At 58.8% G+C, this 56,485-nt stretch carries 54 protein-coding genes and 1 riboswitch (2 of these 55 cut by a window edge); of the genes, 34 read left to right on the top strand and 20 right to left on the bottom strand.

From position 1 onward, the window contains the following. The 5 genes from LB453_RS20645 to pgi all read right to left on the bottom strand — a co-directional run. Positions 1 to 1,393 carry the 5' portion of a YjbH domain-containing protein gene (locus LB453_RS20645; protein ID WP_103793639.1) on the bottom strand. It extends 698 nt beyond the left edge of the window, so 1,393 of the gene's 2,091 nt are visible here — the first part of the coding sequence; the start codon lies at positions 1,391 to 1,393; the stop codon falls past the left edge of the window. Continuing rightward, complete coding sequence (locus tag LB453_RS20640) at positions 1,393 to 2,130, bottom strand: capsule biosynthesis GfcC family protein (protein ID WP_103793640.1); 738 nt, start codon at positions 2,128 to 2,130, stop codon at positions 1,393 to 1,395. The genes LB453_RS20645 and LB453_RS20640 overlap by 1 nt, the downstream gene beginning before the upstream one ends. After that, a complete protein-coding gene (locus LB453_RS20635) occupies positions 2,127 to 2,774 on the bottom strand; it encodes a YjbF family lipoprotein (protein WP_103793641.1) in 648 nt (215 codons plus the stop codon). Before LB453_RS20635 ends, LB453_RS20640 begins: the two co-directional genes overlap by 4 nt. A gap of 73 nt (positions 2,775 to 2,847) precedes the next feature. Further along, entirely contained in the window at positions 2,848 to 3,096 is a 249-nt protein-coding gene (gene yjbE / locus LB453_RS20630; protein WP_033749135.1) for an exopolysaccharide production protein YjbE, read from the bottom strand. A 513-nt stretch (positions 3,097 to 3,609) separates the two neighbouring features. Next, complete coding sequence (gene pgi / locus LB453_RS20625) at positions 3,610 to 5,256, bottom strand: glucose-6-phosphate isomerase (protein WP_103793642.1); 1,647 nt, start codon at positions 5,254 to 5,256, stop codon at positions 3,610 to 3,612. Positions 5,257 to 5,334: 78 nt separating this feature from the next. Between pgi and LB453_RS20620 the strand changes: the two genes are divergently transcribed. The 3 genes from LB453_RS20620 to panS all read left to right on the top strand — a co-directional run bounded on the left by LB453_RS20620 (position 5,335) and on the right by panS (position 8,423). Next, a complete protein-coding gene (locus LB453_RS20620) occupies positions 5,335 to 5,499 on the top strand; it encodes a hypothetical protein (RefSeq protein WP_224481565.1) in 165 nt (54 codons plus the stop codon). Positions 5,500 to 5,609: 110 nt separating this feature from the next. After that, a riboswitch (Lysine riboswitch) is annotated at positions 5,610 to 5,802 on the top strand. A gap of 110 nt (positions 5,803 to 5,912) precedes the next feature. Further along, positions 5,913 to 7,265, top strand: coding sequence for a lysine-sensitive aspartokinase 3 (lysC, locus tag LB453_RS20615; protein ID WP_103793643.1), 1,353 nt, complete (start codon positions 5,913 to 5,915; stop codon positions 7,263 to 7,265). 240 nt (positions 7,266 to 7,505) lie between these two features. Further along, the gene (panS, locus tag LB453_RS20610; protein WP_103793644.1) at positions 7,506 to 8,423 is read left to right on the top strand and encodes a ketopantoate/pantoate/pantothenate transporter PanS; all 918 of its coding nucleotides are present in this window, start codon (positions 7,506 to 7,508) and stop codon (positions 8,421 to 8,423) included. Between the two features lie 26 nt (positions 8,424 to 8,449). Here panS and LB453_RS20605 read toward each other — a convergent pair whose 3' ends face one another. Continuing rightward, positions 8,450 to 10,075, bottom strand: a complete 1,626-nt coding sequence (locus LB453_RS20605) for a Na/Pi cotransporter family protein (RefSeq protein WP_103794021.1) — start codon at positions 10,073 to 10,075, stop codon at positions 8,450 to 8,452. 296 nt (positions 10,076 to 10,371) lie between these two features. Between LB453_RS20605 and psiE the strand changes: the two genes are divergently transcribed. The 3 genes from psiE (at position 10,372) to ubiA (ending at position 12,261) form a co-directional block, all read left to right on the top strand. Continuing rightward, the gene (psiE, locus tag LB453_RS20600; RefSeq protein WP_033749140.1) at positions 10,372 to 10,782 is read left to right on the top strand and encodes a phosphate-starvation-inducible protein PsiE; all 411 of its coding nucleotides are present in this window, start codon (positions 10,372 to 10,374) and stop codon (positions 10,780 to 10,782) included. Between the two features lie 69 nt (positions 10,783 to 10,851). Beyond that, complete coding sequence (gene ubiC / locus LB453_RS20595) at positions 10,852 to 11,364, top strand: chorismate lyase (RefSeq protein WP_103793645.1); 513 nt, start codon at positions 10,852 to 10,854, stop codon at positions 11,362 to 11,364. Between the two features lie 30 nt (positions 11,365 to 11,394). Then, positions 11,395 to 12,261, top strand: a complete 867-nt coding sequence (gene ubiA, locus LB453_RS20590) for a 4-hydroxybenzoate octaprenyltransferase (RefSeq protein ID WP_199187276.1) — start codon at positions 11,395 to 11,397, stop codon at positions 12,259 to 12,261. Between the two features lie 141 nt (positions 12,262 to 12,402). Here the strand turns inward: ubiA and plsB are convergent, their stop codons facing one another. Continuing rightward, positions 12,403 to 14,826 (bottom strand): glycerol-3-phosphate 1-O-acyltransferase PlsB, encoded by a 2,424-nt coding sequence (gene plsB, locus LB453_RS20585; RefSeq protein WP_103793647.1) that lies wholly within the window; start codon positions 14,824 to 14,826, stop codon positions 12,403 to 12,405. A 128-nt stretch (positions 14,827 to 14,954) separates the two neighbouring features. Here plsB and LB453_RS20580 point away from each other — a divergent pair, with 128 nt between their 5' ends. The 4 genes from LB453_RS20580 (at position 14,955) to LB453_RS20565 (ending at position 17,893) form a co-directional block, all read left to right on the top strand. Further along, positions 14,955 to 15,323: a diacylglycerol kinase gene (locus LB453_RS20580; protein WP_103793648.1), complete on the top strand. Its 369-nt coding sequence runs from the start codon at positions 14,955 to 14,957 to the stop codon at positions 15,321 to 15,323. A gap of 106 nt (positions 15,324 to 15,429) precedes the next feature. Continuing rightward, positions 15,430 to 16,044, top strand: coding sequence for a transcriptional repressor LexA (gene lexA, locus LB453_RS20575; protein WP_033749144.1), 615 nt, complete (start codon positions 15,430 to 15,432; stop codon positions 16,042 to 16,044). Between the two features lie 133 nt (positions 16,045 to 16,177). Continuing rightward, positions 16,178 to 17,500 (top strand): MATE family efflux transporter DinF, encoded by a 1,323-nt coding sequence (gene dinF / locus LB453_RS20570; RefSeq protein WP_103793649.1) that lies wholly within the window; start codon positions 16,178 to 16,180, stop codon positions 17,498 to 17,500. A 180-nt stretch (positions 17,501 to 17,680) separates the two neighbouring features. Next, entirely contained in the window at positions 17,681 to 17,893 is a 213-nt protein-coding gene (locus tag LB453_RS20565) for a CsbD family protein (RefSeq protein ID WP_103793650.1), read from the top strand. 48 nt (positions 17,894 to 17,941) lie between these two features. On the opposite strand, the gene zur is transcribed toward LB453_RS20565, so the two are convergent. Next, on the bottom strand, positions 17,942 to 18,463 hold the full coding sequence (zur, locus tag LB453_RS20560) for a zinc uptake transcriptional repressor Zur (protein WP_103793651.1): 522 nt from the start codon (positions 18,461 to 18,463) through the stop codon (positions 17,942 to 17,944). A gap of 445 nt (positions 18,464 to 18,908) precedes the next feature. Between zur and LB453_RS20555 the strand changes: the two genes are divergently transcribed. The 3 genes from LB453_RS20555 (at position 18,909) to pspG (ending at position 21,709) form a co-directional block, all read left to right on the top strand. Beyond that, positions 18,909 to 20,159, top strand: coding sequence for a conjugal transfer protein TraF (locus LB453_RS20555; RefSeq protein WP_103793652.1), 1,251 nt, complete (start codon positions 18,909 to 18,911; stop codon positions 20,157 to 20,159). 111 nt (positions 20,160 to 20,270) lie between these two features. Next, positions 20,271 to 21,266 carry a tRNA dihydrouridine(20/20a) synthase DusA gene (gene dusA, locus LB453_RS20550; RefSeq protein ID WP_103793653.1) on the top strand — a complete coding sequence of 332 codons (996 nt, stop codon included), beginning with the start codon at positions 20,271 to 20,273 and terminating at the stop codon, positions 21,264 to 21,266. A gap of 176 nt (positions 21,267 to 21,442) precedes the next feature. Further along, entirely contained in the window at positions 21,443 to 21,709 is a 267-nt protein-coding gene (pspG, locus tag LB453_RS20545) for an envelope stress response protein PspG (RefSeq protein WP_103793654.1), read from the top strand. A 189-nt stretch (positions 21,710 to 21,898) separates the two neighbouring features. On the opposite strand, the gene LB453_RS20540 is transcribed toward pspG, so the two are convergent. Beyond that, positions 21,899 to 22,882, bottom strand: coding sequence for a quinone oxidoreductase (locus LB453_RS20540; RefSeq protein WP_103793655.1), 984 nt, complete (start codon positions 22,880 to 22,882; stop codon positions 21,899 to 21,901). A gap of 95 nt (positions 22,883 to 22,977) precedes the next feature. On the opposite strand from LB453_RS20540, the gene dnaB reads away from it, so the two are divergent. From dnaB to LB453_RS20510, 6 genes are all read left to right on the top strand, one after another. After that, a complete protein-coding gene (dnaB, locus tag LB453_RS20535) occupies positions 22,978 to 24,384 on the top strand; it encodes a replicative DNA helicase (protein WP_103793656.1) in 1,407 nt (468 codons plus the stop codon). A 124-nt stretch (positions 24,385 to 24,508) separates the two neighbouring features. Continuing rightward, positions 24,509 to 25,000: an Lrp/AsnC family transcriptional regulator gene (locus tag LB453_RS20530; RefSeq protein WP_103793657.1), complete on the top strand. Its 492-nt coding sequence runs from the start codon at positions 24,509 to 24,511 to the stop codon at positions 24,998 to 25,000. Between the two features lie 240 nt (positions 25,001 to 25,240). Continuing rightward, the gene (locus tag LB453_RS20525; protein ID WP_103793658.1) at positions 25,241 to 25,855 is read left to right on the top strand and encodes a YitT family protein; all 615 of its coding nucleotides are present in this window, start codon (positions 25,241 to 25,243) and stop codon (positions 25,853 to 25,855) included. A gap of 48 nt (positions 25,856 to 25,903) precedes the next feature. After that, complete coding sequence (locus LB453_RS20520; protein ID WP_103794022.1) at positions 25,904 to 27,097, top strand: aromatic amino acid transaminase; 1,194 nt, start codon at positions 25,904 to 25,906, stop codon at positions 27,095 to 27,097. Between the two features lie 247 nt (positions 27,098 to 27,344). After that, entirely contained in the window at positions 27,345 to 27,767 is a 423-nt protein-coding gene (locus LB453_RS20515; RefSeq protein ID WP_103793659.1) for a secondary thiamine-phosphate synthase enzyme YjbQ, read from the top strand. After that, complete coding sequence (locus LB453_RS20510) at positions 27,764 to 28,099, top strand: MmcQ/YjbR family DNA-binding protein (protein WP_103793660.1); 336 nt, start codon at positions 27,764 to 27,766, stop codon at positions 28,097 to 28,099. Before LB453_RS20515 ends, LB453_RS20510 begins: the two co-directional genes overlap by 4 nt. A 38-nt stretch (positions 28,100 to 28,137) precedes the next feature. Here the strand turns inward: LB453_RS20510 and LB453_RS20505 are convergent, their stop codons facing one another. Both LB453_RS20505 and uvrA read right to left on the bottom strand, forming a co-directional pair. After that, complete coding sequence (locus LB453_RS20505) at positions 28,138 to 29,202, bottom strand: NAD(P)-dependent alcohol dehydrogenase (RefSeq protein ID WP_033793196.1); 1,065 nt, start codon at positions 29,200 to 29,202, stop codon at positions 28,138 to 28,140. Positions 29,203 to 29,546: 344 nt separating this feature from the next. After that, the gene (uvrA, locus tag LB453_RS20500) at positions 29,547 to 32,384 is read right to left on the bottom strand and encodes an excinuclease ABC subunit UvrA (protein WP_103793661.1); all 2,838 of its coding nucleotides are present in this window, start codon (positions 32,382 to 32,384) and stop codon (positions 29,547 to 29,549) included. Positions 32,385 to 32,609: 225 nt separating this feature from the next. Between uvrA and ssb1 the strand changes: the two genes are divergently transcribed. After that, positions 32,610 to 33,161 (top strand): single-stranded DNA-binding protein SSB1, encoded by a 552-nt coding sequence (ssb1, locus tag LB453_RS20495; protein WP_103793662.1) that lies wholly within the window; start codon positions 32,610 to 32,612, stop codon positions 33,159 to 33,161. A 64-nt stretch (positions 33,162 to 33,225) separates the two neighbouring features. Here ssb1 and LB453_RS20490 read toward each other — a convergent pair whose 3' ends face one another. Beyond that, the gene (locus tag LB453_RS20490) at positions 33,226 to 33,759 is read right to left on the bottom strand and encodes an isochorismatase family protein (RefSeq protein ID WP_103794023.1); all 534 of its coding nucleotides are present in this window, start codon (positions 33,757 to 33,759) and stop codon (positions 33,226 to 33,228) included. Between the two features lie 127 nt (positions 33,760 to 33,886). Between LB453_RS20490 and LB453_RS20485 the strand changes: the two genes are divergently transcribed. Further along, a complete protein-coding gene (locus LB453_RS20485; protein WP_103793663.1) occupies positions 33,887 to 34,720 on the top strand; it encodes an AraC family transcriptional regulator in 834 nt (277 codons plus the stop codon). A gap of 74 nt (positions 34,721 to 34,794) precedes the next feature. Further along, the gene (locus LB453_RS20480; RefSeq protein WP_103793664.1) at positions 34,795 to 35,754 is read left to right on the top strand and encodes a DMT family transporter; all 960 of its coding nucleotides are present in this window, start codon (positions 34,795 to 34,797) and stop codon (positions 35,752 to 35,754) included. A 924-nt stretch (positions 35,755 to 36,678) separates the two neighbouring features. Here the strand turns inward: LB453_RS20480 and LB453_RS20475 are convergent. Continuing rightward, positions 36,679 to 37,074 (bottom strand): transposase, encoded by a 396-nt coding sequence (locus LB453_RS20475; RefSeq protein ID WP_103793665.1) that lies wholly within the window; start codon positions 37,072 to 37,074, stop codon positions 36,679 to 36,681. Positions 37,075 to 37,599: 525 nt separating this feature from the next. On the opposite strand from LB453_RS20475, the gene LB453_RS20470 reads away from it, so the two are divergent. Both LB453_RS20470 and LB453_RS20465 read left to right on the top strand, forming a co-directional pair. Next, a complete protein-coding gene (locus tag LB453_RS20470; protein ID WP_103793666.1) occupies positions 37,600 to 38,856 on the top strand; it encodes a polysaccharide biosynthesis C-terminal domain-containing protein in 1,257 nt (418 codons plus the stop codon). Between the two features lie 8 nt (positions 38,857 to 38,864). Next, positions 38,865 to 39,815: an ATP-grasp fold amidoligase family protein gene (locus tag LB453_RS20465; protein ID WP_103793667.1), complete on the top strand. Its 951-nt coding sequence runs from the start codon at positions 38,865 to 38,867 to the stop codon at positions 39,813 to 39,815. A 234-nt stretch (positions 39,816 to 40,049) separates the two neighbouring features. Here LB453_RS20465 and LB453_RS20460 read toward each other — a convergent pair whose 3' ends face one another. Next, the gene (locus LB453_RS20460; RefSeq protein WP_103793668.1) at positions 40,050 to 40,331 is read right to left on the bottom strand and encodes a YjcB family protein; all 282 of its coding nucleotides are present in this window, start codon (positions 40,329 to 40,331) and stop codon (positions 40,050 to 40,052) included. A 263-nt stretch (positions 40,332 to 40,594) separates the two neighbouring features. Then, entirely contained in the window at positions 40,595 to 41,020 is a 426-nt protein-coding gene (soxS, locus tag LB453_RS20455; RefSeq protein ID WP_103793669.1) for a superoxide response transcriptional regulator SoxS, read from the bottom strand. A gap of 83 nt (positions 41,021 to 41,103) precedes the next feature. Here soxS and soxR point away from each other — a divergent pair, with 83 nt between their 5' ends. The 4 genes from soxR (at position 41,104) to LB453_RS20435 (ending at position 45,761) form a co-directional block, all read left to right on the top strand. Continuing rightward, positions 41,104 to 41,589: a redox-sensitive transcriptional activator SoxR gene (gene soxR, locus LB453_RS20450; RefSeq protein WP_103793670.1), complete on the top strand. Its 486-nt coding sequence runs from the start codon at positions 41,104 to 41,106 to the stop codon at positions 41,587 to 41,589. Between the two features lie 47 nt (positions 41,590 to 41,636). Beyond that, positions 41,637 to 42,302 carry a glutathione S-transferase family protein gene (locus LB453_RS20445; RefSeq protein ID WP_103793671.1) on the top strand — a complete coding sequence of 222 codons (666 nt, stop codon included), beginning with the start codon at positions 41,637 to 41,639 and terminating at the stop codon, positions 42,300 to 42,302. 310 nt (positions 42,303 to 42,612) lie between these two features. After that, positions 42,613 to 43,962, top strand: coding sequence for an NCS2 family permease (locus LB453_RS20440; protein ID WP_103793672.1), 1,350 nt, complete (start codon positions 42,613 to 42,615; stop codon positions 43,960 to 43,962). Positions 43,963 to 44,111: 149 nt separating this feature from the next. Beyond that, positions 44,112 to 45,761, top strand: coding sequence for a Na+/H+ antiporter (locus LB453_RS20435; RefSeq protein ID WP_103793673.1), 1,650 nt, complete (start codon positions 44,112 to 44,114; stop codon positions 45,759 to 45,761). Positions 45,762 to 45,775: 14 nt separating this feature from the next. Here the strand turns inward: LB453_RS20435 and LB453_RS20430 are convergent, their stop codons facing one another. Continuing rightward, positions 45,776 to 46,678: a LysR family transcriptional regulator gene (locus LB453_RS20430; protein ID WP_103793674.1), complete on the bottom strand. Its 903-nt coding sequence runs from the start codon at positions 46,676 to 46,678 to the stop codon at positions 45,776 to 45,778. A gap of 103 nt (positions 46,679 to 46,781) precedes the next feature. Here LB453_RS20430 and LB453_RS20425 point away from each other — a divergent pair, with 103 nt between their 5' ends. The 3 genes from LB453_RS20425 to LB453_RS20415 all read left to right on the top strand — a co-directional run bounded on the left by LB453_RS20425 (position 46,782) and on the right by LB453_RS20415 (position 48,559). Beyond that, positions 46,782 to 47,207: a CidA/LrgA family protein gene (locus tag LB453_RS20425; RefSeq protein WP_103793675.1), complete on the top strand. Its 426-nt coding sequence runs from the start codon at positions 46,782 to 46,784 to the stop codon at positions 47,205 to 47,207. Continuing rightward, positions 47,200 to 47,895 carry an LrgB family protein gene (locus tag LB453_RS20420; RefSeq protein WP_103794024.1) on the top strand — a complete coding sequence of 232 codons (696 nt, stop codon included), beginning with the start codon at positions 47,200 to 47,202 and terminating at the stop codon, positions 47,893 to 47,895. The genes LB453_RS20425 and LB453_RS20420 overlap by 8 nt, the downstream gene beginning before the upstream one ends. 118 nt (positions 47,896 to 48,013) lie before the next feature. Then, on the top strand, positions 48,014 to 48,559 hold the full coding sequence (locus tag LB453_RS20415) for a YfaZ family outer membrane protein (RefSeq protein ID WP_103793676.1): 546 nt from the start codon (positions 48,014 to 48,016) through the stop codon (positions 48,557 to 48,559). Between the two features lie 190 nt (positions 48,560 to 48,749). On the opposite strand, the gene LB453_RS23465 is transcribed toward LB453_RS20415, so the two are convergent. The 4 genes from LB453_RS23465 to acs all read right to left on the bottom strand — a co-directional run bounded on the left by LB453_RS23465 (position 48,750) and on the right by acs (position 53,055). Next, on the bottom strand, positions 48,750 to 48,878 hold the full coding sequence (locus LB453_RS23465; protein ID WP_158253377.1) for a type II toxin-antitoxin system prevent-host-death family antitoxin: 129 nt from the start codon (positions 48,876 to 48,878) through the stop codon (positions 48,750 to 48,752). A gap of 102 nt (positions 48,879 to 48,980) precedes the next feature. After that, positions 48,981 to 50,630, bottom strand: a complete 1,650-nt coding sequence (locus LB453_RS20405; RefSeq protein ID WP_103793678.1) for a cation acetate symporter — start codon at positions 50,628 to 50,630, stop codon at positions 48,981 to 48,983. Further along, entirely contained in the window at positions 50,627 to 50,956 is a 330-nt protein-coding gene (locus LB453_RS20400; protein WP_103793679.1) for a DUF485 domain-containing protein, read from the bottom strand. Before LB453_RS20400 ends, LB453_RS20405 begins: the two co-directional genes overlap by 4 nt. Positions 50,957 to 51,099: 143 nt before the next feature. After that, positions 51,100 to 53,055, bottom strand: a complete 1,956-nt coding sequence (gene acs, locus LB453_RS20395) for an acetate--CoA ligase (RefSeq protein WP_103793680.1) — start codon at positions 53,053 to 53,055, stop codon at positions 51,100 to 51,102. A 550-nt stretch (positions 53,056 to 53,605) separates the two neighbouring features. Between acs and gltP the strand changes: the two genes are divergently transcribed. The 3 genes from gltP to LB453_RS20380 all read left to right on the top strand — a co-directional run. After that, positions 53,606 to 54,907 (top strand): glutamate/aspartate:proton symporter GltP, encoded by a 1,302-nt coding sequence (gene gltP / locus LB453_RS20390; RefSeq protein ID WP_103793681.1) that lies wholly within the window; start codon positions 53,606 to 53,608, stop codon positions 54,905 to 54,907. Between the two features lie 131 nt (positions 54,908 to 55,038). Further along, the gene (gene murQ, locus LB453_RS20385) at positions 55,039 to 55,938 is read left to right on the top strand and encodes an N-acetylmuramic acid 6-phosphate etherase (RefSeq protein WP_103793682.1); all 900 of its coding nucleotides are present in this window, start codon (positions 55,039 to 55,041) and stop codon (positions 55,936 to 55,938) included. Positions 55,939 to 56,126: 188 nt separating this feature from the next. Further along, a protein-coding gene (locus LB453_RS20380; RefSeq protein ID WP_103793683.1) for a PAS domain-containing methyl-accepting chemotaxis protein crosses the window boundary here: on the top strand, positions 56,127 to 56,485 show its 5' end (the start). Its footprint extends 1,186 nt past the window's final position; only the first 359 of its 1,545 coding nucleotides appear in the window; it begins with the start codon at positions 56,127 to 56,129; the stop codon falls past the right edge of the window.

Raw genomic sequence — 56,485 nt, 5'->3', positions numbered from 1 at the left:
CGCCCACCAGCAGATGATCGGTAAACCAGTAGTCCAGGTTACCCATCACGCCGACCTGGTACATATAGAAACTTTCCGGGCCGCCGACCGACTGGTTCAGCACTGGCGACAGGCTGTAGTTCAGGCGCTCTTTACGAATAAAGAAACCTTGCTCGGTCTCTCCTGGATCCACCGGATTCTCGCGCGTCTGGCGCAGCGGCTGCTCCTGGCCGAGGGGATAGCCTGCCAGCGCATTGCGCAGGCTGTTGACGTCGGTGCGCGTCGTGACCTGCGGCATGTTGAAGCGCGACTCGGTCACCTCGATAGTTTCGATGCCCGCCGGCAGGTTATTCATAATGATGCGGTTGGCGCGATCGACCCCTTCGCGCGTGTCGCGATATTTGGTCTGCTCGCCAGAGACGAACAGCGTGCTGCCACGAGTCTGGATGCGCGGCCCGTTCAGTCCGGCGTTGTACTTCAGATCGCTCAGCTGGCTGGCGACCACGGTCGGCTCCAGCATGCTCTCCTGCGGCTGAGGATGGTATTCGGGCTTCGCGCTGTCGATATGCGCCTGGCGCAGATCGTTAAAGTTGGTGCGCACCGTGACGCCGAACATAAAGGTGTTGCCGCGCTCGTAGCTGGCGTTGATATCGGCCCAGTCAGTGACGCGGTAGATCGCGCCAACGTTGACCTTGCTGCGCTGATCGAGCCGGCCGGCGAAATCATCCTGATAGTTATTGCCTTCATACTCCAGCTTAAGACGCAGCGGCTGCCACGGCGTTTGATACTCCACGCCGCCGAACAGCGCCGACGGGCCGTGGAACATCTGCGAGCCATTAATTGAGCCCGCTTCGCCGACGCCGGGACGCTGGCAGTAGCTGTCGCTGTAGGAGCAGAAGGGGTTTTTAACCGTGCCGCTGTTGCCGAGGTAGCCCCAGCCCAGCCCCAGGGTAAAGTCGAACGGCCCCCAGGCCTTGCTCGCCACCAGATATTCGCTGTCGAACAGGCCGGTGCCGCCCAGATCGCGCGAGCCGAAAGCGACCTCTGGCAGCCAGTAGCTCTCTTTCAGCAGGCGCAGCTTAAGGTCGAACGCCTTGTCTTTGTAGCTCTGGTTGCCGCTAAAGCTCTCTACGGCGCTGTAGCGCCTGGTGCGCACGTCGGTATAGCGCACCGTTGTCTCCAGCCAGGGCAGCAGCTGCAGCGAGGCGGAGTAGTAGCGGTACTGATCGTTATCGCGGAAGTTGAGGCTGAATTCGCCCTCGCGCGCCATGCGCGCGGTCGGCACCTGCAGCAGGCCGACGCCGCCGAAGTCAGACTGCGACGGACCCACCGGATCGGGAAAGGTCTCGGCCTGCGCCTGGCACGCGGCGGCCACGGAAACAGCCAGCAGGCTGAAAAAAAGTCGTTTATTCATCACTCTGGCACCCGGTGAGTCAGAACAGAAATCATGCGCTGGTTTAAATCGCTATAGGCGTCAGGCAGGCTCCAGGAGGAGAAGCCCAGCCAGATAATGCTGCCGGGTGCGACCTCGCGATGACGCTGATTCCAGTACGCGACCGGCACGCGCTGCGTCTCGCCGGAGGGCGCGATTACCGTGGCGTAGCTCTTCTCCGCGCCGGAAAGGCGATCGTGTTGCGCCAGATAGCCGCGCACCGTCTGGCCCGGCTGCCAGCTCACTTTGCCTGCGCCGCGCAGCGCGCCCATCAGCCATACGCTGTCGGACGGCGGCGTCAGCCAGAGGTCGTAGCGGCCTTCCAGGCGACGGTTGGCTTCAGGATGGAGCCGGATCTCGTCGGGATCGAGCGAGACGAACTGGCGGCCAGTGACCCTGATGGCGCTGAGCTGGCGCAGCACTTCGCCAATAGCGGCGGCGCGATCGCCGCTGCTCTCTGCCTGCCAGGCGCGCAGATCGGCCAGCGTCTGCTGCTGCTGGCGCTGCGCTACCGAGCTGGCGTTTCGCTCTGCGATGACTGCGCCGCGCCACCAGGCGGCGTCAATAAGCGCCGGCTGCGTTGTCAGCTGCGCCAGATTCTGTACGTTTTCGAGCGTAGCGCTGCCCTGTGCGGCGTGCACCGTGACCTGACCCGCCGCCCACGCGGCGCTGCTGCCGGCCAGCATCAGCCCGACCAGCAAAGAGAGTGTTGTTTTCATGATTTCGCCGGCTTCAGAAGGGTAGTGGCAACAGGGAAGTCGTCCGCAGCCAGCATCTGGCGCGCCTGCACCACATCGCCGCTGCTGTTATCGACCCAGAAGGTGTTCTCCCACGCGCGGCCGGTGGCCTCGATGCGCGCCTGCTCGATCCAGACGCGGCAGGCGACGCGGCGACCCGGCAGCGTCAGCACCTCGTCAGCGCCGCGCGTAAAGCGCGAGCTTACCGTCGCGGCGCGCGTCTCGCCGCGCTCGGTCCACTGCGCGATGCGCGTCCAGCTGGCGCCGTCGCGCAGATGCAGCGCATCCGCCAGCGGATCCTGCGGCAGATTGCTCACCGCCTGCAGGTTGTCCGGCAGGCCGAGGGTTTTCACCAGACGGCCGTGCTGGGTCACCAGCATGGCGTTATCCTGGGTGATCCACTTCTGCTGGCCATTTTCGTTATAGCCCAGCACCACGAAAATCTGTGGGCCTTCATTGATTCGCGCATAGAGGCTGGCGTAGGGCAGGTCGGCGATCTGCTGATCGGTTTTAATCACGTCATCGGGCCCGGACACCGCCATCATGACGGTCTGTTCCAGCCCTTTTTGCGTCTGCGTGCAGGCCTGCAGCAGCAGGCAAGCCAGCAACAAAGGAAGTTGGCGCACTGTGTGTCCCTGTAAAAGAAGCCAAAGCAAAAAATAACCACACGGCTGTGTGGTTATGTTTAAAGGTGCTACGTCAACGAGTGGTGCTCGTTGTGGTCGTGGTTGTTGTACCGGTATTCGCGCCATCACCACCGCCAGAAGCGGCGATGCCGACACCGACTAACGCGCCGAGCGCACCGATACCGACAGCGGTCGAGGTGCCGGCGGAGATTGCTCCCGCCTGCGCGCCCGCTGCGGCACCCGCTTCTTCCGGAGCGGCAAAAGCCACGGAATGCGCTGCGACGTATAGTACGGCTGCTCCGGCAACCATGATTTTTTTCATACAGCTTGTCCTGCATTGAGTGAATGAAGGATGTACCCGTTACGGGCGCGTTCAGTATAGGGCAACAAATTACCAGAGTTCAGCGCGGGAAAAAGGATGTGAAAGGCGCGGTTTATTGTGACTAAAAAGGGGGCTAAACAGCGATAACCCCTTTTTTATTGGCTGGATTTAGCGCAACGCCGGATTTATTACTGGCCGAAAATTAAATGCAAAGCGTTTTGCGCTTTTTTATTAATAACTGGCCCGAAAACGCGATTATCAGATTTTGCCGGGATAGCTGGAAATAAATTTTCCTTATAAAACAAGCGAGAGAGGAGAGCAGCAGGGAAAATAAGGGCCATTTAAAACGCGAGGCAGAGAGGGCGTCAGGCTACAGCTTCAGAACAATCTTAGCTTAATTTAAGAATTATCCCGTCTGCATTGCGCCTGTTTCGGGGGCCAGCGCGGTTATTTTGTTCGCTATGACACAAAAAAGGCGGCCGTGCGGGCCGCCCTTGCAGAACAGCGACCTTATTAGCGCCAGGATTTATAGCGGTTAATTAAGCCATTAGTGGAACTGTCGTGGCTGGTAATATCCTCGCTGTTTTCCAGCTCAGGCAAAATACGGTTAGCCAGCTGTTTGCCAAGCTCTACGCCCCACTGATCGAAGGTGAAGATATTGAGGATAGCGCCCTGGGTGAAGATCTTGTGCTCGTAAAGCGCAATCAGCGCGCCCAGGCTGTAAGGGGTGATCTCGCGCAGCAGAATCGAGTTGGTCGGACGATTGCCTTCAAACACCTTGAACGGCACGATGTGTGCGACAGACTCGGCTGATTTGCCCGCATCGGTGAACTCTTTCTCCACCACCTCGCGTGACTTACCAAACGCCAGCGCTTCGGTCTGGGCGAAGAAGTTGGAAAGCAGCTTCTGGTGATGATCCGCCAGCGCGTTGTGGGTAATGGCCGGCGCGATAAAGTCGCACGGTACCAGCTTGGTGCCCTGATGGATCAGCTGGTAAAAGGCGTGCTGGCCGTTAGTACCCGGCTCGCCCCAGATAATCGGGCCGGTCTGGTAATCCACCGGGTTGCCGTCGCGATCGACGTACTTGCCGTTAGACTCCATATTGCCCTGCTGGAAGTAGGCCGCGAAGCGGTGCATGTACTGATCGTAAGGCAGAATCGCTTCGGTTTCGGCACCGAAGAAGTTGTTGTACCAGATGCCGATCAGCGCCAGCAGTACCGGCAGGTTCTGCTCGGCCGGCGTGGTGGAGAAGTGCTTATCCATCGCGTGCGCGCCGCTCAGCAGCTGCTCGAAGTTGTCGAAGCCGATAGAGAGGATAATCGACAGGCCGATAGCGGACCAGAGCGAGTAGCGGCCGCCGACCCAGTCCCAGAACTCAAACATATTGGCGGTATCGATGCCGAATTCGCCCACCGCTTTCGCGTTGGTCGACAGCGCGGCGAAGTGTTTCGCTACGTGCTGCTGGTCGCCAGCGGTTTTCAGGAACCAGTCGCGCGCGCTGTGGGCGTTGGTCATGGTTTCCTGCGTGGTGAAGGTTTTTGACGCCACCAGGAACAGCGTGGTTTCCGGGCTGAGATCTTTCAGGGTTTCCGCAATATGCGTGCCGTCCACGTTGGAGACGAAGTGCATATTCAGGTGGTTCTTATAGGGGCGCAGCGCTTCCGTCACCATAAACGGACCCAGATCTGAACCGCCGATGCCGATATTCACCACGTCGGTGATCGCTTTGCCGGTATAGCCTTTCCACTCGCCGCCGATAATGCGCTCAGAGAAGTGCTTCATCTTTTCCAGCACCGCGTTCACTTCCGGCATCACATCTTTGCCGTCTACCAGGATCGGCGTATTGCTGCGGTTGCGCAGCGCAACGTGCAGCACGGCGCGATCTTCGGTGCGGTTGATCTTCTCGCCGGAGAACATCGATTTAATTGCGCCGCTCAGGTCGGTCTCTTTGGCCAGCGCCTGCAGCTTGTCAAGCGTCTCCTGGGTGATGCGGTTTTTCGAAAAATCCACCAGCATCTGGTCGTCAAAGGTGGCAGAGAATTTAGCAAAACGATCGGCATCCTGGGCGAACAGCTCGGCGATAGTCACCGATTTCATCTGTTCAAAATGCTGTTGCAGCGCTTTCCAGGCTGCGGTTTGGGTCGGATTGATATTTTTCATGGCAACACTCTTGTTGATTTAAGAACCGTCATTCCATCGTGGGCAACCACACCCGTGTAGCGTTTCAGTATGACAATAGTGTCCGCTGAAAGGAAAAATTTTGTCGGCGTCGTCACCTTTGCGGTGGGCAGCGCGGCGGAAACCGCGCGCCGTTTTCGCCTGTCGCCGCAGGCGATGTCCAGACCAGGCGGTGCCTATTGTGCCGTTAACGCCGCCGCTGAACCTTGTGCCGAATCAGAATAAACCGGTCTGAAAGGGGGCATTTAGCTCTGCGGGCGCAGCAAATCGCCAACAGACGTAGACAGCAACCTTATGACCCGCTATTTTTATGCGGCTACTTGCGCACCCGTGCGCAAGCCAGAAGAGGCGCGTCGCCCAGGCAGTGTGTTGGAGGAACCGTATCCGGGGATAACACATCAGGGGGAGCGACGCCGAGGTGGTCAACACACGGAGTGTTGCCTGTCGGCTGCAGGGGCTGAATCCCCTGGGTTGTCACCAGAGGCGTCCACAGTCGGTCGCTTCGCAAGGTGAAGTGCTTCTGGGTGACACGTCTCCTGATCTTGTCTGCCCAATTCTGCTCTTCCCTTGTGCCAAGGCTGATACAATGTCTCCCGTCCCATAAACGCGGGAGAAGATAACCTGACACGAGGTCGTACATGTCTCAAACTCTGATCGTGGCGAAATTTGGCGGCACCAGCGTTGCCGATTTCGATGCTATGAACCGCAGCGCCGATGTGGTGCTGGCCAATGCCAACACGCGTCTGGTGGTGCTCTCCGCATCGGCGGGCGTAACCAATCTGCTGGTATCGCTGGCGGAAGGCCAGGAGCAGGCGCAGCGCGCTTACCTGCTGGATGAAATTCGCCGCATCCAGTATGCGATTGTCGAACGCCTGCAAAACCCGGCCGTTATCCGTGATGAAATCGATCGCATGCTCGAAAACATCACCATGCTTTCCGATGCCGCCTCGCTGGCCACCTCTAACGCGCTTACCGACGAACTGGTCAGCCACGGCGAGCTGATGTCGACGCTGCTGTTCGTGGAGATCCTGCGCGAGCGTCAGGTAGAGGCGGAGTGGTTCGACGTGCGTAAAGTGATGCGCACCAACGACCGCTTTGGCCGCGCCGAGCCGGAAATCGCGACGCTGGCCGAACAGGCCGCCGCGCTGCTCACCCCGCGTCTGGCGCAGTCGCTGGTGATTACCCAGGGCTTTATCGGCAGCGAACAAAAGGGGCGCACCACCACGCTGGGACGCGGCGGCAGCGACTACACCGCTGCGCTGCTGGGCGAGGCGCTGAAAGCGGCGCGCGTCGATATCTGGACCGACGTGGCGGGTATCTACACCACCGATCCGCGCGTGGTGCCGTCCGCTAAGCGTATCGATGACATTACCTTCGAAGAGGCGACCGAAATGGCGATCTTCGGCGCCAAGGTGCTGCATCCGGCGACGCTGCTGCCGGCGGTGCGCAGCGATATTCCAGTGTTTGTCGGCTCAAGCAAAGATCCCGCCGCCGGCGGCACGCGCGTTCACCGCGAAACCGCCAACCCGCCGCTGTTCCGCGCGCTGGCGCTGCGTCGTCGCCAGACGCTGCTGACGCTGCACAGCCTGAACATGCTGCACTCGCGCGGCTTCCTCGTCGAGGTGTTCACTATTCTGGCGCGCCATAACATCTCGGTGGATCTGATTACCACCTCAGAAGTCAGCGTTGCGCTGACGCTCGACACCACCGGCTCGACCTCGACCGGCGACAGCCTGCTGACCCAGGCGCTGCTGACGGAGCTGTCGTCGCTCTGCCGCGTTGAGGTAGAAGAGAACCTGGCGCTGGTGGCGATTATCGGCAACAACCTCTCCAGAGCGCGCGGCGTTGGCAAAGAGGTATTCGGTACGCTTGAGCCGTTTAACCTGCGCCTGATCTGCTACGGCGCCAGCAGCTACAACCTCTGCTTCCTGGTGCCGGGTGAAGATGCGGAAAGCGTCGTGCGCGCGCTGCATAAGAACCTGTTCGAGTAAGGATCTGCCCGGCCGGATCGGATCCGGCTGGTGCGATCGACCGCTTTTTAGCGTAAAAGCCAGCGTATTTCCGGCACTATCTGCGGGATCGGCAGCAGTCGATCCCCATTTTCCCTTCTGGCCTCACCTTGCGATAACGAAATGTTATGATCCCGCTCCGCCGGCGCACCCGTTCCTGTGCCGCGTTTCTCTGTGGCAAAACCGCGAAAAAACACAACATTCAAAGAAGGAAGTCTGGCTATGCTCGCCAAAATAACCCGCCTGTTCCCGCTGTGGGCCGTGCTGCTCTCCCTGGCCGCCTGGTATTCCCCCGGCGTCTTTCTCGGCATCGGGCCGTGGGTCTCCTGGCTGCTGATGCTGATTATGTTTGGCATGGGCGTAACGCTTAATATCGACGATTTCAAACGCGTGCTGGTGCGCCCGGCGCCGGTGATCGCCGGCACCTTTCTGCACTATCTGGTGATGCCGCTCGCCGCCTGGGCGCTGGCGAAGCTGTTCCATATGCCGCCGGATCTCGCTGCGGGCATGATCCTGGTCGGCAGCGTGGCCAGCGGCACCGCCTCGAACGTGATGATCTATCTGGCGAAGGGCGACGTCGCGCTCTCGGTGACCATCTCCTCGGTTTCCGCGCTGGTGGGGGTTTTTGCTACGCCGCTGCTGACGCGCTTCTACGTCGATACCCATATCCAGGTGGACGTTATGGGTATGCTGCTCAGCATCGTGAAGATCGTGGCGATCCCCATTAGCCTCGGACTGATCGTTCATCACAGCTTTAACGGACTGGTGCGCCGCATCGAGCCCTACCTGCCGGCTTTCTCGATGGTGTGCATTCTGCTGATCATCAGCGCCGTGGTGGCGGGCAGCCAGGGCTTTATCAGCTCGGTCGGCCTGATGGTGATCGCCGCCGTGATAATGCATAACGCCATCGGCCTGCTGGGCGGCTACTGGGGCGGCAAGCTGTTCGGCTTCGACGAGTCGACCTGCCGCACGCTGGCGCTGGAGGTCGGGATGCAGAACTCCGGCCTGGCGGCGACGCTGGGCAAACTCTACTTCTCGCCGCTGGCCGCGCTGCCAGGCGCGCTCTTCTCGGTCTGGCACAACCTTTCCGGTTCGCTGCTGGCTGGCTACTGGTCAGGCAAACCGGTCGATAAAAAGTAACAGCGCGGGGGCGACGCGCCCCCGCTTTATTCATAGTCCCGCTCGTCGTCCGGCTGCTCCAGCAGCGTATAGGCCACGCTGCAGAGCAGCGAATTCAGGCGTTTCATATCTCCCAGCAGCCCCAGATGCAGCGAGCTGGTTTCAATGCTCTGAACGTTTTGCTGATGTAGCCGCTCCACATGCGCATGCGAGAAGCGGCGGATCAGAATACGGAAGCGATGCTTGGCGCGGCGCAGCCGTTTCGCGCTGCTGATGTCGCGTGAGAGAAATACCGACAGGCTGAGGCGCAGGTTCGCCAGCAGCTGCTCATGCAGCGTCTCCAGCTCCCTGATGCCTTCCGGCGAGAAGGCGCGACGCGGCGTCAGCGCCTTATCCGCTACGTCGCCGCTCATGCGCTCAATAATGTCGCCCGCCTGTTCAAGGTTCAGCGACATTTCGATAATTTCGCCCCAGCGGCGCGAATCCTCTTCCGACAGATCTTCTTTCGGCATGCGCGCCAGATAGAGCTTGATGGCGGTATAGAGTACGTCGACATCGTCGTCCAGCCGTCGCACCGTACGCTCTTCGCGCACTTCGCCGTGCACCACTTTGCTGAACGCCTCCAGCATCATTTCCAGCACGTCGCCGATGCGCAGCGCCTCGCGCGCGGCGTTGACCAGCGCCAGCGTCGGCGTATCCAGCGCACTGCGGTCGAGGTGGCGAGGCTTCACTGCCATATCCGCCTCGGCGTCGTCGCCGATGAGGCGGGTGCAGAGGCGCGCCATCGGTTCAGCGAAGGGCACCATAATCAGGCAGCGGATCAGGTTGTAGAAAACGTGGAAGAAGATCACCAGCTCTTCGTCATTGACCGGCAGCTTATCGAGCCAGGGCGCCAGCAGGTTGATAAAGGGCAGCACCGCCAGCGATCCGAGCAGCTTGAACAGCAGGCTGCCGAGCGCCACCCGCTTGCCGGCGGCGTTAGAGCCGCTGGCGTTGAGCATCGCCAGCAGGCCGCTGCCGAGATTGGCGCCGATGACCAGACAGAGCGCCACTTTAAATGAGATCACGCCTGCGGCGGTCAGCGTGGCGGTGATCAACACCGCCGCCAGGCTGGAGTAGCTGATAATGGCGAAGACCGCGCCGATAAGCGCATCCAGCAGAATATCGCCGGTCAGGCTGGAAAAGAGCACCTGCACACCCGACGCCTGGGTAATCGGCCGGGCGGCGCTGACAATCAGCTGCAGCGCCAGCAAAATCAGCCCCAGTCCGATACTGGCGCGGCCCATCTGGCCGACGCGCGTCTGCTTGCGCGACAGGAAAAAGACCACGCCGAAAAAGATAAACAGCGGCGACAGCCAGGAGAGATCGAAGGTGAGAATACGCGCCATAATGGCGGTGCCCACGTCGGCGCCCAGCACCACCACCAGCGCAGGCGTCAGGCCCATTAGTTTCTGCGCCACAAAGGAGGTCGCCAGCAGCGTGGTGGCGTTGCTGCTCTGCACCAGCGTCGTTACGCCGATGCCCGCCAGAAAAGCCATGGGTTTCTTTTCGATGCTGCGGCTGAGCACGCGGCGCAGGTCCGCGCCGAAGACGCGCATAATGCCGGAGCGCACGATATGGGTGCCCCAGACCAGCAGGGCGACGGCGGAGAGAAGATTAAGCAGGGTCAACACGTCATGCCACTCCATAACCGTCAGGCTAAAAAGCAGCAGAAAGCCAGCCTGACGGAAAGAGCAATCTGCAAAACGAACCGCCGGGCGGGCGCAATTTTTCCTGAATTTTAAGCGACCTGCGCGCGCTGCCGACTCTTTAACTGTAGACCAGTTCGCTCTACGGGAAGGGGATAAATATTGGCTGGCTATCGGCAGCTGGCGCGCCGCGTCGGGCAGGGCGCGGCTGGTATCTTGTGATCTGTGTCACATTGCAGCATGATGGCGATCCTTACTAAAAGCCATTATCGAGGCAAATCATGAACGTTAAACCCACCGGCGGTCAGTACATCGCGTTGGCGCTGCAATGGGTGCTCAACCTGGGACTGCTGGCGCTGGCGGTTATTCTGGCAGTGTTCCTCGGCAAAGAGACGCTGCACCTTGCCAACGTGCTGCTGAACGTTGGCGAGCAGGCCTCCTCTTATCTGCTGATTGAGGGGATCGTTATCTATTTCCTCTACTTCGAATTTATCGCGCTGATCGTCAAGTATTTCCAGTCTGGCTATCACTTTCCGCTGCGCTACTTTGTCTACATCGGCATTACGGCGATTATTCGACTGATTATCGTCGACCATAAAAATCCCTTCGACACGCTCTGCTACTCCGGCGCCATCCTGATTCTGGTGGTGACCCTGTGGCTGGCGAACAGCAACCGCCTGAAGCGCGAATAAGCGCCGCCAGGTGTGCCCGTCGCGCCTCTGCGCTACACTGTTGCCCTCAAAATTGACGGGAGTGGTGATATGTCGCACGAGGCGCTCAGCTTATTACGCGCGCTCAACTGGCTGCCGTCCACGCATCCGACGCTGACCGCGCCGCTGCTGGACTGGCTGATGGAGGAGGACTCCATGACGCGCCGTTTCGAGCAGCACTGTCGGCAGGTAACGGTGCAGCCGATACGCGAAGGCTTTATTAATGCCGATGAGCTTACCGATGAAAGGGCGCTTCTGCCGGACGATGCGCGTTTCTGGCTGCGGGAGATTGTGCTGTGCGGCGACGATGAACCCTGGCTTATTGGCCGCACGCTGGTGCCGGAGAGCACCCTCAGCGGGCCAGAGCAGATGCTGCAAAAGCTGGGAACGCGCCCGCTTGGCCGCTATCTCTTCTCCTCTTCAACCTTAAGCCGCGACTTTATCGAACCGGGCAGCGTCGGCGCGCTCTGGGGACGCCGCTCGCGCCTGCGACTGTCAGGCAAGCCGCTGCTGCTGACCGAACTGTTTTTACCGGCCTCGCCGCTCTATCGCGACCTGGCCTGAGGACGATTACACGTGGAAAAAAGCGTACAGATGAGCAAGTTTCAGGCCTATAGCCGCCTGATGCGTATTGATAAACCGATCGGCACGCTGCTGCTGCTGTGGCCGACGCTGTGGGCGCTCTGGCTGTCGACCCTGGGCGTGCCGCCGCTGTCGGTGCTGGTGGTGTTTGTGCTCGGCGTATTTGTGATGCGCGCGGCGGGCTGCGTGATTAACGATTTCGCCGATCGCAAGGTCGACGGCTTCGTGAAGCGTACCGCAGGCCGTCCGCTGCCCAGCGGCGCGGTAAGCGAGAAAGAGGCGAAAATCCTGTTCGTGCTGCTGGGGCTGCTGGCGTTCGGGCTGGTGCTCACCATGAATCTGATGACGATTCTGCTTTCGTTTGGCGGCCTGGCGCTGGCCTGGTGCTATCCCTTTATGAAGCGCTATACCCACTTGCCGCAGGTGGTATTAGGGGCGGCATTCGGCTGGGCGATCCCGATGGCCTGGTCTGCAGTTAGTGAGTCCTTACCACTAGAGTGCTGGCTGGTGTTTCTGGCTAACATCTGCTGGACCGTCGCCTATGATACGCAGTACGCCATGGTGGATCGCGATGACGATATCAAGATTGGCGTCAAATCAACGGCGATTCTGTTCGGCCGCTACGACAAGCTGATTATCGGCCTCCTGCAGTTCGCAACGCTGGCGCTGCTGGCGCTGGTGGGCCTGATGATGCAGCTTAACGCCTTCTTTTTCTGGTCGCTGCTTGGCGCCGCGGCGCTGTTTCTCTACCAGCAAAAGCTGATCGCACACCGCGAGCGCGACGCCTGCTTCCAGGGCTTCCTCAACAATAATTATGTTGGCCTGGTGATATTTATCGGCGTGGTGCTGAATACGCCGCCGTTTAGTGAGCTGTTTTAACGGTAAAAAGGCGACAACGTTGTCGCCTTTGACGCTAGCGCGGAAGAGACGCTTTTTACCTTTCCCGCTTATCAGGCTGATGAGTAACTGAAAAAAAGGGCGACATCACTGTCGCCCTTTGTTTTTTCTGCCTGCGGTGCGTTACTCGTGCGCCACCGCGCTTTCGATGGTCAGCCGCACATCGCTGGTCACCAGATCGGCCAGAATATGCCAGGTGGCCTGGGTACGCTCAACGTCGGCGTCGCCGGTATCGCTGATATAGCCCTCATCGCGCAGCGTCAGCACCAGCGTGGTAAACACCGCCTTATCGAAAAACTCCGGCGCGTTGATGCCGTGCAGCACCGAAAGACGCTGCGCCAGCATACGGCTCTCTTTCTCCAGCGTGCCGCGGTTAATGGTCGGCTTCGCGCTGAGGATAGAGAAGGTGATAGCGAAACGTTGCAGGGTCTCGCGGATACCGGCGGCCAGCAGCTGCAGCGTGCGATAACGCGCGGCGGTGTGGCGCAGCTGGCCATCCTGCAGGGTAATCAGCCCCTGACGCGCCAGCTCCTGACAGAGCGCGCTCAGCAGCGCCGGCAGGGCGTCGATTTCCCAGCGCAGGAACAGCTCGCTTTTCAGCATCGGGTAGATCAGACGCACCTGGCGCAGCAGCTCGGCTTCGCTCAGGTTAGGATGCTGCTGAATAATGGCGGCGATCAGCGACGGCATCACCAGCATATGGTGAATATTGTTGCGGTAATAGGTCATCAGCACCGCCTGCTCGCGCGGCAGGATGATGATATCGCCGATATTGTCCTGTTCGGTTTCGAACTTATTCATGCTCATCGCATGGTTCAGCAGCTCTTCCGCTGAAAGCGGCGGCACCGTTGATTCCGGCGAATAGGGCACGTTGCGCAGCAGAGCGGTATAGCAATCCAGCTGCTCGATCAGCTGCTCGCGGGTTAGTGAGCGCTGACGTGAGGCGAGCAGCGCGGTAACGCACAGGTTCATGGCGTTAGCCGCGCCCGCTTCGTTGATGCGCACCATCAGACGCGCCGCAATATCGTTGACCGTCGGCGTCAGCCAGCTGGGACGCTGCGGTTCAATCGGGTCGATAGCGTCGCGCCACTCCGGCACCTGCTTGTTCAGGTAGTTCACCAGCGGCAGCGGTTCGCCGAAGTTAACGTAGCCCTGGCCCAGGTTACGTAGCTTGCGCAGGCCGCGCACCATCTGCATAAAGCCTTCTTTCTCTTTCGCCGCGCCGCGCAGCTCTTTGGCGTAAGTACCCACTTCCATGACGTGCTCATAGCCGATATAGATCGGCACCAGCGTAATCGGACGTTTGCCGCCGCGCAGCATCGCCTGCAGCGTCATCGCCAGCGTGCCGGTTTTCGGATCGAGCAGGCGACCGGTACGTGAGCGCCCACCTTCAACGAAATACTCGACCGAATAGCCGCGGCTGAACAGCTCGCCGAGATATTCACGGAATACGGTGGCGTAGAGTTTATTGCCTTTAAAGGTACGGCGAATAAAGAACGCGCCCAGGCGACGGAAGATCGGACCGGCGGGCCAGAAGTTCAGGTTGATGCCCGCGGCGATATGCGGCGGCACCAGGCCCTGGTGATAAAGGACGTAGGAGAGCAGCAGATAATCCATATGGCTGCGATGGCAGGGCACATAGACGATCTCATGGCCATCTTCCGCCAGCTGGCGCACGCGTTCGCCGCCGTTGACGTTGATGCCCTGATAGAGACGGCTCCACAGCCAGCCCATGACGCGATCGGTGACGCGGATCGCCTCATAGGAGAAGTCGGCAGCGATCTCTTCCATCATCTCAACGGCGTTTTGCTGCGCCTTCTCATGGGAGAGCTTTTTGCTGCGCGCCTCTTCTTCCACCGCTTTTTCAATCGCCTTGGACTGCAGCAGCTTGTTGAAGAGATCCTGTCGCGCCGGCAGACGCGGACCAACCGCGGCTAAACGCTGGCGTGCGAAATGAATACGCGCCACGCGCGCCAGTTTCTGCGCGATGGATTTGTCGGTGCCGTGCTGCGTCGCCATCCAGCGCAGCGAGACGGTTGGCGAAAAGCGCACAAAGCTGTCGCGGCCGTGCCAGACGATAGCGAAAAACTTCTCAACCCCGTTAAGCTCGCGCAGGTGCGGCGCATCGTCGCCCTGAACCTCGCGGCCGGGCGCGCGGCCAAACATCACCGAAACCGGCAGCATCTGGATATCGAGCTGAGGGTTGTTACGGTGCAGATCGAGATACTCGTGAAAAATCTTCACCGATTCGGTATTCGGCCCAAAAGCGGGGAATACGCGCGGGCCGTCGTGAATAAACACGTGGCGCGGCAGTATCGAGCCGTCAATCTCCAGTGGTGACAGCGGATCGGGCAGATTATGCTTCAGACACTGCTGGCGCAGCGTCAGCAAATCCGCCTTGGAATCGTATGGCAGCACGTACATAATCGGCCGCGTTGGATCGAGTCCATGTTCGGAAACGGGATCGCCCGGAATAGCCTTCGTTTTTACCAGAACAGAGAGTGGTAAATTCAACAATTTATAATAAAGTTTACGCCAACCTGACATAGACAACATGAAGCCTCTTGTTAGCAAAGCGCCGCAAGCATATCAGAAAGTGCTGCGAAGATCTGTGGTGGTGCCAAACGCACCTGGCCCAGACATTGACGTCAAACAACCTAAAGGGTTCCCTCGCAATGGCAAGTAATACCACCGGTTTGCTCAGGATTGTAAAAGCGGCAGGCTACTCGTGGCAGGGGCTGCGCGCCGCCTGGCAGCATGAAGCCGCGTTTCGTCAGGAGGCCACGGCCGCCATCGTCGCTATCGCTATCGCCTGCTGGCTGGATGTCGACACCGTCGCGCGCATCCTGATGATTGGATCGGTGGTGCTGGTGATTATTGTCGAGATCCTCAACAGCGCAATCGAAGCGGTGGTCGACCGTATCGGCCAGGAGCGTCACCCGCTGTCGGGACGAGCGAAAGATATGGGCTCCGCCGCCGTTTTGCTCGCTATTATACTGGCGCTGTTCATCTGGATCGCGCTGCTCTGGACGCATTTGCGGTAGGCTTTCCACAATGGCCCAAACGGCTGTTATTTCCCTGGGTTTTGGTTTTCATTTCACCAATACCTGTATATACTCACAGCGACTGTATAAACAACCAGGGGGCGGGATGAAAGCATTAACCACCAGGCAGCAACAGGTTTATGACCTGATTCGCGACCATATCAACCAGACGGGCATGCCGCCAACGCGTGCGGAGATCGCCTCGCAGCTGGGGTTCCGTTCCCCCAACGCCGCCGAAGAACACCTTAAAGCGCTGGCGCGTAAAGGCGTTATTGAGATCGTTTCTGGCGCATCACGCGGCATTCGCCTGCTGATGGAAGAGGAAGAGTCCAACGGGCTGCCGTTAATCGGCCGCGTCGCCGCTGGCGAGCCGCTGCTGGCTCAGGAACATATTGAGACGCACTATAAAGTCGATCCCGACCTGTTTAAGCCCTCTGCTGATTTCCTGCTGCGCGTTGCCGGTATGTCGATGAAAGATATCGGCATTATGGATGGCGATCTGCTTGCGGTGCATAAAACGCAGGATGTGCGTAACGGTCAGGTTGTTGTGGCGCGTATCGATGACGAAGTCACGGTAAAACGCTGGAAAAAGCAGGGCACCGTGGTTCATCTGCTGCCGGAAAACAACGACTTCGAACCGATTATCGTCGATACCCGCACGCAGTCGCTGACCGTTGAAGGTCTGGCAGTGGGCGTGGTGCGCAACGGCGAGTGGCTCTGACCGCTCGCCTTCAGACGCCTGTATCGCTTCGCCAGGCGTCTGTACGATAATCTTTTCACGCGCCTCCTCCTGCGGCTAGCGCCGCATTGAGGCCGCCTCGCTCCTTTTTACGTTTTCAGGCATGGACCGGCTGATGCGTCTCTTCTCTGCTGACGATCGACAACTCTGGCGGCTGGCGCTGCCGATGATCCTCTCTAATATCACCGTGCCGCTGCTCGGCCTGGTGGACACCGCCGTTATCGGCCATCTCGACAGTCCGGTTTACCTTGGCGGCGTAGCGATTGGCGCGACCGCGACCAGCTTCGTCTTTATGCTGTTACTCTTTTTACGCATGAGCACCACCGGCTTTACCGCGCAGGCCTTTGGCGCGCGCGATGCGCAGGCGCTGGCGCGCGCCCTGACGCAGCCGCTGCTGATGGCGCTGCTTGCGGGCCTGCTGTTTATTCTGCTGCGCGATCCGCTTAGCGCGCTGGCGGGTCGGCTGGCGGGGGGCAATCCCCAGGTGCTGGAGCAGGCCGCCATCTTTATCCATATTCGCTGGCTCAGCGCGCCGGCAACGCTGGCAAATATGGTTATCCTCGGCTGGCTGCTGGGCGTGCAGTATGCCCGTGCGCCGGTTGTGCTGCTGGTGGTGGGCAACACGGTAAATATTCTGCTCGATCTCTGGCTAGTGCTCGGTCTGAAGTGGGGCGTGGCCGGCGCGGCGACCGCGACGGCGCTGGCGGAATATGTCACGCTGGCGGTAGGGCTGGCGATGGTATGGCGGGTTCTGAAGCTACGCGGCATATCAATGACGATGCTGAAGAGGAGCTGGCGCGGCGATATCCGCCGCCTGCTGCGCCTTAACCGCGACATTATGCTGCGCTCCCTGCTGCTGCAGCTCTGCTTTGCCTCGCTGACGCTTATCGGCGCGCGCCTGGGGCCAGAGATCGTCGCCGCCAATGCCGTCCTGCTGATGTTTATCACCTTTACCGCCTATGCGCTCGACGGGTTCGCCTATGCGGTGGAAGCCGTTTCCGGCGAGGCCTATGGCGCGCGCGACGGCGACAGGCTGCTGTCGGTATGGCACGCCGCCTGTCGTCAGGCGGGCATGGTTGCGCTCGCCTTCGCGCTAATCTATGCGGCGAGCGGTGACGCTATTGTGTCGATGCTGACTTCGCTGGCGTCGCTGCAGCAGCTGGTCGATCGCTATCTTATCTGGCAGATCATTCTGCCGCTGGCTGGCGTGTGGTGCTATCTGCTGGACGGGCTGTTTATCGGCGCGACGCGCGGGCGCGAAATGCGCAACAGCATGGCGGTGGCCGCGCTCGGTTACTTCCTGACGCTGCTGACCTTGCCCTGGCTGGGCAACCACGGTTTGTGGCTGGCGGTAACGGTTTTTCTTGCGCTGCGCGGCGTTTCGCTTTGGTGGATCTGGCGGCGCGAATGGCGCCTAAGCCGCTGGTTTGCAAACTGATTATCGCGCGCAGCGGCAGCCTTAACGCGCTGCGCTAAACAGATTATTCTGTATTTCTGCGGCAGTTGCCGATTCGTCTACTATAATTAACTTACAACAGCGCGACACAGCAGCGCTTTGTATTGTCGTATCACCATTATGTGGTGGTATGTAAAACTAAGGATGACGTGGAGGTCTGACATGAACAAAGACGAAGCGAGCGGTAACTGGAAGCAGTTTAAAGGTAAATTCAAAGAAAAATGGGGCAAGCTGACCGACGATGACATGCAGGTTATCGAAGGCAAACGCGATCAGCTGGTCGGCAAAATTCAGGAACGCTACGGTTACGCTAAGGATGAGGCCGAGAAAGAGGTCTCAGACTGGGAAAGCAATAACAAAGATTACCGCTGGTAATCTTCTCGCTCAGGCCTCGCCTGAGCGACCGGCACAGGGACGTGCTGCTTAGCCTCTTCTTCCGCGCTTTTTCCCTTCTGATTCATGATCGTGCCCGCAGCTATCCTTATGCGTACAGGCTTCAACTTCCGCACAGCTCATGCAGAGACCGTGCGCCTCAATCACGCTGTGCCGTAGCGTAAAGCTCGCCTCGCCAGCCAGATCGGCAATAATATTCTCTACGCCCTGCGCCTGCTTTTCCGTGACCGCCGCGCAGCGATCGCAGACCAGCATCACTGAGGTATGCGCCGGCGCTTCAAAATGGTGGCAAACCACATAGCTGTTGTTTGACTCCACGCGGTGAATAAAGCCCTGTTCCAGCAAAAATTCCAGCGCGCGATAGACCGTCGGCGGCTTTGCCTGTGGCTCGCTGGCGCGTAGCTGATCCAGCAAATCATAAGCGCTAATCGATCCATGCTGCGCAGCCATCAGACGTAACACCTCAGCGCGCTGCGCTGTCAGGCGCACCCCGCGTTGCAGACAGAGCTTCTCTGCCTGGGTCATGATTTTATCTGGCGTCATTGTCGACATGGTGATTCTCCGCTAAAAACGAGATGTTATCTTATCACACCCGATGCGCTTGCGCTCAGGTTGCGCGCTTTCAGAGCCGAACCTGTCATCTTCCATTAATATCAATACATTAGGCTGGCCGCTGGCTGGTGAACTCGCTTCGCTAATGCTAATCAGTGCCAACATTGTTAAGACATAAATTAACAAAAAGAGAGTTTTGCTTTACAACTCACCAGGTTAAGCACTAATGTTCAAGAGGCCTTAAGCAACTGCTGGCCTCAATATCCTTTTTGATTATCCCCCTAAATAATAAAAGCGCCGATTTGTAGCTAAAACATCCAATCCGGCGAATAACAGTGCTGTTTCAACTGAATTCACAGCAATGAACCGTTAGCCGCGATACACAATAGCGCTAACGACAAATTCCGATGATGAATGTTTTCCTGATCAAGGTGATGGCAGACAAATGGCGAACAAAACCACCCGGCGCTCTGCGCTTTTATATCCTGCTGTTTTAAACGCGCTCTTTCTCTCCTCTTCCGCGATGGCTGCGGGAACCTGGTATGACGCGCGCAACGACGCGATGGGCGGTACCGGCGTCGCCTCCTCGACGTGGAGCTCCGCCGTGCTGGCGAACCCGGCGCTGATGACGCGTGCGCAGCCGGACGACAATGTCGGCATTATCTTTCCCTCTGCTGGCCTGCAAATTACCGATAAAGACAAGATGGTCGATAAGGTCGATGACATCAGCGATACCGTTAATCGCTATCGTGACGTTATCAACGGCCTGACCTTCCGCGACTATCTTAACGGCTATCCGCAGCTTAAAGCGGCGTCACGGGACGTGGCGAACCAGCTGCGCGATCTGCGCGGTAACAAGGCCAACGGTACGGCGGGCGTCGCGCTGGCGGTTACGGTCCCTAACGAAACCCTGCCGTTTGCGTTTATCACCAAGGCGTACGGCACGGTTCACCTGCGTGCCAACGTGGCGCAGAGCGATATCGACTATCTTAACGGCGTAGCGGACGGCACCCGTATTCCCGTACCGGGCGACCAGAATAATTTGCGCTCCAGCGCAAACGGCCTGGCGGCGCTGGTCACCGATTACGGTATCGCCGTGGCGCACGAGTTTAACGTGGCGGGCCATCCGGTTTCGCTCGGCGTGACGCCGAAAATTCAGAAAACCTGGCTCTATAACTACACCGCCAGCATCTACAACTACGATAAAAACGACCTCAACGGCAGCCGCTACCGCAACGATAATACCGGCTTTAACGTCGACGCTGGTTTAGCGACGCCGCTGGGCGATAACTGGACGCTGGGCGTTACCGGGCAGAACCTGGTGTCGCGCGATCTGAAGACCAAAGAGACCAACGGCTATCGCGACACCTACCAGATCCGTCCGCTGGTGACCTCTGGCCTCTCCTGGAGCGGCGGTCCCTTTACCGCGGCGCTGGATGTGGATCTCACCGAAACGAAACGCTTTAAGTCGGAAGAGAGCAGCCAGTATGCTGGCGTCGGTGGGGAATACCGTGTGCTGGACTGGCTGGCACTGCGCGCTGGCTACCGCGCGGATATGAAATCCAACGATGAAAATGTCTTTACCGCCGGTTTTGGCGTATCGCCGTTCAGCAATGCGGTGCATCTGGATCTGGCTGGTTCAGTGGGCGACAACAATACCTGGGGCGCGATGATGCAGCTCGGGTTTAACTTCTGATCGGCGATGCTTAGCCGTCTCTAAACCGGGCGACGCAGAGTCGCCCGGCACCCTGTTAATGTGCTATCATTGCGCAGATTATCATCACCCTTAACGGATTTTCTGCGCTTCATGAGCAACTCTTTCTCCTCGCAACGTTTTTCCATCGCGCCGATGCTCGACTGGACCGACCGACACTGTCGCTATTTTCATCGTCAGCTGACCGGCGACGCGCTGCTCTACACCGAAATGGTCACCACCGGTGCCATTATTCACGGCAAGGGCGACTATCTGGCCTACAGCGAGGCGGAACATCCGGTTGCGCTGCAGCTTGGCGGCAGCGATCCGGCGGCGCTGGCCCAGTGCGCGAAGCTGGCAGAAGAGCGTGGCTACGATGAGGTGAACCTCAACGTCGGTTGTCCCTCCGATCGCGTTCAGAATGGGCGTTTCGGTGCCTGCCTGATGGCGGAAGCTTCGCTGGTGGCTGAATGTATCGACGCGATGCGTCAGGTGGTTTCAATACCGGTGACGGTAAAAACCCGCATCGGCATCGACGATCAGGACAGCTACGCATTTTTGACCGATTTTGTCGGCACCGTCGCGCAGCGCGGCGGCTGCGACACCTTTATTATCCACGCGCGTAAAGCGTGGCTTTCCGGCCTGAGCCCCAAAGAGAACCGGGAAATCCCGCCGCTCGACTATCCACGCGTCTATCAGCTGAAGCGTGATTTTCCTCAGCTGACGCTCGCCATCAACGGCGGCGTAAAATCGCTGGAAGAGGCCAAAGTCCATCTGCAGCATCTCGACGGCGTAATGATGGGCCGTGAGGCCTACCAGAATCCCGGCCTGCTGGCGCAGGTGGATCGCGAGCTGTTTGGCCGTGATGCGCCGGTAGCCGATCCGGTGGCGGTGGTGCGCAGCATGTATCCCTATATTGAGGCGGAGCTGGCGAAGGGCACCTATCTTGGCCATATCACGCGTCATATGCTCGGCCTGTTCCAGGGGATTCCCGGCGCGCGCCAGTGGCGTCGCCATCTGAGTGAAAACGCCCACAAGCCGGGCGCAGACGTGCGCGTGCTGGAAGCCGCGCTGGCGCTGGTGGCGGACAAGATCCCGCAGGAAGCCTGATCGCCTGCGGCAGTCGATAAAAACCAGCCTGAGTGCTGGTTTTTTTTACGCCAGAATTCAGGGAAATTCACCATTGCTGCCAGCGTTACTTTGGCCGTTTTGCTTACAGGACAATAAGTTACACTCTGGCACGCTTCTTGTAATAAGGCTGTAGAACTAACAAGAGGAGTAACAACGTGGAAATTCTGTTTGTGCTGGGCTTTTTCCTGATGCTGCTGGTGACGGGCGTCTCGCTGCTGGGCGTGATGGCGGCGCTGGTGGTCGCTACCGTGGTGATGTTTATCGGCGGCCTGTTTGCACTTGTAATCAAATTGTTGCCCTGGCTGGCGCTGGCGCTGGTGGCCGCCTGGGCATATCGCGCCTTTTGCGGCGACGGTCGTGAGCGTGCGCGCCGCAAGCTGCGCCGCAAAATCAGCAGGTTAGAGCGACGCCGCGGCTATTAATTGCGGGTGAGATCACAGAGTGACAGATTGCTTATGCCTGTTTTGCAATTAAACATATTTTTTACTTATGTTTTCTGCCAGGATAACTGTCGTTGAGTCGACATGAATTCATCGCCGCTGTCCCTACACCAGCGCGAACGATAAAAAGAAAAGGGGCTTCCTACGGGAAGCCCCGTTTGCGTTCAGGGCTCATGGGATCAGCAGGCTAGAGCCTTGGGTGCTGCGGCTCTCCAGCGTGCGGTGCGCCCGCTCCGCCTCTTTCAGCGGGAATTTCTGCTGCTCCGGCACCTCGACCTTGATGGCGCCGCTGGCGAGCAGCGAGAAGAGATCGTTGCTGGCGTGCTCCAGCTCTTCGCGGTTGGTGATATAGCCGTAAAGCGAAGGGCGGGTAACAAACAGCGAACCTTTCTGGTTGAGTATGCTCAAATCGACGCCTTTAACCGGCCCGGAAGCATTACCAAAACTCACCATCAGACCCTGACGACGCAGCGAATCCAGCGACGCTTCCCAGGTATCTTTACCCACCGAGTCATACACCACCGCGACCTTTTTACCCTCGGTGAGCTGGCTGACGCGCTCGGCAATATTCTCTTCGCGGTAGTTGATGGTGGCCCAGGCGCCCGCCGCTTTCGCCAGCTTCGCCTTTTCCGCCGACCCGACGGTGCCGATAAGATGTGCGCCAAGCGCTTTTGCCCACTGGCAGGCGATCAGGCCAACGCCGCCCGCCGCCGCGTGGAACAGAAAGGTTTCATCCGGCTTCACCCGGTAGGTCTGACGCAGCAGATAGTGTACGGTCAGCCCTTTCAGAAAGCTGGCGGCGGCCTGCTCGAAGCTGATGGCGTCGGGCAGCAGCATCAGGCGATCTTCCGCCACGTTGTGCAGTTCGCTGTAGGCGCCCAGCGCCGCCTGGCAATAGACCACCCGGTCGCCCGGCTTAAAGCGCGTCACCGCGCTGCCGACGCGCTTCACCACGCCCGCCGCTTCGGTGCCGAGGCCTGAAGGCAGGGCGGGCACCGGATAAAGTCCGCTGCGCACGTAGGTATCAATATAGTTAATGCCGATGGCGCGGTTCTCTACCTGCACTTCGCGCTCAGCAGGATCGGCAGGATCGACGTCAACCCACTGCAACACCTCAGGCCCGCCCTGCGCGGTAAACTGAATACGCTTTGCCATTTTTACTCCTGTGATTGTTCAACATCAGGCGTGAGAGGCGCGCCGCCATCAGGTATACTGGCGCGTCCCCTCAGAACATCGGTATTGCATTCACTATGGCAGGAAATAAACCCACCAACAAATCGAACGACACGCCCGACCGTCAGCTGGAAGGTATTAAAATGCCGCCGCATTCGATTGAAGCGGAGCAGTCGGTGCTGGGTGGGTTGATGCTGGATAACGAACGCTGGGATAACGTCTCCGAGCGCGTCGTGGCGGAAGATTTCTTCAACCGCTCGCACCGTCTGATCTTTTCCGAGATGCAGCGTCTGCTGGAAGCGGGCCAGCCTATCGACCTCATCACGCTCTCCGAGTCGCTGGAAACGCGCGGTGAGCTGGAGATGGCGGGCGGATTCGCCTATCTGGCGGAGCTGGCGAAAAACACCCCCAGCGCGGCGAACATCGGTGCCTATGCGGATATCGTGCGCGAACGCGCGGTAGTGCGCGAGATGATCTCGGTGGCGAATCAGATCGCCGATGCCGGTTACGATCCCCAGGGGCGCAACAGCGACGAGCTGCTCGACTTCGCCGAATCCAACGTCTTTAAAATCGCCGAGTCGCGCGCCAACAAAGATGAAGGGCCGAAGAACATTCAGGAGGTGCTGGAAGCCACGGTCTCGCGCATCGAATCGCTGGTCTCAACGCCGCACGACGGCGTAACCGGCGTCGATACCGGCTATCAGGACCTGAATAAAAAGACCGCCGGCCTGCAGCCGTCGGATCTGATTATCGTCGCGGCGCGTCCGTCGATGGGTAAAACCACCTTCGCCATGAACCTGTGCGAAAACGCCGCCATGCTACACGACAAGCCGGTGCTGATTTTCAGCCTCGAGATGCCCAGCGAGCAGATTATGATGCGTATGCTGGCGTCGCTGTCGCGCGTGGATCAGACGCGCATCCGTACCGGCCAGCTTGACGATGAGGACTGGGCGCGTATCTCCGGCACGATGGGTATCCTGCTGGAGAAGAAGAATATGTATATCGATGACTCTTCCGGCCTGACGCCGACCGAAGTGCGCTCGCGCGCGCGACGCGTCTTCCGCGAAAATGGCGGGCTGAGCATGATTATGATCGACTACCTGCAGCTGATGCGCGTGCCGGCGCTTTCCGATAACCGTACGCTGGAGATTGCCGAGATCTCTCGCTCGCTCAAGGCGCTGGCGAAGGAGCTTAACGTGCCGGTGGTGGCGCTGTCGCAGCTGAACCGCTCGCTGGAGCAGCGCGCCGATAAACGTCCGGTCAACTCCGACCTGCGTGAATCAGGCTCTATCGAACAGGATGCCGACCTGATTATGTTTATCTACCGCGACGAGGTTTACCATGAGAACAGCGATCTTAAAGGCATCGCCGAGATTATTCTGGGTAAACAGCGTAACGGCCCTATCGGTACGGTTCGCCTGACGTTTAACGGTCAGTGGTCGCGCTTCGACAACTATGCTGGCCCGGCCTACGACGACGAATAACCTTTCTATTCCGGCATGCACGATCTGTGCATGCCGCCTCGCATCATCAGAAAATAGTGTTGGACAACCCCGCCTTTAATCGGGTTATCTGTATCACAGCGCACGTTTACGCACTGGAAGCAGCATGACTCACGTAGATGATTACGACCTGAAAATACTGACCTTATTACAATCTAACGGCCGTTTGACCAACCAGGAGCTGAGCGATTTAGTGGGCCTGTCGGCCTCGCAGTGTTCGCGTCGCCGCATCAACCTTGAACAGGCGAATTTAATTCTTGGCTATCATGCGCGCCTGTCGCCTGATGCAATCGGCCTGGGCATGGTCGGCCTGATTGAGGTACGGCTGATTAACCATACCGCCGACTACGTCGACAGCTTTCACCGTATGGTGGAGCAGGAAGAGGCGATCGTCGACGCCTACAAAACGACCGGCGACGCCGATTATCTGCTCAAGGTCGCCGTAGCGGATCTGGCATCGCTGAGCGCGCTGATTAGCCAGCTGGTGGCGGGCCATCAAAGCGTGTCCCATGTGAAAACCTCGGTCGTGCTGGGTCGACTCAAAGAGAACGGCCTGATGATGGCCCCGGCGCACAAGGCGCGCCAAAAGAGTGCATGATGTGCTTATTTGGTGCAATTGCGCGCCATAGGATGCAAAGGATATGCGTAAAAACTCGAATTTGCGCATGAATTGACGGTTTAACCGCAAGGCGTGCGCGAAAATAAGCAATAAAAGCGCCTTAGTTATCAACTGGATAATCACTGGCACCTGCCGAGGGCGGCCATAAGCCGACGGCATGGTGCGTTTTTTGCATCTTAACGCCACGCTTTTTCGGCTCAGAGTGCAATGAGATTACCTATGGATAACGTTGTAGACCCTACCCGCATTCCCCATTCACGTATTGAAGACGCGCTGGCGATAGTGCTTGGCACGCTGATGGTCTCTTTCGGCGTCATTATGCTGAAACAGGCGGGGGCGCTGACGGGCAGCACCGCCGGCATCGCCTTCTTGATCGGCTATCTGACGCCGCTCTCTTTCGGCAGCGCCTTTTTCCTGATCAACCTGCCGTTTTACTGGCTGGCGGCGCGCCGCATGGGATGGGAGTTCACCGTGAAAACCTTCTGCGCGGTGGGGCTGGTGTCGCTCTTCACCCATCTTCATCCGCTCTTCGTCCACTTTTCCGCGCTCAATCCCTTTTATGCGACACTGTTCGGTAACGTGATCATGGGCATTGGGTTTATAGTGTTGTTTCGTCATAAAGCCAGCCTGGGCGGAATCAATATTCTGGCGCTGTGGCTGCAGGATCGCATCGGGCTGCGCGCCGGGAAACTGCAAATGGCGGTCGATACCTGCGTCGTGCTGGCGTCGCTGTTTGTCGTCAGCGTGCCGATGCTGTTGGCGTCGGTCGCGGGCGCAGTGATCCTTAACCTGATCATCGCCATGAACCATCGTCCCGGACGGTACATGGTTTAATGCTGCATACACCTCTGATTTTTACGACCATACATGGAGATCTGCACCGTGTTTCAAAACGTTGACGCCTACGCCGGCGATCCGATTCTGTCGCTGATGGAAACCTTTAAACAGGATCCGCGCCTGAATAAAGTCAATCTCAGCATCGGCCTCTACTATGACGAGCAGGGCATTATCCCTCAGCTCCAGGCGGTCGCCGCCGCAGAAGAACAGCTTAAAGCCGAACCGCAGCAGGCGTCGCTCTATCTGCCGATGGAAGGCCTCAACGCGTACCGTAACGCCATTGCGCCGCTGCTGTTCGGCGCCGACCACCCGATGCTGAAGGCGGGGCGCATCGCGTCCATTCAGACGCTGGGCGGCTCCGGCGCGCTGAAAGTCGGTGCGGATTTCCTCAAGCGCTACTTCCCGAATGCCGGCGTCTGGGTCAGCGATCCAACCTGGGATAACCATGTGGCGATTTTCAACGGCGCGGGATTCGAGGTGAAGAGCTATCCGTGGTACGACGCGGAGACCCACGGCGTAAAATTCGACGCCTTCCTGGCGACGCTGAAAACCCTGCCGAAGCAAAGCATCGTGCTGCTGCATCCCTGCTGCCACAACCCGACCGGCGCGGACCTCTCTGACGCGCAGTGGGATCAAACCGTTGAGGTGCTGAAGGCGCAGGAGCTGATTCCGTTCCTCGACATTGCCTATCAGGGCTTCGGCGCGGGCATGGAAGCGGACGCTTACGCCATTCGCGCGGTTGCCGCCGCTGGCCTGCCAGCGCTGGTCAGCAACTCCTTCTCGAAAATCTTCTCGCTCTATGGCGAACGCGTCGGCGGCCTCTCTGTCGTATGCGACAGCGCCGAAGAGGCGTGCCGCGTGCTGGGCCAGCTTAAAGCCACGGTGCGCCGCAACTACTCCAGCCCGCCGAACTTCGGCGCGCAGGTGGTGGCGCGCGTGCTTAACGACGACGCGCTGAAGGCGAACTGGCTGGCGGAAGTAGAGGCGATGCGCCTGCGTATTATCGCCATGCGCAAAACCCTGGTAGACGTGCTCAGCACGGCGCTGCCCGGCAAAAACTTCGACTACCTGCTGAAGCAGCGCGGCATGTTCAGCTATACCGGCCTGAGCGCACAGCAGGTGGATCGCCTGCGCGAAGAGTTCGGCATCTATCTGGTCGGCAGCGGGCGTATCTGCGTTGCCGGTCTTAACAGCAATAATGTGCAGCAGGTCGCGCAGGCGTTTGCCGCCGTGATGTGATGCAGCTGATGATCTCTGCAGGCGGGTAGCAGGGGCGAAGAGCAAAGCCCTCCGCGATAAAGATGTCGCGGGGCAGGCATGGATGACGCTTTTACTTCTTTGCGATCGGCCGCTCTCACTTGTGCCACCCCCACCTTGTACCCGATGCAAACCGTCCGCGCAGGCTGACGGTTTTTTTTCGCCTTCAGGTTTACCTTTCCGCGACTTATTGCACACTTAAACGGTGTAACCAACTCAGGAACAAGGCATGTGGCATCAACAAACGCTCACGCTCAGTGAGAAATCACGCGGTTTTCATCTGGTCACTGACGAGATCGTCGCTCATCTTCCGGCGCTGGCCCAGGTGCAAACCGGCCTGCTGCACCTGCTGCTGCAGCACACCTCCGCGTCGCTGACGCTGAATGAAAACTGCGATCCTACGGTGCGCAGCGATATGGAAAACCATTTTATGCGCCACGTTCCGGAAGAGGCGCCTTATCAGCACGACTATGAAGGCCGCGACGATATGCCGGCCCATATCAAATCCTCTACGCTGGGGGTATCGCTACTGCTGCCGGTACAGCGCGGCAGGCTGATGCTGGGCACCTGGCAGGGCATCTGGTTAGGCGAACACCGCATCCACGGCGGCACGCGGCGCATTGTCGCTACTTTACAAGGGGAGTTGAAATGAATACGTCAGATCTGCTGACTTACTGCATGAGCAAACCGGACGCGGAGCAGAGCGTTCACAGCGACTGGAAAGCGACGCAAATTAAAAGCGGCGGCGTGCTGTTCGCTATGGTACATGAGGTGGAGGGACGCCCGGCGGTGTCGCTGAAAACGACGCCTGCGCTGGCGGAGCTGCTGCGCGAAGAGCACAGCGATGTCTTCCCCAGCGAGCATCTTAATAAGACGCACTGGAGCACGCTATTGCTGGACGGATCGCTAAAAGATTCGCAGATTTACTATCTGGTGGATGCCTCTTACCAGCAGGCTGGCACCACCCGGGCGGCGGGTGCCTGAGAGAGGCGCGCGGCGTCAGGCCGCGCGCCGGGTTTCCCTTACGCCGCCGCTTCGTCGCGCAGCGTATTGATATCGATAACAAAGCGGTACTTCACGTCGCTTTTCAGCATACGCTCGTAGGCTTCGTTGATCTGATTCATCGCAATCAGTTCAATATCGGAAGTAATGCCGTGCTTGCCGCAGAAATCGAGCATCTCCTGCGTTTCGGCGATGCCGCCAATCAGCGATCCGGCAATGCTGCGGCGCTTCATAATCAGGTTAAACACCTGCGGTGCCGGGTGATCGTGCTCCGGCGCGCCGACCAGCGTCATGTTGCCGTCGCGCTTCAGCAGGGCGATAAACGGGTTAAGATCGTGCTGCGCCGCCACGGTGTTAAGGATGAAATCGAAGCTGTTGGCGTGCTGCGCCATCTGATCCGCATCTTTCGAGATCACCACTTCATCCGCACCCAGGCGCTTGCCGTCTTCAATTTTCGACGGCGAAGTGGTGAACAGCACCACATGTGCGCCCATCGCGTGCGCAATCTTCACGCCCATATGGCCCAGCCCCCCCAGGCCGACGATACCCACTTTTTTGCCCGGTCCGACGTTCCAGTGGCGCAGCGGCGAATAGGTGGTGATACCGGCGCACAGCAGCGGCGCGACGCCCGCCAGATCGAGGTTTTCCGGCACGCGCAGCACGAAGTTTTCATCAACCACCACCGCCGTTGAGTAACCGCCGTAGGTGACGTCGCCGGTTTCGCGATCCTGACCGTTGTAGGTGCCGACGAAGCCGACTTCACAATACTGCTCCAGCCCTTCCTGACAGCTCGGACAGCTGCGGCAGGAGTCGACCATACAGCCGACGCCGACCAGATCGCCGACTTTGTATTTGCTGGCGTGGCCGCCGACGGCGGTTACGCGGCCGACAATTTCATGTCCCGGCACGACAGGAAAAAGGGTGTTTTTCCACTCGTTGCGGGCCTGGTGCAGGTCAGAGTGACAAACGCCACAGAACAACACTTCAATCTGTACATCATGCGCGCGCAGCTCACGCGGTTTGTAATCAAACGGCGCCAGTGGGGATTTTGCATCCTGAGCGGCGTAGGCGTGCGTAATATTCATGGTGTCTCCAGGTTCGTTGTGTCGTGAATAGAGTCGTGCGTTCGGCGCGCAGAGCGCCGTTATAAGAGTGCGCGGCCAACCGGGCGCGCCAATGAGGAACGTTAAAAGAATAGTCACAGAACCCTGGCGCGGCTATGCCTATACATGCCTGAATCTTGCCTGATTCTGTTTTTATCCGATGGAATATGCAGTAAAAGAAAGGCCCGCTTGCGGCGGGCCTGAGGGGGGGTACGGATGACGATGGCGAAGAGGCAAAAGGGGAGAGCCCTGCCAGCCGGCTTGCGCGGATACGCACCCCATGGTTGAGGTGCGTCCATAAAGGGCCAGCCGCTTATCGCTAAGCGTCAGGCGCTCTTTTTCTTCAGCAGCGGCTTCAGGAAGCGCGCGGTGTGGGATTTCTCGCACTCCGCCACGGTTTCCGGCGTGCCGGCAACGAGGATTTCGCCGCCGCCGCTACCGCCTTCCGGGCCCAGGTCGACAATCCAGTCCGCCGTCTTGATCACGTCAAGGTTGTGCTCAATCACCACGATGGTGTTGCCCTGGTTGCGCAGCTGATGCAGCACCTCCAGCAGCTGGGCGATATCGGCGAAGTGCAGGCCGGTTGTCGGCTCATCCAGAATATAGAGCGTCTGGCCGGTACCGCGTTTTGACAGCTCGCGAGCCAGCTTGACGCGCTGCGCCTCACCGCCGGAAAGCGTCGTCGCCGACTGGCCGAGACGGATGTAGGAGAGGCCCACATCGATCAGCGTCTGGAGCTTGCGCGCCAGCGCCGGGACGGCGTCGAAGAACTCACGCGCCTCTTCGATGGTCATCTCCAGCACTTCATGGATGCTCTTGCCTTTGTACTTAATCTCCAGCGTCTCGCGGTTGTAGCGCTTGCCTTTGCACTGGTCGCAGGGCACGTAGATATCGGGCAGGAAGTGCATCTCTACCTTCAGTACGCCGTCGCCCTGGCAGGCTTCGCAGCGGCCGCCGCGCACGTTAAAGCTAAAGCGGCCCGGATTGTAGCCGCGCGAACGCGCTTCCGGCACCCCGGCAAACAGCTCGCGCACCGGCGTAAAGATGCCGGTGTAGGTCGCCGGGTTGGAACGCGGCGTGCGGCCGATCGGGCTCTGATCGATATCGATCACCTTATCGAAGTGCTCAAGCCCGCTGATCTCGCGATAGGGCGCCGCTTCGCCCGTGGTCGCGCCGTTCAGGTGGCGCTGCGCGATTGGGAACAGCGTATCGTTGATCAGGGTCGATTTACCCGAGCCGGAGACGCCGGTGATACAGGTAAACAGGCCGACCGGCAGCGTCAGCGTCACGTCTTTCAGGTTATTGCCGCGTGCGCCGCTGAGCTTCAGCGTTTTGGTCGGGTCGCCTTTCACGCGCTCTTGCGGTACCGCGATCTCGCGCTTGCCGCTGAGGAACTGGCCGGTCAGCGACTCCTCTACCGCCATGATTTCGTGCACCGTGCCTTCCGCCACGATCTGGCCGCCGTGTACGCCGGCGCCCGGCCCGATATCGATCACGTGATCCGCCGCGCGGATAGCGTCTTCGTCATGCTCGACCACAATCACGGTGTTGCCGAGATCGCGCAGGTGGATCAGGGTGCTGAGCAGACGCTCGTTGTCGCGCTGATGCAGGCCGATTGACGGCTCGTCCAGCACATACATCACGCCCACCAGGCCGGCGCCGATCTGGCTCGCCAGGCGGATACGCTGCGCTTCGCCGCCGGAAAGCGTCTCTGCGGAGCGCGACATCGAGAGATAGTTCAGGCCGACGTTCACCAGGAAGCTCAGACGGTCGCCAATCTCCTTCAGCACTTTTTCCGCGATTTTGGCGCGCTGGCCGCTCAGCTTAAGGTTGCGGAAGAAATCCATCGCGTGACCGATGCTCATATCGGAGATAGTCGGCAGATTGGTGTTTTCGACAAAAACGTGACGCGCTTCGCGACGCAGACGGGTACCTTCGCAGCTGGCGCAGGCGCGGTTGCTGATAAACTTCGCCAGATCTTCGCGCACCGCGGTGGATTCCGTCTCTTTATAACGACGCTCCATATTGTGCAGCACGCCTTCAAACGGGTGACGACGCACCGAGGTGTCGCCGCGATCGTTGATGTACTTAAACTCAATGTTCTCTTTGCCGGAGCCGAAGAGAATAACCTGGCGCGCTTTCTCGCTCAGGCTGTTGAACGGCGCTTCAACGTCGAAACTGAGATGTTCGGCCAGCGAGCGCAGCATCTGGAAGTAGTAGAAGTTGCGGCGATCCCAGCCGCGGATCGCGCCGCCGGCCAGCGACAGCTCGCCGTTCTGCACCACGCGGTCAGGATCGAAATATTGCTGCACGCCCAGGCCGTCGCAGGTCGGGCAGGCGCCTGCCGGGTTGTTGAACGAAAAGAGACGCGGCTCCAGTTCGCGCATGCTGTAGCCGCAGATCGGGCAGGCGAAGTTGGCGGAGAAGAGCAGCTCTTCTGCGTCTGCGTCGTCCATATCGGCGACGATCGCCGTCCCGCCGGAGAGCTCCAGCGCGGTTTCAAAGGATTCAGCGAGGCGCGTCGACAGATCCTCACGCACCTTAAAGCGGTCGATAACCACTTCGATGGTGTGCTTCTTCTGCAGCTCCAGCTTCGGCGGATCGGAGAGATCGCACACTTCGCCGTCGATACGCGCGCGGATATAGCCCTGCGCCGCGAGGTTCTCCAGCGTTTTGGTATGCTCACCCTTACGATCTTTCACTACCGGCGCCAGCAGCATCAGGCGTCGGCCCTCTTCCTGCGCCAGCACGTTATCCACCATCTGGCTGACGGTCTGCGCCGCCAGCGGCACATCGTGATCCGGGCAGCGCGGCTCGCCGACGCGGGCGAACAGCAGACGCAGATAGTCGTGGATCTCGGTGATGGTGCCGACCGTAGAGCGCGGGTTGTGTGAAGTGGACTTCTGTTCAATAGAGATGGCGGGCGACAGACCTTCGATATGGTCGACGTCCGGCTTCTCCATTAAAGAAAGAAACTGACGCGCATAGGCAGAGAGCGACTCTACGTAGCGGCGCTGACCTTCCGCATAGAGCGTATCAAACGCAAGAGAGGACTTGCCGGAGCCTGACAGGCCGGTGACCACTATGAGTTTGTCGCGAGGGATGATCAGGTTGATGTTTTTCAAATTATGGGTGCGGGCACCACGAACTTCGATCTTATCCATTCACCTTTCCCGGATTGAGCAGCACGCCCCGTGCCTTGCGGACACGATTAGCGTAAACAGGGTATTATGGCACAAAAAATAGACTGATTAAATATCCAGTATTTTTTGCGTTTTGGGTGTAAAATGAGCGCTTCTGCGAGACGGCTCGAAAGTGGGATCGCCTGGCAGGACGTGGTAGAATTGATCGTTTAGACTCTTAGTATTAACTCAGCGGGAGAGAGCAACATGGCCAGTCGTGGCGTAAATAAAGTGATTCTTGTCGGGAATCTGGGTCAGGATCCGGAAGTGCGCTACATGCCGAATGGTGGCGCGGTTGCCAACATTACGCTGGCCACGTCGGAAAGCTGGCGTGACAAGCAGACCGGTGAAAACAAAGAGATCACCGAGTGGCACCGCGTCGTGCTGTTCGGCAAGCTGGCGGAAGTCGCTGGCGAATATCTGCGTAAAGGTTCGCAGGTCTATATCGAAGGTCAGCTGCGCACCCGTAAATGGCAGGACCAGGGCGGCCAGGATCGCTATACCACGGAAGTAGTGGTCAACGTCGGCGGCACCATGCAGATGCTGGGCGGCCGTCAGCAGGGCGGTGCCAGCGCAGGCGGCGCGCCGATGGGCGGCCAGCAGAGCGGCGGCAACAATAACGGCTGGGGCCAGCCGCAGCAGCCGCAGGGCGGAAACCAGTTCAGCGGCGGTGCGCAGTCGCGTCCGCAGCCGCAGAGCGCGCCGGCGAGCAACAACAACGAACCGCCGATGGATTTTGACGACGATATCCCGTTCTGATAATCCAGATTCCTGTAATAAAGCCGCGCTCGTCGCGGCTTTATTTATTTCTGCCCGCGCTTCTTCACTCAGCGCGGCGCATCCATTCTGCCAGGATCGCCGCCGTGCTTTTCACCTCAGGCACATTTCCCGGCAGCGACAGGCCTGCCCAGACCTCATTGTGCTGTCCGATTAACTGCTCTGCGCTGGCCCAGGTGCGATCCGCCGTGGTGTGGGCATCGGCCGCAACGGTAATGCGATAGCCTAATCCCGCCCCGACTTTAATGGTGGTATCGACACAATAATCGGTCGCGCAGCCGCAAATCACAAAGGCATCGACGTTTAACTGCGCCAGCGTATCGGCCAGCCGGGTTCTCCAGAAGCTGTCGCAGGCGGTTTTGCTCACATACAGGCTGCCTTCAGGCTGATGCAGCCCGGCCAGCAGCTGAAACGCCGTCGTGCCTTCCTGCAGCTCGCCTTCGCAATGCGATATAAAAATCGTGCGGTCGGCCGCCTCAGTAAGCTGATTGATGCGTGCGGTACAGCCCGCCTGGTCAAAGCGCGGCGTGGCAAACACACCGTTTTGCATATCTACTACCACTACTGTTTTAAGCGACATCATCCTTTCTCCCTGCGCCTGCGATGGCTCAGTCTTACCCTGGCTGGGCAAAATGGCAAAACTGTTTTGCAATCGGTCAGCTATCGCTGGCATTCTGACTGCCTGTCAGGCGAATAAGGAGTCAGAGGTGGAGGGCGTTCCGGCCATTTTTCCCTGCGAAAAAGATCGCGCGCAGTTTCGCCAGTTTGACGAGCTGCCAGGCGTAGAACTCTATCAGGCGCATATCACCCGCTATGCTTTTGAGCCGCATACGCACGAAGCGTTCGGCATCGGCACCATCGAATCGGGCGCGCAGCGGTTCCGCTATCGCGGCGCGCAATACACGGCGCCGACCCATTCGCTGGTGATGATGAATCCCGATGAGCTGCATACCGGCGAGTCCGCCTGCGAGGAGGGCTGGCGCTACCAGATGATCTATATCCAGCCAGAGGAGATGACGCAGCTTACCGGCGATCGCGGCTGGTGGTTCAGCGAAGCGCTGCGCACCGATTCAAAGCTGGCGCTGCCGCTGTCGCAGGCGCTCTCGGCGCTGTGGCAGGCCGACAGCGTGCTGGCGCGGCAAAGCCTGCTGGGCGAGGTGCTGGCGCAGCTGCGGCCGCTGGCGCGCATGGCGCAAAGAGGCAAAGAGGAGGGGCGTCATCGCTTCGACCAGGTGCGCGATTACCTGCGCGACAATCTGGCCGAGTCGGTGAGGCTGGAAGAGCTGGCGGCGCTGGCGGGTCTTTCGCCGTGGCATTTTCTGCGCGCCTTCCGCGCGCACTTTCACGTGACGCCACACCAGATGCTGATGGCGTACCGGCTCTATGAAGCCAAGCTGCTGCTGGCGCGCGGGCAGTCGGCCGCCAGCGTGGCGGCGAGCGTCGGCCTGAGCGACCAGGCGCACCTCACCCGCGCCTTCGCCCAGCGCTACGGCATTACGCCGGTGCGCTATCAAAAACAGGTGCGCGGCACCCAGGGCTAACCGCAATCTGCTACAAGATTTATCCCTGCTTTTTCCGCCACACTTCCTTATGCACTTTAATAAAGGAAGAGACGATGTTAGCTGGCGTGTTGTTTGCCCTTGCCGCAGGGCTGATGTGGGGACTGATTTTCGTGGGGCCGCTGCTGGTGCCGGACTATCCCGGCGCGCTGCAGTCTGCCGGGCGCTATGTCGCCTTTGGTCTGATCGCGTTGCCGCTCGCCTGGCTCGATCGCCGCCGCCTGCGTAAGCTGCTGGCGGCCGACTGGCGCGAGGCGCTAAAACTGTCGCTGGTAGGCAACCTTCTTTATTACACCTTTCTCGCCAGCGCGATCCAGCGCACCGGCGCGCCGGTATCGACCATGATTATCGGCACGCTGCCGGTGGTGATGGCGATTACCGCCAACCTCTGTTACGGCCATCTTGAAGGGCGCCTCGCCTGGCGTCGGCTGGCGCCTGCGCTGCTGGCAATTGGCGCGGGGCTGGCGTGCGTCAATGTCGCCGAGCTGCGCGGTCAGGGGGGCGAGTGGGATCTTACGCGCTACCTGAGCGGCATTGGGCTGGCGGTGTTAGCGGTCGCGTGCTGGACCTGGTATCCGCTGCGCAACGCGCGCTGGCTGCGCACCCATCCGCAGCACAGGCCCGCCACCTGGGCAACGGCGCAGGGCGTTGTCACACTGCCGCTGGCGCTGGTGATGTATGCGCTGGTCAGCGCGCAGCTGGCGTGGCAGCGACCGGCGTTCGCCCTGCCGTTTGGCCCGCAGCCGCAGCTGTTTCTGCCGCTGATGCTGGTGATTGGTTTGCTCTGCTCCTGGCTTGGCACCCTTTGCTGGAATGCCGCCAGCCAGCGGCTGCCGACGGTCTTTATGGGGCCGCTTATCGTATTCGAAACGCTGTCCGGTTTGCTGTGGACCTTTCTCTGGCGCCAGAGCTGGCCACCGCTGCTGACGATAACGGGTATTCTGTGTTTAATCCTCGGCGTGCTCTGGGCGATGCGCATCAAGCCGGAACCGCTGTTGACCTCAATTGAGCATTAATCTCTGCTGCTGTCGCGCCATTCAATATGCGCTGACCCGCTGATTTCACACCGTTTTAAGAATAATACGCAGAGCGGAGCGGCAAAATTTGCCGCTCTTTTGCTAAATAAGCGCTAAGGCCAGCGAGAGAAACCTGATAAAAAGCGATCTTGATCGCATTTTTTTCGCTGTCAGCCTGGCGTTTAACGTCTCAACCTGGCCGCAATCTGCGCTTCCGGCCGCTTTTATTCCCTTTTAAACCGCCATTAAGGCCGTAACGCTGGCGATCAATTCGCCATTTTGCTGCATATTTATCACCTGCCGGTGCGTTTTTATTGGCATTTGGCCCTGAGAATAGCGTTTGATAAACCACCGTTTTTTCCAGAAAGGGGGCGGCTAATAAGAATAATTCCTAACGACGGAATTTACGAAACTTTAGATTTGCCGATCTTTATCCTGAATATTCTTATATGAGATCGCCCCTGAATAAGAAAAGAGATAAGCAGTGATAAACCATTCTGCCAGGAAAATTCCTGGCGTTTTTGTGCCGCACCGCTTATTCCGGTCTGATTAAATATTATCCAGTGGATGCAAACTTAGTGCCAGCGAATGTTGAAGTAAAAGTAGGCTGGCTTTGGCGGGCGCTTTAGCACGGCTTAATGGTAAGAGCGACGTTTAGCGCCGGCCATTAACATGCCTGATGAAAAGTAAGAAGCACCAATCTCATCGAAATGAGATTGGGCGAGAGTAGAAGTAGCGAGAAATGCGAGACTTTTGCTGGTGCTTATCAATATTACCGCAAAAAATGAAAATCAGCCCGGCTGCAAACTCATCAGGAATGCATGGAGCGAAAATTAAAGCCACGAATGGTATCTTAAAGTGTCATCATCTCTTCTGGTAAGAACAATCTCAGCGCTAAGTCAGTTTAAGGCAGTATTATTGGTTTTATCGATTTTCCGAGCCTGACGGGTAGTGATAAACGCTGCGGCTAATATCGAGCAGGCGGCAGCTGCGGCGCGTGCCGATGTCGAAAGTGCTCTGCAGGAAGTTGACCGCCTGACGTTTCTCATTGGTAGTAAAGAAGTTCTTCAGTACGCTTTGCAGCATCTCCTTATCTGAGTTGAGCATTTGCAGCTCACGGGTAAGTGATTGTAGTTTATCCTCTAACTCCTTGATTCTTCTTCCTTCTTCCGAAGAGAGACCGGAGAATTTCTTTTTCCAGCTATAGAAGGTGGCCTCAGAGATCCCCAGCTCGTCACAAATCTCCCTGACTTTAACCCCTGATTCAGAAGCTTTAATGGCATTTGTGATTTGCTCTTCGCTATATCGTGACTTTCTCATAAATGCTCTTACCTTTCTTATCGATTAATGGATGAGATGTACTGTATTAATATCTGGCACTGTAAATAAACTATTAATGCAGTATTAAAGTGCGCGATTAGAATTGCGTGGGTTAAATTAAGATATTTAGAATAAATATCATCATGGGATAAATCTTATTTTATTCTTATCGGATGGGCGCACCTTCCTGGTCAGGGATTTTTGTTATAGATTCTTCCCATCCCAAATACGAAAAATTTCTACGTACATTTGATATTTAGCATAACGTGCTTGCTAAATTCGCAGGGAAATGGCTTGCGAATGGGTTCTGTTTTCACCGTGAAATCGATTCCAGATTAGCCGTTCTGAGCCAAATTTAATCAGAATTATCCTGAAAATATTCACCGAATCGTGTTCTGATTCTCATTTTTCGGACCAGCCTGGTTTGAAATCTTTAAATAACGCCAGGCCCACTGAGCGCTTGTTAATTCGTTACAGGGACGTTGTACCGAAGCGGTTGAAGTAAGTAATGCAAAGGATGAGTCAATGAAATTAAGCGTAATGTCGAATGCCGCCTGGATGATGTCTGAGAAGATCGTCTCGGTTTTTGGCGTCATATTTGTGACCTCCTACGTGGCGAAATCATTCGGGCCAACCGTATTTGGCCAGATGGCGTTTTCTACCTCTTTATTTTCTATGGTCCAGACCGTCGCCATCTTCGGTACCGAAACTATCTTGTTCAAGCGGATCAGCAAAAGCGCGCCGAAAGGGCTGCGCCTGATGAACGTGGCGCGCACGCTGCGCATGATTTTACTGCTGCTTACCTCGGTGCCGGTGCTGGCCTGGGTGTGGTTTACCATGCCGCAAAACTTTCTGGCGTTTACGCTGGCGTCGTTCGTCGCCTCGGTATTTGTCACCCAGGACACCTTCAGCGTTTACAACAACGCGCGCCTGGCCTCCCGGCTGAATACCGTTGCGAACTCGCTCGGCATGCTGCTGAGCTTCACCATCAGCTTCGTTATCGCCTGGCTGCGCCTGAATCCGGCATGGCTGACGCTCTCTATCGTCGCCGTGACCCTGGTGCCTTACGCTATCAAACGATACAACTTTTACCGCGAAACTCAGGATATTCCTCCGCCGCAGGAGAAGCGCAGCGCCTATCTGCGCTATCTGATGTACGCCGGTTTGCCGCTGGCGATCTCCAGTATTTTTATTTCGGTGCAGGTGAAAGCCGCGCAGATGTTTTTAGCCGGCATTGCGTCGGCAAGCGACCTCGGGCTGTTTGCGGCGGCCAACACAATCGCGGCTTCGTGGATTTTTATCCCCGTGGCGCTCATAACTTCATGCTTCACTGAGATCTTCAGGGAACGCGGCGAAGTGGCTATTAAGCTGGCAGCGCGGCTTAACGGCTATGTCATGGGAGTTTCACTGATGATGCTGCTGGTCATCGCGCTGTTTGGCGAGAAAATCATCATCGCTTTGTACGGTTCAGAATACACACAGTCAGGAAGTCTCATTACGTTGTTGTCAATGGCAACCTGTTTCTCCGCTATGGGCACAGTAGCCTACCGCTACATGGTGAAAGAGGGTGGTTTCAACTATCTGTTGAAGAAAATCATCTGCCTGATGGTGATCAGCCTGCCGCTTTCGTGGTGGCTGATCCAGGGCTACGGCATTATGGGCGCTGCGTGGAGCGTCTTCGTGTCGGAACTCTTGTCCCTTACCGTAATGAATTACTTCTTCAAAAACGGCGTCATTCAAAGAATTCAGGTTTCCTCACTCAACTACAAAACCTACAAATGAGGTCAGATATGTTTAAGTTGAAAGATGAACTCAGAAGAAGTGTGCAGTACTTCATTAAGAAGATGCCCTGGGCATACCAGGACCGCATTTACTACTTCCATAAGTTCAGAAAATTGCCCAATTTGCGCCAGCCCAAGGTGTTTAACGAAAAGGTGCTGTACCGCAAATTTGTCTATGGCGACTATCAGATCTACGGCCGCCTGTCGGACAAGTATTCAGTGCGCGACTATATTGCCGAGAAGATTGGCAACGAGTACCTGATTCCGCTGGTGCACCAGTCCACCGATCCGGCATCGCTGAATAGCCTGCAAAGCTGGAAGGGCACGGTCATCAAGCCGAATCACGCCTCCAATATGGTGGAGATCCTGCTGGAAGAGCCGGACGCGCTGCGCAAACAGCAGATTATCAACAGCTGCTATAAGTGGCTGAAGACCGACTTCGCCAACGAGGCGCGCGAGATCCACTACCGCTATATCAAGCCGCGTATTCTGGTCGAGCAGTATATCGGCGACGGCAAAACGGCGCCGATCGATTACAAGTTCCATATGTTCAACAAGCGCGACGGCCGCTTTGAATATGTGCTGCAGGTGATCTACAACCGCTGCCAGCCGCAGCTGTCGATGAATTTTTATGTCAATAACCTGACCGAAGCCTTTCATAAGATTCGCGATACCGGTCTCGACGTGACGAAAATCGCCGATTCGCTGCAGCACGCGCTCGATCTGAGCAAGAAGCTGGCGAGCGATTTCGACTACGTGCGCGTGGACTGGTATATCCATGAAGGCCGCATCTATTTCGGCGAGCTGACCTTCACGCCGGGCGCAGGTCTGGTGACCGGGCTTGATCGCGGGCTTAATCAGATGATGGGAGATATGTGGATTCAGGATCGCCGCGGCACGCAGAGACCGGGCGTTTCGGTGCAGGACGTCAATATTCCTGCGCTGTTGAAGAAAGTTTGAGTCACACAGCAAAATAAAAAACCCCGCGCTGCGGGGTTTTTTATTGGCTAACGAAGCCAAAACGAAGCTGGCATGAGCCGAAGAGCAAAGCGTCCCGCGCCATGGAAGGCGCGGGCCGAGCGAGCATGGATGCGTTAAGCGACTTTGCGATCGTGCCATGCCAGCTTCGTCAGCGCTGTGTAACCACCGCAAAATAAAAAACCCCGCTATGCGGGGTTTTTTACTGGCTAACGATTAAGGCATTGGCCAGTCAGGCGGCGTCTGGCTCATCACCTGAATAAAGGTATCTTTGGTCACCAGCATAAAGTGATGCACGTTTTCCATGCTCAGCGAGATACCCAGCAGACCCATCACAAACCAGCAGCTCATACCGAGACCAATGCCGCCGCACATAAAGGCCATCACATGATGGCTGCTCTGGCGGAATTTAATTTTAAGGGTGCTGGCAAAAAACATCATGATTGCGCTGAGCAGTTCCCAACGCATAACGATCAAGCTGGTGGTTATGGTCGCCATCGACTTAAGCCTCTGAATCTAAGTGATTATCCCTGACGGTTACTGGACATCACCGGCGACAGAAAGCGTGGTCAGGGAAAGGCTTTCCGTCGTCAAAAAGAATTTAATGTGTGATCTTGGTCACATTATATCACTGGATTTGATTTTTTGAACAAAATTTGTACCTGGTATGGTAGAAATTTTTTTATCGATATGTTGGCAGGAATATCAGGGCGTTAAGCAGAGAAGCGGGGAAAGGTGCGCCCGTTAAGGGCGCCTGAGGCTTAGCGAATCGGGCAGCATTCGCCGGTGGTGCGCTGGGTGTAGCTCGCCGCGGGCTCGCTGCAGTCGAAGTTTACCCTGCGCGGGCGCTGGATCGCCTGGCGACGCATAAAATGGCGATAGGCGGTTGGCGTCTGCGAAAACTGACGGCGGAACACGCGGGAAAAAGTCTGCTGCGAGTCATAGCCGTACTGCATCGCGATATCAAATACCGGACGCTGCGTCTGGCGCAGTGCTTCCGCCGCCAGCGTCAGGCGACGCTCACGAATGTAGCCACCCAGCGTCTGTTTCGTCACGGTACGGAACATACGCTGCAGGTGCCACTTTGAATAGCCTGACCTGGCCGCGACGTCATCGATCGACAGCGGCTTATCCAGGTTTTGATCGATCCAGCGCGTCAGGGAGTGAATGATCTCTTCTTGCATCATAATCTCGTCCTTTAGTTCTGAGGGATTCGTTATTTGACGGAGGCGAGTATAATTCCTCAAGTTAACTTGAGGTAAAGAGCCAGATGAAAAAAGATCGCAACTACCCAAAACCGGTTCTGACGCCGGGCGAAGTCGCGCGGCGCAGCGGCGTGGCGGTTTCCGCGCTGCATTTTTATGAGAGCAAAGGGCTTATCTTCAGTACCCGCAACGGCGGTAACCAGCGTCGCTACAGCCGCGACGTGCTGCGCCGCGTCGCCATTATCAAGATTGCCCAGCGTATCGGCATTCCGCTCGCCACGGTCAGCGACAGCCTGATGCATATCCCCGCCAACAAGCGCATGTCGACCCAGGAGTGGGACGCCCTGACGCAGCACTGGCGTGAGGAGCTGGATAAGCGCATCGAAACCCTGACGCGGCTGCGTAACGACCTCGACGGCTGTATCGGCTGTGGCTGCCTGTCGATGCGCGACTGTCCGCTGCGCAATCCCGGCGACCGGCTAGCGCAGCAGGGGTCCGGCGCGGTGCTGCTCGATCCCGAACAGGATGATAAAGGCGAGCCGCCGCGCTAAAGAGGATGAAGGCTATACTTGCCAGAGGCTCACAACAGGAATTGACTATGATTACCGTCCACCATCTTGAGCAATCGCGCTCGCATCGCGTGCTGTGGCTGCTGGAAGAGCTGGAAGTGCCTTACCAAATCAAACGCTATCAGCGCGAGGCGTCGATGCTGGCGCCGGAAGCGCTGAAGAAGGTCCATCCGCTTGGCAAGTCGCCGGTCATTACCGACGGCAATCAGGTGATTGCTGAGTCGGGCGCCATTCTTTCCTGGCTGGAAAGCAAATATGACCGCGAGCAGCGGCTGACCTCCGCCGACGAGCAGGCGCGTCTGCAGGCTAATTACTGGCTGCACTACGCCGAAGGCTCGCTGATGCCGCTGCTGGTGATGAAGCTGGTCTTTAGCCGTCTCGGCAAGGCGCCGGTGCCCTGGCTGCTGCGTCCGGCGGGCGCGGCGCTGGGCAAGGGCATACAGAAGGCCTGGCTCGATAAGCAGCTGGTGCCGCATCGCCAGATGATTGAGCACCATCTGGCCGCTCAGCCCTGGTTTGCCGGCAAGCGCTTCAGCATCGCCGATATTCAGATGAGTTTTCCCCTGCTGGCGCTGCAGTCGCGCGGCGGCCTGGATGATATGCCCGCCACGGCGGCCTGGCTAAATACTGTGCAACAGCGCGCCGCCTGGCAGCGCGCCGTGCAGCAGGGCGGCGAGGTGCTGCCAGGGGGCTAAGCGGCAAAAAAATCCCGCGACATCAGAACCTAACGCGACGGCGGCCCTGAAGCGGTCGCCGCACAACCCCGCAAAAAGCCCCATCAGCGCCTCTTTTTGTCCTGAATTTAAGCGAGGAAGCAGTTGAAAATCGGCGGCCAAACGCCGGATAATCCCGTGCCTTTAATCTGGCCGCATAGCGGACAGCTATCCGCCGCGAAGTAAACGTTTGCCTGCCGCCTGGCGCGCTATGGTGCCGGGTCGATAACCAGGGATTTTGCAGGCTGCGACGCAGGGCGTTTCACACAACAAAAAATTTTGAGGCTCAACTATGTCATATGAATCACGCTCGTCCGCTGGCAAGCTGGACGCCTGGTTCTCTGTTTCTGCACGCGGCAGCAGCGTCCGGCAGGAAATTCTGGCGGGACTGACCACCTTCCTGGCGATGGTCTACTCGGTGATTGTGGTGCCCGGCATGCTGGGCAAAGCGGGCTTTTCGCCCACGGCGGTCTTTGTCGCCACCTGTCTGGTCGCCAGCGTTGGCTCAATCGTCATGGGATTATGGGCCAATCTGCCGATGGCTATCGGCTGCGCCATCTCGCTCACCGCCTTTACTGCCTTTAGTCTGGTGCTCGGCCAGCATATCAGCGTGCCGGTCGCCCTCGGCGCGGTGTTCCTGATGGGGCTGCTGTTTACCTTTATCTCGCTGACCGGCATCCGCGCCTGGATTTTGCGCAATCTGCCGATGGGCGTGGCGCACGGCACCGGCGTGGGGATCGGCCTGTTTCTGCTGCTGATCGCCGCCGACGGCATTGGGCTGGTGGTGAAGAACCCTGCGCCTGGCCTGCCGGTGGCGCTGGGCCACTTCACTTCGTTTCCGGTAATGATGTCGCTGCTGGGGCTGGCGGCAATCGTCGGGCTGGAGAAGCGCCGGGTGCCGGGCGGCATTCTGCTCACCATTATCGCTATCTCGGTTCTCGGACTTATCTTCGATCCGGCGGTGAAGTTTCAGGGGCTGTTCGCCTTGCCCAGCCTGCGCGACGGCCAGGGCAACTCGCTGCTGTTCAGCCTGGATATTATGGGGGCGCTACAGCCGGTGGTGCTGCCGAGCGTGCTGGCGCTGGTGATGACGGCGGTGTTTGACGCCACCGGCACCATCCGCGCGGTGGCGGGGCAGGCGAACCTGCTGGATGAGAAGGGCCAGATCCTCAACGGCGGACGCGCGCTGACCACTGACTCAGTCAGCAGCCTGTTCGCCGGCCTGGTCGGCGCGTCGCCTGCGGCAGTCTATATCGAATCCGCAGCCGGCACGGCGGCGGGCGGTAAGACCGGCCTGACGGCGATTGTGGTTGGCCTGCTGTTCCTGGCGATTCTGTTTATGTCGCCGCTCGCTTATCTGGTGCCCGCCTACGCGACCGCGCCCGCGCTGATGTATGTCGGCCTGCTGATGCTGAGCAACGTGGCGAAAATCGACTTCGGCGACTTTGTCGATGCGATGTCCGGCCTGGTAACTGCGGTCTTTATCGTACTGACCTGCAATATCGTTACCGGCATTATGCTCGGTTTCGCCACCCTGGTGGTGGGCCGCCTGTTCGCTGGCGAGTGGCGCAGGCTGAACGTTGGCACCGTGGTGATTGCCGCCGCGCTGGTGATGTTTTACGCCGGTGGCTGGGCGATCTAGCAGTAAAACCGGGCGAGCGCCGTCTCGCCCGGCTCGTTCTCTGATTTTTCGCCGCGCCGCACGCGTGACTTGTCATTCTCTGCGCACTTTGCTTTACACTTTAGCGCTCACAACATTTTTTCTGACTTTACGATTCGCCTAAGGAAAGCATGGAAATCTTCTTCACTATTCTCATTATGACGCTGGTGGTGTCGCTCTCCGGGGTGGCCGCGCGCATCTTGCCGTTCCAGATCCCGCTGCCGCTGGTGCAGATCTTCGCCGGTGCGCTGCTCGCCTGGCCGACCTTCGGCCTGCATGTCGACTTCGACCCGGAACTCTTCCTTGTGCTGTTTATTCCGCCGCTGCTGTTTGCCGACGGCTGGAAAACGCCTATTAGCGAGTTCCTGCACCACGGCCGGGAAATTATCGGCCTGGCGCTGGTGCTGGTGCTGATTACCGTGGTCGGCATCGGCTACCTTATCTACTGGACGGTGCCGGGCATTCCGCTGATCCCGGCCTTCGCGCTGGCGGCCGTGCTGTCGCCAACGGACGCCGTGGCGCTCTCCGGCATTGTCGGCGAGGGGCGCATCCCGAAAAAAATCATGTCTATCGTGCAGGGCGAGGCGCTGATGAACGACGCCTCCGGCCTGGTCTCGCTGAAGTTCGCCGTTGCGGTGGCGATGGGCACGATGGTCTTTACCTGGGGCGGTGCCAGCATCGAGTTCCTTAAGGTGGCGATCGGCGGCCTGATTGCGGGCGTGGCGGTCTGCTGGCTCTATGGTAAATCGCTGCGTCTGCTGAGCCGCTGGAGCGGCGACGATCCGGCGACGCAAACCGTGCTGCTGCTGCTGCTGCCGTTCGCCTCCTACCTGATCGCCGAACATCTCGGCGTCTCCGGCATCCTGGCGGCGGTCGCGGCGGGCATGACCATTACCCGCTCCGGCATTATCCGTCAGGCGCCGCTGGCGATGCGCCTGCGCGCCAACAGCGTCTGGCAGATGCTGGAGTTCGTGTTCAACGGCATGGTGTTCCTGATGCTCGGCCTGCAGCTGCCGGACATTATCGGCACCTCGATTGATGCCGCCAACGCCGATCCCAACGTGGAACTCTGGATGCTGTTTACCGACATTATCCTGGTTTACGCCGCGCTGATGGTGGTGCGTTTCGGCTGGCTCTGGATCATGCAGCGTCTCAGCAAGCGCGTGCTGAAGAAGAAGCCGATGGAGTTCGCCAACTACTCGCTGCGCGAGCTGCTGATTGCCACCTTTGCGGGCGTGCGCGGCGCCATCACCCTGGCGGGCGTGCTCTCTATTCCGCTGTTCCTGACCTCCGGCGAGCCGTTCCCGGCGCGCTATGAGCTGGTGTTTATCGCAACCGGCGTCATCCTCTTTTCGCTGCTGGTGGGCGTGGTGGTGCTGCCGCTGCTGCTGCGCGGCGTAGACGGCATCGATAAAGCCGGCCACCGTCGCGAGCTGCAAAACGCCCGCGCGGTGATGGCGAGCGTGGCGATTGAAAGCCTGCATAAAATGGAAGAGCGGCTGGAGAAGGACAGCGAGGAGAATATCGATCCCGAGCTGCTGAAAGAGGTGAGCCTGCGCGTTATCGGCAACCTGCGCCGCCGCGCCGACGGCAAAAGCGATCTGGAGCAGGCGCTGTTCGCCGAAAATCTGGAGCGCCGTTTCCGCCTGACCGCGCTGCGCGCCGAGCGCGCCGAGGTCTATCACCTGCGCGCGACGCAGCAGATTTCCGATGAGAGTATGCAGCGGCTGCTGCGCGATCTCGACCTGCTGGAAGCGCTGCTGATCGAAAAAGAAGAGTAAGCCGCGCGCCGCGCCTAGACCGACAGGCGCGGCGCTTCATCCGGCCAGTGTTCGCGGCAGCAGGCGATCCACGCCTGCGCGCTGCGCGACAGATAGCTTCCCTCGCGCCAGATCAATCCCAGACTCCACTTCAGCTCCGACTCCAGCGGCAGCCACAGCAGCGACTGCTTATCGAGCCGCTGACAGATCGGCTCCGGCAGGATCGCCAGCCCCATTTCCGCCTGCACCATCGCCGCCAGAAAATCCCACTGGCCGCTGCGCACCGCAATATGCGGCGTCACGCCAAGGCGCTGAAACGCCTTCATCAGCTGGCGGTTCAGAGAGAACTCTTCGTTAAAAATCAGCAGCGGATGCGCCGCCAGCTCCGTCAGCGCGATATGGCTGCGGTTAAGCCAGGCGGCCTGGCGCGGCACCAGCACGCAGAGCGGATGGTGCATCAGCGGCAGCGTATTGAGCGGCAGATCGGCATCGACCGGCAGGGCGGTGAGCGCGATATCCAGGCTGCCCGCCAGCACCGCCTGCTGCACGGTCAGGCCGCCAAACTCGGAGATATTGAGCGCGACGCCGGGATAGCGGCGGCGAAAGGCTGAGATCGAGCCGGCGATCTGCATGCCGACCATCGGCGGAATACCGAGGCGCAGCTCGCCGGTCTTAAGCTGGTTAATGTCGCCGATCTCCGCCTCAAGCTGGTGAAACTCCTGCAAAATCGCCAGCCCGCGCTGGTAGACCGCCTGACCGCTGTCGGTCAGATGCAGCTTGCGTCCGTCACGCAGCAGCAGCGTGCAGCCCAGCTCCTCTTCCAGCTGGCGCAGCATTTTGCTGATGGTGGGCTGCGTAACGTAGAGCTTCTGCGCGGCGCGGGTAAAACTCTGCTGACGCACCACCTCGGTGAAGTAGCGTAAAGCGCGGACGTCCATAACTATTCCCTTTTGGCATGATTGGAATAATTTTAATTCATTTTTTTCACCTTCTGTTGCGGATTTATACTACGCGCTGAATCTGAGGAAGGGAGAGAAGAAAATGGCGTTAGCGCTCAGCCCGCAGCGCGTGGGCCGGCTGCAACGACTCTGGTTGCCGCTACAGCTGCTGCTCTATATCGGCATGTTTATCGCCAGCGATCGTCTGGTGAGCTGGCTGCACCTGCCGCTGCCCGCCAATATCGTCGGCATGCTGCTACTGCTGGTGCTGATCGTCACGCGCGTGCTGCCGCTGCGCTGGGTCAGGGCGGGCTCGCGCTGGCTGCTGGCAGAGATGCTGCTGTTCTTTATTCCCGCGGTGGTGGCGGTGGTGAACTATGGCGATCTGCTGCGCGTCGACGGCTGGCGCATCTGCGTGGTGATCGCGCTCAGCACTATGCTGGTGCTCGCCTCTACCGCGCTGGTGGTCGATCGCCTCTACCAGTATGAAGTGGCGCGCGCGGCGCGCAGGCAGCAGCGCGATGCGTGATTTTATCCTTAGCCTGCTCTGCCTGGCGGTTACGCTGCTGATCTACTTCCTTAATAAACGCCTCTATCGCCGCTGGCGCACGCTGCTGCTGATGCCGCTGGTGGCGACGCCGGTGCTGCTGGTCGGGCTGCTGCTGATTACGCACGTCTCCTGGCAGGACTATATCGCCGAAAGCCACTGGCTGCTCTGGCTGCTCGGCCCGGCGACGCTGGCCTTCGCCGTGCCGGTGTATGAGAACATGGCGATTATCCGCCGCCACTGGCTGTCGCTCAGCGCTGGCGTGCTGACCGCCACGCTGGTGGCGGTGTGCAGTTCGGTGTGGCTGGCGCGGCTGCTGACGCTGCCCGAGTCGATCCAGCGCAGCCTGGCGGTGCGCTCTATCACCACGCCTTTCGCGCTGGCGGCAGCGAAGCCTATCGGCGGCCAGCCCGATCTGGTGGCGCTGTTTGTGGTGATCACTGGCGTATTCGGCATGGCGATCGGCGACGTACTGTTTCTGCGCATCGCTATCCGGCAGGGCGTGGCGAAAGGGGCGGGTCTGGGCGCGGCCTCGCACGGGGCAGGCACGGCGCGCGCCTGGCAGCTCGGCGAGCAGGAGGGCGTGGTTGCCAGCCTGGTGATGATGCTTTCCGGCGTGGTGACGGTGGTGCTGGCACCGCTTATTGCTCATGTAATGTGGGCGGCCTGACAACAAAAAATACCGATCGACATGTCTGTTTACGTAAAGGTTGCCAAATAGAGTTGTCAGGGGATTTCAGGCTGTTAACCTTTGCGCCGAAATTATTGTCCTTTCATGGAGTGGAATCATGTTTAAGCAACTTGTTACCGGGAGCGCACTGGGTCTGGTGCTGATGAGCGGCGCAGCGCAGGCTATCGAAGGCAGCGTGGATGTTGGCGAGCACAACACAAATCTGAACGTCGGTCTGGGCACCACCTCGCCTGGCCTGTTCCTTAAAGGCAACTGGCTGCGCAGCGATCACGACGGCAGCACCTACGGTCTGGGACTGGGTTACAACGTCGATATCGGCGGCCTGCGTCTGGCGCCGACTGCCAAGACCATTTTCACCCATCCTGAAGATGGTAAAGATGGCTTCGCCGTGGCGCTGGGCGGCGGCGCGCAGTACAGCTTCAACAACATGTGGGGCCTGTACGGCGAATACTACTACGCGCCGGAAGGTCTGACCGACCATCTCGACAGCTATCAGGAAGCCGCTGGCGGCCTGAGCTTCACGCCGATTTCACTGCTGAACCTGCGCGTAGGCTATCAGTATATCGAGCTGAACAACAAAGGCGGCCGTAAAGACAACGTGCTGGTCGACGGCCCGTACGTCGGCGCTTCGCTGCGTTTCTAATCATCGCCCTAAAAGCCTTTGAGCCGGTTACTTACGTGACCGGCTTTTTTATTGCCAGGGCTGACGCTTTTTCACCGCTTTGGGCAGGCGAGCGCAATGATTTGAAGACCTTGCGGCGTGCAGCTAACCCTGTGCCGTCTGAGCAATAGCGCGAGCCACTCTGGCGCGCAGGCTTTCCGGTTTGCATGACTTAAAGGCGGGATACTCTGGCGGGTAAACAGATAAAGGCCGTGCGGCCATTCTGGGTGAGGGTAACGGCTTCGTGCTGCGCTTTGCTTATGAGTTCGCCAAAACGCCTTTTAGCCTGGTTAGCGGTCAACCGCAGCGTAGCGATCCCTTTCTCATGCGATTAGTCGCTATTTACACCGGGATGGGGATAAAAACGCCAGCGTCCGGGAACGCTGGCGGGGAAACAGCCAGATTAGTGCGATTTGCCCTGCGAAATCCCGATGCCGGTTTGCGAGCGGATAAACTGCGCCCGGAAGCGGCCGCGCTCCTGCGCACCCTGCGGCGAATGGTCGGTGACCGAGAAGAGCCAGGTGCCGACAAAGGCGACGATCATCGAGAAGAGCGCCGGATACTCATAGGGGTAAACCGGCGACGCGTGGCCCAGCACCTGCACCCAGACCGTCGGGCCAAGGATCATCAGCACCACCGCGGTGATCAGCCCCAGCCAGCCGCCGACCATCGCGCCGCGCGTGGTCAGCTTCGACCAGTACATCGACAGCAGGATGATGGGGAAGTTACAGCTGGCGGCGATAGAGAAGGCGAGGCCGACCATAAAGGCGATGTTCTGCTTCTCAAACAGGATGCCCAGCGCAATCGCCACCCCCCCCAGTACCAGTACGGTAATCTTCGACACGCGCAGCTCTTCACGCTCGGTCGCCTGGCCTTTACGAATAACGCTGGCGTAAAGGTCGTGCGACACCGCCGAGGCGCCCGCCAGCGTCAGCCCGGCAACCACTGCCAGAATGGTGGCGAAGGCCACGGCAGAGATAAAGCCGAGGAAGGTGCTGCCGCCCACCGCGTTCGCCAGATGCACCGCCGCCATATTGGTGCCGCCAATCAGCGCGCCGCTGGCGTCCTTAAAGGCGGGGTTCGCCCCGACCAGCAGGATCGCGCCGAAGCCGATAATAAAGGTCAGGAAGTAGAAATAGCCCATAAAGCCGGTGGCCCAGAAGACGCTTTTACGCGCCTCGCGCGCATCCGCCACGGTAAAGAAGCGCATCAGAATATGCGGCAAGCCGGCGGTGCCGAACATCAGCCCCAGCCCCAGCGACAGCGCCGAGATAGGATCTTTTACCAGTCCGCCGGGCTGCATGATGGCCGCGCCTTTCGGGTGTACCGCCATCGCCTGGGTAAAGAGGGTATTAAAGCTGAAGCCGGTCGCCTTCATTACCATAATCGCCATAAAGCTGGCGCCGAACAGCAGCAGCACCGCTTTGATAATCTGCACCCAGGTGGTCGCCAGCATGCCGCCGAACAGCACGTAGAGCACCATCAGAATGCCGACCAGCACCACGGCGATATGGTAGTCGAGGCCGAACAGCAGCTGGATCAGCTTGCCCGCGCCCACCATCTGCGCAATCAGATAGAGCGCCACCACCACCAGCGAGCCGCAGGCGGAGAGGGTGCGGATCGGCTTCTGCTGCAGGCGATAGGAGGCGACGTCGGCGAAGGTGTAGCGACCGAGGTTGCGCAGGCGCTCGGCAATCAGGAACAGGATCATCGGCCAGCCCACCAGGAAGCCGAGGGAGTAGATCAGTCCGTCGTAGCCGGAGGTGTAAACCAGTGCGGAGATGCCGAGAAAGGAGGCGGCGGACATAAAGTCGCCCGCCATCGCCAGCCCGTTCTGGAAGCCGGTAATATTGCCGCCCGCGGTATAGTAGTCGTTGCGCGAGCGGGTGCGCTTCGACGCCCAGTAGGTAATGCCCAGGGTGGCGGCGACAAACACCACAAACATGCCGATCGCCTGATAGTTTGTGCCCTGCTTCTGCACCGCGCCGGTCAGGGCGTCTGCCAGCGCGGAGGCGGGCAGCAGCGCCAGCAGCCAGAGAGAAAGACGCTTCATGGGGTTACCTCGCTGAGGATCTGCTTCGTCAGGCGGTCGAATTCGCCGTTGGCGCGCCAGACGTAAACGCCGGTCAGCACGAAAGAAATAACAATCAGGCCCACGCCGATGGGGATGCCGCGCGTCACGCTGGTGCCGTCATGCAGCGGCGTGCCGAGCCAGCCGGGGGCGAAGGCGATCAGCAGAATAAAGCCGACGTAGAGCACCAGCATAATCAGCGACAGCAGCAGGGCAAACCGCTGGCGCTTATGCACCAGCTCCTGAAAGCGCGGGTGACGTTCAATCCGTTGATTGAGCGCCTCCTGAGTGGAAAGGGCGTCGTTCATCACAGTTTCTCCAGAGGTTATGCAGGCGGCAGCCTCACGCCGCTGCGCGAGAAAGGCCTGGTCAGATATTGTTATGTGACTTCAGAAACACACTGCGTAAGGAAAGGGCGGCGGGAAGAAGAGACCTCCCGCCGGTAAGACGGTTACGGCATACGGATCGCCTGCTTCTCCTCCAGCAGTTTGTCCACCACGCCGGGATCGGCCAGCGTAGAGGTATCGCCCAGATTGCTGGTGTCGCCCGCGGCGATCTTGCGCAGAATGCGGCGCATAATCTTGCCGGAGCGGGTTTTCGGCAGCGAATCGGTCCAGTGCAGGATATCGGGGGTGGCGATGGCGCCAATCTCTTTCCGCACCCAGCTGCGCACCTCGGTATAGAGTTCCGGCGACGGCTCTTCGCCGTGGTTCAGAGTGATATAGGCGTAGATCGCCTGGCCTTTAATGCTGTGCGGAATGCCCACGACCGCCGCTTCGGCGATTTTGGGATGCGACACCAGCGCGGACTCGATCTCCGCGGTGCCGAGCCGGTGGCCGGAGACATTAAGCACGTCGTCGACGCGGCCGGTGATCCAGTAGTAGCCATCTTCGTCGCGCCGCGCGCCGTCGCCGCTGAAATAGCAGTTCTTGAAGGTAGAGAAGTAGGTCTGCTCGAAGCGGTCGTGATCGCCGTACAGGGTACGCGCCTGGCCAGGCCAGGAGTCGGTGATCACCAGGTTGCCTTCGGCCGCGCCCTCCTGCGGATTGCCTTCGTTATCCACCAGCGCGGGCTGCACGCCGAAGAAGGGTTTGGTCGCGGAGCCCGCTTTCAGCTCAGTCGCGCCCGGCAGCGGCGTAATCATAAAACCGCCGGTTTCGGTCTGCCACCAGGTATCGACAATCGGACAGCGGCCGTCGCCAATCTTGTTGTAGTACCACTCCCAGGCTTCCGGGTTAATGGGTTCGCCCACCGAGCCCATAATGCGCAGGCTCTGGCGGCTGGTGCCAGCGATCGCCTTATCACCCTCCGCCATCAGGGCGCGGATCGCCGTCGGCGCGGTATAGAGCAGCGTTACCTTGTGCTTATCCACTACTTCCGCCATGCGGCTCGGTTTCGGCCAGTTCGGCACGCCTTCGAACATCAGCGTGGTGGCTCCGCACGCCAGCGGCCCGTAGAGCAGATAGCTGTGGCCGGTGACCCAGCCGACGTCGGCGGTACACCAGTAGATATCTTCCGGGTGGTAATCAAACACATACTTAAAGGTGGTCGCCGCATAGACCAGATAGCCGCCGGTGGTGTGCAGCACCCCTTTCGGCTTGCCGGTCGATCCAGAGGTATAAAGAATAAAGAGCGGATCTTCTGCCTGCATCTCGGCGGGCGCGTGCTGCTCGCTGGCTTTATCCATTAAGTCTGACCACCAGAGATCGCGGCCCTCCTGCCAGCCGATCGACTGGCCGGTGCGCTTCAGCACCACCACGTTTTTCACGCTGTTGACGGTAGGGTTTTTCAGCGCGTCGTCGACATTTTTCTTCAGCGGGATAGGGCGTCCGGCGCGCACGCCTTCATCCGCGGTAATCACCAGCTTCGCGCTGGAGTCCACCACGCGGCCCGCTACCGCTTCCGGCGAGAAGCCGCCGAAAATCACCGAATGCACCGCGCCGATGCGCGCGCAGGCCAGCATCGCCACCGCCGCTTCCGGCACCATCGGCATATAGATCGCCACCACGTCGCCTTTTTTCACCCCCAGCGACAGCAGCACGTTGGCGAAGCGGCACACCTGGTGATGCAACTGGCGAAAAGTCAGGGTCTTGCTTTCGCTGGCGTCGTCGCCCTCCCAGATAATTGCGGGATGGTCGCCGCGCTTTTCCAGATGGCGATCGAGGCAGTTGGCCGCCAGATTGAGCGTGCCGTCCTCATACCAGCGAATAGAAATATTGCCCGGCGCGAAAGAGCTGTTTTTCACTTTGCTGTAGGGCTTGATCCAGTCGAGGATTTTCCCCTGTTCGCCCCAGAACGCATCCGGGACGCTGACGGACTGCTGATACATCGTCTGATACTGTTCGGCAGTGATCAGGGCATTCGCGGCGATGCCGGCAGGTATCGGGTGTTTATGTTGTTGGCTCATGGCGGATCTCCTTGAAGATGTTAATGATATGTCAATCAAAGGTTAAGTGAAGCCTGAGCCAGTGCTTTGTTTCTTTTTTGCGCCTCAGATCACGACAGCGCTTGCCCGCCTGAGATCTGTTGCAAAAGTCGACAGGTACCCGCCGCTGCCAGCACCTGCAGCTGGTGAAAAATAGAGCAAACGATCCCGCCGCCTTTTTGCGCAGCGCTGCATAGCTATGCGGAAAATTTGCTAACTATTACTTTTCATAACAGCAAGTTAGGGTTTTTATAACCAAACAGCATTTTATGCTATAAGAGTGGCTAATCTTTAATCGAACGCGCCAGGGGTTGCATTTACCACAGTGAAAATGGTACTTATCTCGCCCCTGCTCAGCAGGACTCAACCAGACGGCGTCTGAAAATAGTACGGGAATTTTCGCATTTTCGTAGAGGACGTTGTCCTCAATAACCCTCTAATTTACCGGGCTTTTGCTCACTTCCCTGTGTGTATCCTTCTCTGCACCTTCGCAGCGTAGCAATAGGGGTTTTGACTGAGGAAATAACGCGTTATGAAAGGTTTTAAAATAAGCCTGGCCTGGCAGATTCTGATTGCGCTGGTGCTCGGCATTGTTGTCGGTTCAGTGCTGCATAATCAGCCAGACGATCGTGAATGGTTAATCACCAACATTCTCAGCCCGGCGGGCGACATCTTTATTCATCTGATCAAGATGATCGTTGTGCCTATCGTTATTTCATCGCTGATTGTCGGCATCGCCGGCGTGGGCGATGCAAAGAAACTGGGACGTATTGGCGTTAAAACCATCGTCTATTTCGAAGTGATCACCACCCTTGCCATTGTGGTCGGCATTACGCTGGCTAACGTGTTTCAACCCGGCACCGGCATTGATATGTCAACGCTGGCAACGGTGGACATCTCTAAGTATGAAGCCACGACCGAAGCGGTGCAGAACGGGCCTCACAGCCTGGTCACCACCATTCTGTCGCTGATCCCGCAGAATATCTTCGCCTCGCTGGTGAAGGGCGACATGCTGCCGATTATCTTCTTCTCGGTGCTGTTCGGTATGGGCCTGTCGGCGCTGCCGTCAGAGCAGCGCGATCCGCTGGTCAACCTCTTCCGCAGCGTGTCGGAAACCATGTTTAAAGTGACGCACATGATTATGCGTTACGCGCCGGTGGGGGTCTTCGCCCTGATCGCCGTGACCATCGCCAACTTCGGCTTCACCTCGCTGTGGCCGCTGGCGAAGCTGGTGCTGCTGGTTTACGCCGCCATCCTCTTCTTCGCGTTCGTTATCCTCGGCGGCGTGGCGCGCTTCTGTAAGCTGCGCATCACCACCCTGATGCGTATTCTGAAAGATGAGCTGATCCTCTCCTATTCGACCTCCAGTTCGGAAACCGTGCTGCCGCGCATTATGCAGAAGATGGAGGCCTACGGCGCGCCGAAGGCGATCACCAGCTTCGTGGTGCCGACCGGCTACTCCTTTAACCTGGACGGCTCAACGCTTTATCAGAGCATCGCCGCCATCTTTATCGCGCAGCTTTACGGCATCGACCTGTCGCTGACCGATGAGATTATCCTGGTGCTGACGCTGATGGTGACCTCAAAAGGCATCGCAGGCGTACCGGGCGTATCCTTCGTAGTGCTGCTGGCGACGCTGGGCAGCGTCGGTATTCCGCTGGAGGGCCTGGCCTTTATCGCGGGCGTCGATCGCATCATGGATATGGCGCGTACCGCTCTTAACGTTATCGGCAACGCGCTGGCGGTGCTGGTCATCGCCCGCTGGGAGAACCAGTTCGACGCCGAGCAGGCGAAAGCCTACGAGCTGAAGCTGCGCGCGCAAACGGCGAGCTAATCCATCCGTTGACCTGGCTTTCCAGGCAACACCTGGCCATATAACAGGGTTCAGACCTCGTCTGAACCCTTTTTTTATCCCGCAAATATGATAAAACCGGGCCTGGATAAATCACGCCCGGAGCACGTCCCATGACAATCGACCTCAGCCAGCTCATCACCGAAGGCCGTAACCCGGCCAGCCAGAACATCGACGAGCTTTCGACCGACGCGATGCTGCGCGTCATTAACGACGAAGATAAAAAAGTGGCGCTGGCGGTTGAAGCGATCGTGCCGCAGATCGCCCAGGCGGTTGATGCTATCGTCGCCGCCTTCGCGCAGGGCGGCCGCCTGATTTACAGCGGCGCGGGCACTTCGGGACGGCTCGGCATCCTCGACGCCAGCGAATGCCCGCCAACGTTCGGCACGCCGCGCGACCAGGTTGTGGGGCTTATCGCCGGTGGCCACAAGGCGATACTGCAGGCGGTAGAAAACGCAGAGGATGACCGCGAGCAAGGCGCGCAGGATCTGCGTGATATCCAGTTCAGCGCGAAAGATGTGCTGGTGGGTATTGCCGCCAGCGGCCGCACCCCCTACGTGCTGGGGGCGCTGGCGTACGCCCGCGCGCTCGGTGCCACCACGGCGGCGCTCACCTGCAATCCCAACAGCGCAATGGCGCAGGCGGCGGATATCGCGCTTACGCCAGTGGTCGGCCCGGAAGTGGTGACCGGATCCTCACGTATGAAGGCGGGCACCGCGCAAAAGCTGGTGCTTAATATGCTCACCACCGGCGCGATGATCCGCAGCGGCAAAGTCTACGGCAACCTGATGGTCGACGTTGAGGCTACCAATCAGAAGCTGGTACAGCGCCAGATCAACATCGTCATGCAGGCCACCGACTGCGACGACGCGAGCGCCAGCCGCGCGCTGGCGGCCTGCGACGGCCACTGCAAAACCGCTATCCTGATGCTGCTGGCCAATATCGACGCCGCAGAAGCCCGCGCGCGGCTCAAGACGCATCAGGGCTTTATCCGCCGCGCCCTGCAGGGGTGATCGACAGGATTATTAAAAAGGGCTAACGATTTATAAATAAGCGGCTGACGGGTTAATTGCTCGCCAGCCGCTTTTTTAGCGGTGAAAATTTATTATCACCTCTAAAGCTGGGGTCTTTCGCTGCCGAAAATATAAAAAAACATAACTGATAATCTCCAGACATTCCGCAGCCCTTTCAAGGACCCGCCATGCGTAACAATCAGCCAGTCACCCAGCGCGAATTCGTGTTTGACGATGACGCGACCCTGATGTCGACCACCGATATCAACAGCAACATCACCTACGCCAACGACGCCTTTATCGACGTCAGCGGCTTTTCGCCGGAAGAGGTCAACGGCCAGCCGCACAATATGGTGCGCCATCCCGATATGCCGCCGGAAGCCTTTGCTGATATGTGGATGACGCTGAAGCAGGGCGAACCCTGGTCGGCGCTGGTAAAAAACCGCCGTAAAAACGGCGACCACTACTGGGTGCGCGCCAACGCGGTGCCGGTCGTGCGCAACGGCAAGGTGCAGGGCTTTATGTCGGTGCGCACCAAGCCAGGCGA

Source organism: Pantoea agglomerans (genome assembly GCF_020149765.1).
Classification (GTDB): Bacteria; Pseudomonadota; Gammaproteobacteria; order Enterobacterales; family Enterobacteriaceae; genus Pantoea; species Pantoea alvi.
Note: the sequence above shows the minus strand (reverse complement) of the source record. Positions and strands in the feature narration are given on the sequence as shown.

Coding starts and splice junctions, on each gene's coding strand:
- LB453_RS20640 (WP_103793640.1), bottom strand. CDS start 2,130: ATGAAAACAACACTCTCTTTGCTGGTCGGGCTGATGCTGGCCGGCAGC.
- yjbE (WP_033749135.1), bottom strand. CDS start 3,096: ATGAAAAAAATCATGGTTGCCGGAGCAGCCGTACTATACGTCGCAGCG.
- pgi (WP_103793642.1), bottom strand. CDS start 5,256: ATGAAAAATATCAATCCGACCCAAACCGCAGCCTGGAAAGCGCTGCAA.
- lysC (WP_103793643.1), top strand. CDS start 5,913: ATGTCTCAAACTCTGATCGTGGCGAAATTTGGCGGCACCAGCGTTGCC.
- panS (WP_103793644.1), top strand. CDS start 7,506: ATGCTCGCCAAAATAACCCGCCTGTTCCCGCTGTGGGCCGTGCTGCTC.
- psiE (WP_033749140.1), top strand. CDS start 10,372: ATGAACGTTAAACCCACCGGCGGTCAGTACATCGCGTTGGCGCTGCAA.
- ubiC (WP_103793645.1), top strand. CDS start 10,852: ATGTCGCACGAGGCGCTCAGCTTATTACGCGCGCTCAACTGGCTGCCG.
- ubiA (WP_199187276.1), top strand. CDS start 11,395: ATGAGCAAGTTTCAGGCCTATAGCCGCCTGATGCGTATTGATAAACCG.
- plsB (WP_103793647.1), bottom strand. CDS start 14,826: ATGTCAGGTTGGCGTAAACTTTATTATAAATTGTTGAATTTACCACTC.
- LB453_RS20580 (WP_103793648.1), top strand. CDS start 14,955: ATGGCAAGTAATACCACCGGTTTGCTCAGGATTGTAAAAGCGGCAGGC.
- lexA (WP_033749144.1), top strand. CDS start 15,430: ATGAAAGCATTAACCACCAGGCAGCAACAGGTTTATGACCTGATTCGC.
- dinF (WP_103793649.1), top strand. CDS start 16,178: ATGCGTCTCTTCTCTGCTGACGATCGACAACTCTGGCGGCTGGCGCTG.
- LB453_RS20565 (WP_103793650.1), top strand. CDS start 17,681: ATGAACAAAGACGAAGCGAGCGGTAACTGGAAGCAGTTTAAAGGTAAA.
- zur (WP_103793651.1), bottom strand. CDS start 18,463: ATGTCGACAATGACGCCAGATAAAATCATGACCCAGGCAGAGAAGCTC.
- LB453_RS20555 (WP_103793652.1), top strand. CDS start 18,909: ATGGCGAACAAAACCACCCGGCGCTCTGCGCTTTTATATCCTGCTGTT.
- dusA (WP_103793653.1), top strand. CDS start 20,271: ATGAGCAACTCTTTCTCCTCGCAACGTTTTTCCATCGCGCCGATGCTC.
- LB453_RS20540 (WP_103793655.1), bottom strand. CDS start 22,882: ATGGCAAAGCGTATTCAGTTTACCGCGCAGGGCGGGCCTGAGGTGTTG.
- dnaB (WP_103793656.1), top strand. CDS start 22,978: ATGGCAGGAAATAAACCCACCAACAAATCGAACGACACGCCCGACCGT.
- LB453_RS20530 (WP_103793657.1), top strand. CDS start 24,509: ATGACTCACGTAGATGATTACGACCTGAAAATACTGACCTTATTACAA.
- LB453_RS20525 (WP_103793658.1), top strand. CDS start 25,241: ATGGATAACGTTGTAGACCCTACCCGCATTCCCCATTCACGTATTGAA.
- LB453_RS20515 (WP_103793659.1), top strand. CDS start 27,345: ATGTGGCATCAACAAACGCTCACGCTCAGTGAGAAATCACGCGGTTTT.
- LB453_RS20510 (WP_103793660.1), top strand. CDS start 27,764: ATGAATACGTCAGATCTGCTGACTTACTGCATGAGCAAACCGGACGCG.
- LB453_RS20505 (WP_033793196.1), bottom strand. CDS start 29,202: ATGAATATTACGCACGCCTACGCCGCTCAGGATGCAAAATCCCCACTG.
- uvrA (WP_103793661.1), bottom strand. CDS start 32,384: ATGGATAAGATCGAAGTTCGTGGTGCCCGCACCCATAATTTGAAAAAC.
- ssb1 (WP_103793662.1), top strand. CDS start 32,610: ATGGCCAGTCGTGGCGTAAATAAAGTGATTCTTGTCGGGAATCTGGGT.
- LB453_RS20490 (WP_103794023.1), bottom strand. CDS start 33,759: ATGTCGCTTAAAACAGTAGTGGTAGTAGATATGCAAAACGGTGTGTTT.
- LB453_RS20480 (WP_103793664.1), top strand. CDS start 34,795: ATGTTAGCTGGCGTGTTGTTTGCCCTTGCCGCAGGGCTGATGTGGGGA.
- LB453_RS20475 (WP_103793665.1), bottom strand. CDS start 37,074: ATGAGAAAGTCACGATATAGCGAAGAGCAAATCACAAATGCCATTAAA.
- LB453_RS20470 (WP_103793666.1), top strand. CDS start 37,600: ATGAAATTAAGCGTAATGTCGAATGCCGCCTGGATGATGTCTGAGAAG.
- LB453_RS20465 (WP_103793667.1), top strand. CDS start 38,865: ATGTTTAAGTTGAAAGATGAACTCAGAAGAAGTGTGCAGTACTTCATT.
- LB453_RS20460 (WP_103793668.1), bottom strand. CDS start 40,331: ATGGCGACCATAACCACCAGCTTGATCGTTATGCGTTGGGAACTGCTC.
- soxS (WP_103793669.1), bottom strand. CDS start 41,020: ATGATGCAAGAAGAGATCATTCACTCCCTGACGCGCTGGATCGATCAA.
- soxR (WP_103793670.1), top strand. CDS start 41,104: ATGAAAAAAGATCGCAACTACCCAAAACCGGTTCTGACGCCGGGCGAA.
- LB453_RS20445 (WP_103793671.1), top strand. CDS start 41,637: ATGATTACCGTCCACCATCTTGAGCAATCGCGCTCGCATCGCGTGCTG.
- LB453_RS20440 (WP_103793672.1), top strand. CDS start 42,613: ATGTCATATGAATCACGCTCGTCCGCTGGCAAGCTGGACGCCTGGTTC.
- LB453_RS20435 (WP_103793673.1), top strand. CDS start 44,112: ATGGAAATCTTCTTCACTATTCTCATTATGACGCTGGTGGTGTCGCTC.
- LB453_RS20430 (WP_103793674.1), bottom strand. CDS start 46,678: ATGGACGTCCGCGCTTTACGCTACTTCACCGAGGTGGTGCGTCAGCAG.
- LB453_RS20425 (WP_103793675.1), top strand. CDS start 46,782: ATGGCGTTAGCGCTCAGCCCGCAGCGCGTGGGCCGGCTGCAACGACTC.
- LB453_RS20420 (WP_103794024.1), top strand. CDS start 47,200: ATGCGTGATTTTATCCTTAGCCTGCTCTGCCTGGCGGTTACGCTGCTG.
- LB453_RS20415 (WP_103793676.1), top strand. CDS start 48,014: ATGTTTAAGCAACTTGTTACCGGGAGCGCACTGGGTCTGGTGCTGATG.
- LB453_RS20405 (WP_103793678.1), bottom strand. CDS start 50,630: ATGAAGCGTCTTTCTCTCTGGCTGCTGGCGCTGCTGCCCGCCTCCGCG.
- LB453_RS20400 (WP_103793679.1), bottom strand. CDS start 50,956: ATGAACGACGCCCTTTCCACTCAGGAGGCGCTCAATCAACGGATTGAA.
- acs (WP_103793680.1), bottom strand. CDS start 53,055: ATGAGCCAACAACATAAACACCCGATACCTGCCGGCATCGCCGCGAAT.
- gltP (WP_103793681.1), top strand. CDS start 53,606: ATGAAAGGTTTTAAAATAAGCCTGGCCTGGCAGATTCTGATTGCGCTG.
- murQ (WP_103793682.1), top strand. CDS start 55,039: ATGACAATCGACCTCAGCCAGCTCATCACCGAAGGCCGTAACCCGGCC.